56 protein-coding genes and 2 pseudogenes (2 of these 58 only partly in view) are annotated in these 55614 nt (G+C 68.2%); 24 read left to right on the forward strand and 34 right to left on the reverse strand.

The window, feature by feature from the left end:
• From AC3A4E_RS00290 to AC3A4E_RS00300, 3 genes and pseudogenes are all read left to right on the forward strand, one after another.
• Positions 1-178, forward strand: the final stretch of a protein-coding gene (locus AC3A4E_RS00290) for a response regulator (RefSeq protein ID WP_487629589.1). Its footprint begins 464 nt before the window's first position; only the last 178 of its 642 coding nucleotides appear in the window; its start codon lies off the left edge, out of view; the stop codon is at positions 176-178.
• Between the two features lie 129 nt (positions 179-307).
• Positions 308-502 (forward strand): annotated as a pseudogene (locus tag AC3A4E_RS00295) (LacI family DNA-binding transcriptional regulator); the annotation flags it as partial.
• Between the two features lie 15 nt (positions 503-517).
• A complete protein-coding gene (locus tag AC3A4E_RS00300; RefSeq protein ID WP_487631978.1) occupies positions 518-1381 on the forward strand; it encodes a substrate-binding domain-containing protein in 864 nt (287 codons plus the stop codon).
• Positions 1382-1744: 363 nt separating this feature from the next.
• Here the strand turns inward: AC3A4E_RS00300 and AC3A4E_RS00305 are convergent, their stop codons facing one another.
• From AC3A4E_RS00305 to AC3A4E_RS00315, 3 genes are read right to left on the reverse strand one after another with little or no spacing between them, the layout of a single operon-like run.
• A complete protein-coding gene (locus AC3A4E_RS00305) occupies positions 1745-3403 on the reverse strand; it encodes a hypothetical protein (RefSeq protein ID WP_487629590.1) in 1659 nt (552 codons plus the stop codon).
• 5 nt (positions 3404-3408) lie between these two features.
• Complete coding sequence (locus AC3A4E_RS00310; protein WP_487629591.1) at positions 3409-4695, reverse strand: alginate lyase family protein; 1287 nt, start codon at positions 4693-4695, stop codon at positions 3409-3411.
• 8 nt (positions 4696-4703) lie between these two features.
• Positions 4704-7550, reverse strand: a complete 2847-nt coding sequence (locus AC3A4E_RS00315) for a TonB-dependent receptor (protein WP_487629592.1) — start codon at positions 7548-7550, stop codon at positions 4704-4706.
• Positions 7551-8247: 697 nt separating this feature from the next.
• On the opposite strand from AC3A4E_RS00315, the gene AC3A4E_RS00320 reads away from it, so the two are divergent.
• Positions 8248-9189: a hypothetical protein gene (locus tag AC3A4E_RS00320; RefSeq protein WP_487629593.1), complete on the forward strand. Its 942-nt coding sequence runs from the start codon at positions 8248-8250 to the stop codon at positions 9187-9189.
• A 40-nt stretch (positions 9190-9229) separates the two neighbouring features.
• On the forward strand, positions 9230-11944 hold the full coding sequence (gene plsB / locus AC3A4E_RS00325) for a glycerol-3-phosphate 1-O-acyltransferase PlsB (protein ID WP_487629594.1): 2715 nt from the start codon (positions 9230-9232) through the stop codon (positions 11942-11944).
• Between the two features lie 141 nt (positions 11945-12085).
• On the opposite strand, the gene AC3A4E_RS00330 is transcribed toward plsB, so the two are convergent.
• A complete protein-coding gene (locus AC3A4E_RS00330) occupies positions 12086-12442 on the reverse strand; it encodes a hypothetical protein (RefSeq protein WP_487629595.1) in 357 nt (118 codons plus the stop codon).
• 249 nt (positions 12443-12691) lie between these two features.
• Positions 12692-15217 (reverse strand): ATP-dependent helicase HrpB, encoded by a 2526-nt coding sequence (gene hrpB, locus AC3A4E_RS00335; RefSeq protein ID WP_487629596.1) that lies wholly within the window; start codon positions 15215-15217, stop codon positions 12692-12694.
• Positions 15218-15359: 142 nt separating this feature from the next.
• On the opposite strand from hrpB, the gene AC3A4E_RS00340 reads away from it, so the two are divergent.
• The gene (locus AC3A4E_RS00340) at positions 15360-16148 is read left to right on the forward strand and encodes a TatD family hydrolase (RefSeq protein ID WP_487629597.1); all 789 of its coding nucleotides are present in this window, start codon (positions 15360-15362) and stop codon (positions 16146-16148) included.
• Between the two features lie 3 nt (positions 16149-16151).
• On the opposite strand, the gene AC3A4E_RS00345 is transcribed toward AC3A4E_RS00340, so the two are convergent.
• From AC3A4E_RS00345 to AC3A4E_RS00360, 4 genes are all read right to left on the reverse strand, one after another.
• The gene (locus AC3A4E_RS00345) at positions 16152-16946 is read right to left on the reverse strand and encodes an undecaprenyl-diphosphate phosphatase (protein WP_487629598.1); all 795 of its coding nucleotides are present in this window, start codon (positions 16944-16946) and stop codon (positions 16152-16154) included.
• A gap of 72 nt (positions 16947-17018) precedes the next feature.
• Positions 17019-17672, reverse strand: a complete 654-nt coding sequence (locus AC3A4E_RS00350) for a hypothetical protein (RefSeq protein ID WP_487629599.1) — start codon at positions 17670-17672, stop codon at positions 17019-17021.
• A gap of 34 nt (positions 17673-17706) precedes the next feature.
• Positions 17707-18366: an orotate phosphoribosyltransferase gene (gene pyrE, locus AC3A4E_RS00355; protein WP_487629600.1), complete on the reverse strand. Its 660-nt coding sequence runs from the start codon at positions 18364-18366 to the stop codon at positions 17707-17709.
• Positions 18363-18875, reverse strand: a complete 513-nt coding sequence (locus AC3A4E_RS00360; protein ID WP_487629601.1) for a GNAT family N-acetyltransferase — start codon at positions 18873-18875, stop codon at positions 18363-18365. Before AC3A4E_RS00360 ends, pyrE begins: the two co-directional genes overlap by 4 nt.
• Positions 18876-18958: 83 nt before the next feature.
• Between AC3A4E_RS00360 and AC3A4E_RS00365 the strand changes: the two genes are divergently transcribed.
• Genes AC3A4E_RS00365 through AC3A4E_RS00375 form a run of 3 tightly spaced genes read left to right on the forward strand, consistent with a single transcriptional unit; the run spans position 18959 to position 21359 of the window.
• Entirely contained in the window at positions 18959-19777 is an 819-nt protein-coding gene (locus tag AC3A4E_RS00365; RefSeq protein WP_487629602.1) for an exodeoxyribonuclease III, read from the forward strand.
• Positions 19774-21096 carry an AmpG family muropeptide MFS transporter gene (locus tag AC3A4E_RS00370; RefSeq protein WP_487629603.1) on the forward strand — a complete coding sequence of 441 codons (1323 nt, stop codon included), beginning with the start codon at positions 19774-19776 and terminating at the stop codon, positions 21094-21096. Before AC3A4E_RS00365 ends, AC3A4E_RS00370 begins: the two co-directional genes overlap by 4 nt.
• Positions 21093-21359, forward strand: coding sequence for a hypothetical protein (locus AC3A4E_RS00375; protein ID WP_487629604.1), 267 nt, complete (start codon positions 21093-21095; stop codon positions 21357-21359). Before AC3A4E_RS00370 ends, AC3A4E_RS00375 begins: the two co-directional genes overlap by 4 nt.
• Positions 21360-21446: 87 nt before the next feature.
• Here AC3A4E_RS00375 and AC3A4E_RS00380 read toward each other — a convergent pair whose 3' ends face one another.
• Together AC3A4E_RS00380 and AC3A4E_RS00385 are read right to left on the reverse strand one after the other, a co-directional pair.
• A complete protein-coding gene (locus AC3A4E_RS00380; protein WP_487629605.1) occupies positions 21447-22580 on the reverse strand; it encodes an anhydro-N-acetylmuramic acid kinase in 1134 nt (377 codons plus the stop codon).
• 69 nt (positions 22581-22649) lie between these two features.
• Positions 22650-24116, reverse strand: coding sequence for a peptidoglycan DD-metalloendopeptidase family protein (locus tag AC3A4E_RS00385; RefSeq protein WP_487629606.1), 1467 nt, complete (start codon positions 24114-24116; stop codon positions 22650-22652).
• A 174-nt stretch (positions 24117-24290) separates the two neighbouring features.
• Between AC3A4E_RS00385 and tyrS the strand changes: the two genes are divergently transcribed.
• On the forward strand, positions 24291-25508 hold the full coding sequence (gene tyrS, locus AC3A4E_RS00390; RefSeq protein WP_487629607.1) for a tyrosine--tRNA ligase: 1218 nt from the start codon (positions 24291-24293) through the stop codon (positions 25506-25508).
• Between the two features lie 329 nt (positions 25509-25837).
• Positions 25838-26416: an outer membrane beta-barrel protein gene (locus tag AC3A4E_RS00395; protein ID WP_487629608.1), complete on the forward strand. Its 579-nt coding sequence runs from the start codon at positions 25838-25840 to the stop codon at positions 26414-26416.
• Positions 26417-26693: 277 nt separating this feature from the next.
• Here AC3A4E_RS00395 and AC3A4E_RS00400 read toward each other — a convergent pair whose 3' ends face one another.
• The 4 genes from AC3A4E_RS00400 to AC3A4E_RS00415 all read right to left on the reverse strand — a co-directional run bounded on the left by AC3A4E_RS00400 (position 26694) and on the right by AC3A4E_RS00415 (position 29272).
• Positions 26694-27704, reverse strand: coding sequence for an NAD(P)H-dependent glycerol-3-phosphate dehydrogenase (locus tag AC3A4E_RS00400; RefSeq protein ID WP_487629609.1), 1011 nt, complete (start codon positions 27702-27704; stop codon positions 26694-26696).
• Between the two features lie 2 nt (positions 27705-27706).
• Complete coding sequence (gene secB, locus AC3A4E_RS00405; RefSeq protein ID WP_487629610.1) at positions 27707-28237, reverse strand: protein-export chaperone SecB; 531 nt, start codon at positions 28235-28237, stop codon at positions 27707-27709.
• 77 nt (positions 28238-28314) lie between these two features.
• Positions 28315-28752, reverse strand: a complete 438-nt coding sequence (locus AC3A4E_RS00410; RefSeq protein ID WP_487629611.1) for a rhodanese-like domain-containing protein — start codon at positions 28750-28752, stop codon at positions 28315-28317.
• 88 nt (positions 28753-28840) lie between these two features.
• Complete coding sequence (locus tag AC3A4E_RS00415; RefSeq protein WP_487629612.1) at positions 28841-29272, reverse strand: hypothetical protein; 432 nt, start codon at positions 29270-29272, stop codon at positions 28841-28843.
• A gap of 79 nt (positions 29273-29351) precedes the next feature.
• On the opposite strand from AC3A4E_RS00415, the gene oleC reads away from it, so the two are divergent.
• The 6 genes and pseudogenes from oleC to ubiB all read left to right on the forward strand — a co-directional run bounded on the left by oleC (position 29352) and on the right by ubiB (position 34964).
• Positions 29352-31025, forward strand: coding sequence for an olefin beta-lactone synthetase (oleC, locus tag AC3A4E_RS00420; RefSeq protein WP_487631979.1), 1674 nt, complete (start codon positions 29352-29354; stop codon positions 31023-31025).
• Positions 31022-32017, forward strand: a complete 996-nt coding sequence (gene oleD, locus AC3A4E_RS00425; protein WP_487629613.1) for a 2-alkyl-3-oxoalkanoate reductase — start codon at positions 31022-31024, stop codon at positions 32015-32017. The genes oleC and oleD overlap by 4 nt, the downstream gene beginning before the upstream one ends.
• Before the next feature lie 71 nt (positions 32018-32088).
• Positions 32089-32247, forward strand: a complete 159-nt coding sequence (locus AC3A4E_RS00430) for a DUF1328 domain-containing protein (RefSeq protein WP_487629614.1) — start codon at positions 32089-32091, stop codon at positions 32245-32247.
• A 124-nt stretch (positions 32248-32371) separates the two neighbouring features.
• Positions 32372-32512 (forward strand): annotated as a pseudogene (locus tag AC3A4E_RS00435) (DUF1328 family protein); the annotation flags it as partial.
• Positions 32513-32625: 113 nt separating this feature from the next.
• A complete protein-coding gene (locus AC3A4E_RS00440; protein ID WP_487629615.1) occupies positions 32626-33270 on the forward strand; it encodes a ubiquinone biosynthesis accessory factor UbiJ in 645 nt (214 codons plus the stop codon).
• On the forward strand, positions 33267-34964 hold the full coding sequence (gene ubiB, locus AC3A4E_RS00445) for a ubiquinone biosynthesis regulatory protein kinase UbiB (RefSeq protein WP_487629616.1): 1698 nt from the start codon (positions 33267-33269) through the stop codon (positions 34962-34964). The genes AC3A4E_RS00440 and ubiB overlap by 4 nt, the downstream gene beginning before the upstream one ends.
• A gap of 27 nt (positions 34965-34991) precedes the next feature.
• On the opposite strand, the gene AC3A4E_RS00450 is transcribed toward ubiB, so the two are convergent.
• The 3 genes from AC3A4E_RS00450 to AC3A4E_RS00460 all read right to left on the reverse strand — a co-directional run bounded on the left by AC3A4E_RS00450 (position 34992) and on the right by AC3A4E_RS00460 (position 37232).
• Positions 34992-36272, reverse strand: coding sequence for an RNA polymerase sigma factor (locus AC3A4E_RS00450; protein ID WP_487629617.1), 1281 nt, complete (start codon positions 36270-36272; stop codon positions 34992-34994).
• Positions 36273-36376: 104 nt separating this feature from the next.
• Positions 36377-36784, reverse strand: coding sequence for a VOC family protein (locus tag AC3A4E_RS00455; protein ID WP_487629618.1), 408 nt, complete (start codon positions 36782-36784; stop codon positions 36377-36379).
• Between the two features lie 34 nt (positions 36785-36818).
• Entirely contained in the window at positions 36819-37232 is a 414-nt protein-coding gene (locus AC3A4E_RS00460) for a VOC family protein (protein ID WP_487629619.1), read from the reverse strand.
• A 163-nt stretch (positions 37233-37395) separates the two neighbouring features.
• On the opposite strand from AC3A4E_RS00460, the gene AC3A4E_RS00465 reads away from it, so the two are divergent.
• Positions 37396-38220, forward strand: coding sequence for a DUF4377 domain-containing protein (locus AC3A4E_RS00465; RefSeq protein WP_487629620.1), 825 nt, complete (start codon positions 37396-37398; stop codon positions 38218-38220).
• A 169-nt stretch (positions 38221-38389) separates the two neighbouring features.
• On the opposite strand, the gene AC3A4E_RS00470 is transcribed toward AC3A4E_RS00465, so the two are convergent.
• The 13 genes from AC3A4E_RS00470 to AC3A4E_RS00530 all read right to left on the reverse strand — a co-directional run bounded on the left by AC3A4E_RS00470 (position 38390) and on the right by AC3A4E_RS00530 (position 48494).
• The gene (locus AC3A4E_RS00470; RefSeq protein WP_487629621.1) at positions 38390-39007 is read right to left on the reverse strand and encodes a YbhB/YbcL family Raf kinase inhibitor-like protein; all 618 of its coding nucleotides are present in this window, start codon (positions 39005-39007) and stop codon (positions 38390-38392) included.
• Positions 39008-39028: 21 nt separating this feature from the next.
• Entirely contained in the window at positions 39029-41098 is a 2070-nt protein-coding gene (locus AC3A4E_RS00475) for a tetratricopeptide repeat protein (protein ID WP_487629622.1), read from the reverse strand.
• A gap of 81 nt (positions 41099-41179) precedes the next feature.
• Positions 41180-42238 carry a YheT family hydrolase gene (locus tag AC3A4E_RS00480; protein ID WP_487631980.1) on the reverse strand — a complete coding sequence of 353 codons (1059 nt, stop codon included), beginning with the start codon at positions 42236-42238 and terminating at the stop codon, positions 41180-41182.
• 56 nt (positions 42239-42294) lie between these two features.
• Complete coding sequence (locus tag AC3A4E_RS00485; protein ID WP_487629623.1) at positions 42295-43098, reverse strand: lysophospholipid acyltransferase family protein; 804 nt, start codon at positions 43096-43098, stop codon at positions 42295-42297.
• Between the two features lie 46 nt (positions 43099-43144).
• On the reverse strand, positions 43145-43561 hold the full coding sequence (locus tag AC3A4E_RS00490; protein WP_487629624.1) for a hotdog fold thioesterase: 417 nt from the start codon (positions 43559-43561) through the stop codon (positions 43145-43147).
• 132 nt (positions 43562-43693) lie between these two features.
• Positions 43694-43867 (reverse strand): hypothetical protein, encoded by a 174-nt coding sequence (locus tag AC3A4E_RS00495; protein ID WP_487629625.1) that lies wholly within the window; start codon positions 43865-43867, stop codon positions 43694-43696.
• Between the two features lie 68 nt (positions 43868-43935).
• Positions 43936-44100 (reverse strand): hypothetical protein, encoded by a 165-nt coding sequence (locus AC3A4E_RS00500; protein WP_487629626.1) that lies wholly within the window; start codon positions 44098-44100, stop codon positions 43936-43938.
• Positions 44101-44130: 30 nt separating this feature from the next.
• Complete coding sequence (locus tag AC3A4E_RS00505; RefSeq protein ID WP_487629627.1) at positions 44131-44295, reverse strand: hypothetical protein; 165 nt, start codon at positions 44293-44295, stop codon at positions 44131-44133.
• 30 nt (positions 44296-44325) lie between these two features.
• Entirely contained in the window at positions 44326-44472 is a 147-nt protein-coding gene (locus tag AC3A4E_RS00510) for a hypothetical protein (protein WP_487629628.1), read from the reverse strand.
• 266 nt (positions 44473-44738) lie between these two features.
• Complete coding sequence (locus tag AC3A4E_RS00515) at positions 44739-46685, reverse strand: phospholipase D family protein (protein ID WP_487629629.1); 1947 nt, start codon at positions 46683-46685, stop codon at positions 44739-44741.
• Positions 46685-47287 carry a YceI family protein gene (locus tag AC3A4E_RS00520; protein WP_487629630.1) on the reverse strand — a complete coding sequence of 201 codons (603 nt, stop codon included), beginning with the start codon at positions 47285-47287 and terminating at the stop codon, positions 46685-46687. The genes AC3A4E_RS00515 and AC3A4E_RS00520 overlap by 1 nt, the downstream gene beginning before the upstream one ends.
• A gap of 35 nt (positions 47288-47322) precedes the next feature.
• Positions 47323-47799 (reverse strand): SixA phosphatase family protein, encoded by a 477-nt coding sequence (locus AC3A4E_RS00525; RefSeq protein WP_487629631.1) that lies wholly within the window; start codon positions 47797-47799, stop codon positions 47323-47325.
• A 62-nt stretch (positions 47800-47861) separates the two neighbouring features.
• On the reverse strand, positions 47862-48494 hold the full coding sequence (locus AC3A4E_RS00530; RefSeq protein ID WP_487629632.1) for a nucleotide-binding protein: 633 nt from the start codon (positions 48492-48494) through the stop codon (positions 47862-47864).
• 221 nt (positions 48495-48715) lie between these two features.
• Here AC3A4E_RS00530 and AC3A4E_RS00535 point away from each other — a divergent pair, with 221 nt between their 5' ends.
• Together AC3A4E_RS00535 and AC3A4E_RS00540 are read left to right on the forward strand one after the other, a co-directional pair.
• Positions 48716-48904, forward strand: a complete 189-nt coding sequence (locus AC3A4E_RS00535) for a hypothetical protein (protein WP_487629633.1) — start codon at positions 48716-48718, stop codon at positions 48902-48904.
• Between the two features lie 6 nt (positions 48905-48910).
• The gene (locus tag AC3A4E_RS00540) at positions 48911-49261 is read left to right on the forward strand and encodes a hypothetical protein (protein ID WP_487629634.1); all 351 of its coding nucleotides are present in this window, start codon (positions 48911-48913) and stop codon (positions 49259-49261) included.
• Between the two features lie 74 nt (positions 49262-49335).
• Here AC3A4E_RS00540 and AC3A4E_RS00545 read toward each other — a convergent pair whose 3' ends face one another.
• The 3 genes from AC3A4E_RS00545 to ggt form a co-directional block, all read right to left on the reverse strand.
• Positions 49336-50373 carry a hypothetical protein gene (locus AC3A4E_RS00545; protein WP_487629635.1) on the reverse strand — a complete coding sequence of 346 codons (1038 nt, stop codon included), beginning with the start codon at positions 50371-50373 and terminating at the stop codon, positions 49336-49338.
• A gap of 70 nt (positions 50374-50443) precedes the next feature.
• The gene (locus AC3A4E_RS00550; RefSeq protein ID WP_487629636.1) at positions 50444-50695 is read right to left on the reverse strand and encodes a hypothetical protein; all 252 of its coding nucleotides are present in this window, start codon (positions 50693-50695) and stop codon (positions 50444-50446) included.
• Between the two features lie 55 nt (positions 50696-50750).
• A complete protein-coding gene (gene ggt / locus AC3A4E_RS00555) occupies positions 50751-52466 on the reverse strand; it encodes a gamma-glutamyltransferase (RefSeq protein ID WP_487629637.1) in 1716 nt (571 codons plus the stop codon).
• Between the two features lie 451 nt (positions 52467-52917).
• Between ggt and AC3A4E_RS00560 the strand changes: the two genes are divergently transcribed.
• From AC3A4E_RS00560 to AC3A4E_RS00575, 4 genes are all read left to right on the forward strand, one after another.
• A complete protein-coding gene (locus tag AC3A4E_RS00560; RefSeq protein WP_487629638.1) occupies positions 52918-53412 on the forward strand; it encodes a hypothetical protein in 495 nt (164 codons plus the stop codon).
• Between the two features lie 63 nt (positions 53413-53475).
• On the forward strand, positions 53476-54114 hold the full coding sequence (locus AC3A4E_RS00565; protein WP_487629639.1) for a hypothetical protein: 639 nt from the start codon (positions 53476-53478) through the stop codon (positions 54112-54114).
• Between the two features lie 39 nt (positions 54115-54153).
• Positions 54154-54705, forward strand: coding sequence for a hypothetical protein (locus AC3A4E_RS00570; protein WP_487629640.1), 552 nt, complete (start codon positions 54154-54156; stop codon positions 54703-54705).
• Between the two features lie 82 nt (positions 54706-54787).
• Positions 54788-55614, forward strand: the 5' portion of a protein-coding gene (locus AC3A4E_RS00575; RefSeq protein WP_487629641.1) for a peptidoglycan-binding protein. It continues 238 nt past the right edge of the window; only the first 827 of its 1065 coding nucleotides appear in the window; its start codon is at positions 54788-54790; its stop codon lies beyond the right edge, outside the window.

The raw sequence follows: 55614 nt of genomic DNA on the forward strand, positions 1-55614 counted from the left end.
AGTCCTCACGCATGTCGCCGCCGGACATGCCAACAAGTCCATCGCCGATCTCATGGGCATCTCCGACCAGACGGTGAAGGGCCACATGAAGAGCATCTTCGAGAAGCTCAAGACACGTGACCGGACACACGCGGTGACCGTCGCCCTGCGTCGCGGCATCATTTCACTGGAGCCCTGACCCCCCATCCGGGGTGTCTCCCGTGACCCGGATTGGGCTTGGCCGCATGCCATGCGGCACTCAGCATCGTGATGCAAGAGCGCGCGACGGAATCCTGCGCCTCGTCACCATGTCAGTGAGCACGAGCCCATGGCCCTTCAACACGCATCGTTCGAGCGGACCTCAGCGCTACCACCGGCCCCAAGGGAATTCGGCATCACAACCGATGACCTCGCGCGTATTGCGGGTGTTTCTCGAAAGACGATCTACCGTGTCCTCAACGATTCTCAATCGGTCAGACCGTCCACGCGCAGCAGGGTCGACCGGCTGATCAAGACACTCGGTTATTCGCCCGACCCGATGGCACGCGGGCTGGCGTCACAGCGATCGTCGCTGGTCGGCATCCTGCTGGACGCAAGCACGGCACATGTCACCCTGGCACTCGAGGAAGGTGCGATCGGCCATCTGCGTTCGCGGGGCCTGGAACTCGTCGCGCACCCGTTCGATCCGCGCGAGCCCGACTACATCGAGCAGGTGACCGCGTTCGTCGCGCGTCAGAAGATCCGGGGATTGATCCTGCCACCGATCGCATCGGAAGACACCGCGTTGCTGGCGACGCTCGAGCGGATCTCATGTCGGCACGCGCGTATTGCCGTGACTGCGGATGACGGTATCGGCGTCGGCTCGACCGTGCAGACGCAGGATCGACGGGGCGGTGCCGCAGCTGCCCGTTTTCTCTTCGCACACGGTCATCGCGACATCGGCGTCATTACCGGTCCGATGCATTCGGCATCGGCCCGCGAGCGCACGAGTGGGTTTCTCGAGGTGTACCGCCTGCGGCGCCACGATGTACGCCCCGATCGCATCATCGAAGGCGACAGCAGTTTCGAGTCCGGCCTGCGTTCTACTCTGCGCCTGCTCGACTCGGCGGGTGGTATGCCGACTGCATTGTTCTGCCAGAACGACGAGATGGCAGCGGGGGCATATGCGGCCGCGTCGCAGGTTGGGATCCGGATTCCCCAGCAGCTGTCGATCATCGGTTACGACGATGCGCCCCTGGCCGGGCATCTGCATCCGGAACTGACGTCGGTCCGTTGGGATCCCCGCGAGATGGGTCGACTGGCGGCCGCCATGCTGACCGGCACACCGTCCACCGGCGGCATCGAAGTCAGTCTGATCCCATCCGTCGTAGTCCGGGAATCCTGCGCGTCTTACGCAGCCTGAGCACGTCCATGCGCACCTGGCGGAACACACGTCGAGCCGGTCAAGACGCGCTGCATCCCATAGCCGGTCCGCCCAGCAGTCGATTGCATGCAGCAGCTACGCGCTGGACAGCATCCAGGTGTCGTCAGACACGACACCGTGCGGCCGAGCTCCGCTCTGGTCGGTGATATCGCGCGCAGCGTCCGCCCTCCAGGCGTCAGTGCACGTGCCCTCGCACAGATTGGAGCATCGACGACGATCGCCTGATGGGCGACCGTCGGTGCGCGTGCTGCATCCTTCTTCAATCCCGGGCGCGGATCGCGCGATGCATTGCACCGGCTAACTGGCTGAGACGAACGGGTCGTCTTCCGGAGCGATCTCCGCTCAGCGCTGACGACGCGCCAGCTGCCATTCGTAGAGCGACGGGGCGGCGTGGACCGTCTCGTTGAGCATCTCCACGTAAGGTACGGGCCGGTAATCGATGTTGAAGTGGCGATTGCCCGACACGCCGACCACGCGCGCGTCCGGTCCTTCCTCAAGACCCTGCAGCAGCACCGGTTCGTCCACCGATGCACCCGACTCGACTACGACGCGCAGGTTCCAGTGCGTGTTGAAACGACCATGCCCCGGCTGCCAGTACGAAGCGCCGCTGCCATCCCAAAGCGGGTAGAACGCCACACCATCCTTGCGCCTGGCGTGGACATGGAACGTGATGTCGTCGAACAGATTCTGGTGATTGGCGCCGGCGTGCTGATCGATCACCGGATCTTTCCAGACAGTGGCGCGGTGGAATACGGCCCGCGTCGCGCGGGTGTTCACACTCAGGGCGTGACGCACCGAGTTGTGTACCTGCAGCCCGGAGACAAGTGCGTTGTGCACGCTTCCCAGATGCACCGAGTAATGCGCCTTGCGGGCACCGTCTGTCACCACGTCGCGGATCGTCAGGTTGCCGCTGTTGTAGGTCAGCACCCCGCTGTCGGCGTTGGAGATGCGTACCGCACTGATCCAGCCGTCGAACACGTCGGTCATGTAGACACCATTCCAGCCTTCTTCGAGGTGGTGACCGAACTCGTGTCCTTCCGGAAAGGCGATTGCCAGATCGCGGATCCCGACCTCGGTCAGACCGCGCCACGGGACGATGTCGGCCGGGACCCGGCTGTCGATGGAATGCAGCAGCGGATCCGCGATTCCGAGGCGCGAACCGTCTACGGATACGATCCGCGTCGTCTGCACCACGATTGCCCGCTCAGGGCTCTCCCACATGCGCGAACCGGCCTCATGGGCGTGGTCGCCGAACAGAGACGTCAGCAGGCCACTGTCGCGCCCCTGCCCCGATGCCCAGCGGATGCTGACCACGTCGCCGACTTCGAAGTTGCCGGCCGATTGCATCGCAAGCTCCATTTCTCCGCGGATGCCTGCCGCCACGGCGGCACCATCGGTCCGGGTCGCTTTCGTCGCGTATTCCTCGCCGGCATCGATTGCCGGAGACTTGATCCAGATGAAGCCGCCGCTCCAGCTGTAATCGGAGAACGGCGCGTCGATGTTGGCGCGACGTTCCACCTGCCGCTTGTCGTTGTCCACCAGGTAGCGTCGCAGCACGTCGAGCCGGTCCGACCTGTCCACCATGCGCAAGGGACGCGGGAAGTACAGCTCGGTACCGCCCTCCCCCTTGCCGGCGCCCTCGATCACGATGTCGCTGCGACTGATCGGCAGCACCTCGCTGAGCACGAATCGCCCTGCCGGAAACCTCACCCGCACCGGGCCGCGAACCTTGTGCGCCGCATCCAGTGCAGCGAGTACCGCCAGGCTGTCATCGATTCCGTCGTCGGGGACGGCGCCGTGCGCGGTCACATCGATCACCTGCCCGACCGGTGCAGGCAGCGGCCGTATGCCGAATCCGTAGCCTGCGTAGGAGAAGTCGGGGAGATAGGGCGTCTCGTCTCCCTGCGCAGGCGACAGGATTCCGGGCAACTCCCGTGCGCCTGCAGCGAAGGAGAGCAGGAGCAGCGGTGTGACGAAACAAGCGTTCTTCAGACTGGGCATAAGTGTCAGCGTTCGTTGGCGGCGGGCGGATCGGCTGGTGCATCACCCACAGGCAGAGGCGGCAGCACGAAGTTCAGCCGACGTGCCGCGTACCGTGGTGCATAGCCGGCGGCCATGGCCGAGTAGTCGGACGACGCCCACGCGTCACCAGCGCGCGCGAACAGTGCGTATAGGCCGATGGCTTCGCTCCTGTTGAGTTCCGGCCATGGCCAGGTCTGCTCACGGCCGGCGTACGGGGCGACGAAATCCACCGCGGCGCGAAGCCGGCTCCGTTCTGCGGACGGGTGGTTCCAGAGGTCTACGTCCACGCATCGCGCCAGATCCGCCAGGTCCATCGCGGCAGTGATGGTCCAGCTCGTGTAGTGCATCGACCGGGTCCGGGCCAGTTCTTCAGGCAGGGCGCCCTTGCGGTTGATCTGCGCATCCAGGCGCTTGCGCCGTGCCGATTCGACGACGTCGCGGGTCGTTTCCGCATCACCTGCAAACAAGGAGAACTGGCTCAGCAGCACGTCGTAGTAGATGCCGTGGTTGTTGTTCTTCGCACGTTCCTGTCGACCGATCGTGCTGGTCTGCATCCAGTGCGCAAGTTCGCCGAACCACGCTTTCAGCGCGGTGGTTTCGTCCACTGAAAGCGCACCGCTCGGCGCCATGAGGCCGACCGATTCGACCACGCGGACCAGGCGGTGCACATCGATGACGCCTTCGGCACGGCCGGACACGCGCCCTGGAATCGACTGGGCATGGTTGAGATTCGGATTCATGCGCGTCCCGGGGTCGAGGAACCAGACCCGGATCAGCGCGGCGGACTTCTCCGCGTAACGGTTGTCGTCCGTCAGGAAGTACGCGAGCGACAGCGCTTCGACATCCTGGCTCATCGCTTCAAGGTCGGTGAGGTCGAACCGGTCGCCGTCGCGCTCGGGATTGAACTCGCCGTCGCGGCGTTTGTAAGGACGCCCGTCGCTGCGATCGGGATCGGGCCACCAGTACGGTGCCAGGCTGGTGTAGTCGTGCGCGTCTCCGCTTGCCGGCAGCCGGGTCTTGTCGACGACGGTGTAAGGCCCCGACTGGAGTGCACGCTCCGCGTCACGCAGGAGCGCGTCACGCGCAACGGATTCCCCTGCCAGAAGTGCGCTGCGCGCGGCGATCAGATGCTGCGGCTTCCAGAGGTAGGTGGCGCGACCTTCAAAGGCGCTGGCGAAACCGTCGGAGCCATGGCAGACCGGGGCATCCCCGTCTGCGGCGTGAACCGAGAAGGCGGTGGCCAGCAACAACAGGCCAAGCATGTTGGGCATCGAGGTCCTCACCGGAACCGCACCCGCACGCCGAGCAGGTAGCTGGTGCCGAAGTAGCTGGACTCGGCGATGCTGCCATCGACGGGGCGCCACATCCGCTGATGCTCGTTGTTGAGGTTCAGCGCCTGCAGTCGCAGCTGGACATGCTTGTTGACGTTGTAGGACGCCGACATGTCCAGGTAACCGGACGCGTCCACGATACGGTTCGAGCTCAAGCCGCTGGGTTTGAAGTAGCCGGATCTGTACTTGTAGACGAAGCGCAGGGCGAAACCTCCGCGCTCGTAGTAGGCGGTCGCGGAGCCGGTGTGTTTCGACAGGCCGGGAATGCCGGCCGGTGGCACGAAGCCTGCAAGCGGGTTGGCTGGATCCACGGCCGACGGATCGTTGTATTCGAAATCGGTATCGGCGTAGCTGTAGTTCAACTGCAGGCCGAGCCCGTCGAATGGCGCAGGCAACCAGCTGAACGCCATGTTCGTTGAGAGCTCGAAACCGCGCACGTAATTGCTCGACCCGCTGTTGACCTGCTGCGCGACCGGCACCGTGTAGCTGATGCCGTCGATGACATACGTCTCCAGCAATGCACCCGGCTGGGCCGGTACGGCCGCGCCCTTCAATGACTTGTAGAACAGCGCCAGCGCGTAGCTGGTGTCCGCATTGGGGTAGTACTCGAACGACAGGTCGCCGTTCCATGCCTCGAGGGGTTCCAGGCGCGGATTGCCACCCGAAGCACCACTCAGCGCTTCTTCCGGCGTCGACGCCTCGCCATCACTGATCAGCACCCGGCCCGAGCCGAGGTCCTCGATGTTGGAGCGCGCGATGGCCTTGTACACCGCACCACGGACCAGCAGGTTCTCCCTGACCTCGGCGGTCACGTTGAAGCTGGGAAGCACACTCTGGTAGTCATGCTTGGACACGATCGGCTCGAACGACCCGGCGACCGGGTCCAGTCGGTACGACGGCAGGCCGGAGACCGGATCGGTACTGGTGACCAGCGTGAAGCCGCCGCGGTATCCCATCGAACGCACGCGTGTATCGACCAGACGGACGCCCGCGTTGCCCGACAACGGGATGTTGCCCCAGTCGGTACTGAAGGTACCCATCACGTAACCGGAATGCGTGCGCTCGGTGATGTCGAGATCGCTGATGCTGCGGCTGTCGGCCAGCGAACCCATGTCGTCCACGCCGGTGAACGCGCGATACAGGCACCGCGTGTCGAACTGCGCCCAGCTGCCGATGTTGGTCCCACTGTCCTTGCCCCAGTTCGAAACCGCGTTGTCGACGCGGCAGGCTTCGTTGCCCGCCAGCGTGTTCGCAGTGGGGATCGACTCCAGATTGTTGTCGTTGTCGAGGTCGGTGATCCGATCGTGACCGGACAGCCGGACTCCGGCCTTGAACTGGCTCCAGACACCGTAACGGTCATATGTCAGGTCGATCTTCGCCGCGTGGATCTCGTCCTCACGATCTTCTTCACCGCGACGTGCGAACGCGTTGCCGGTGTATGCACTGTGGTCGTCGAGATCGATCGGGTTGAGAAAGTCAATGATCGGGATATCGCTGCTGGCCTGGTCGGCGGTGTACGCAACGCGCCCGCCCGGCCCGAAGCGGGTATTGCTGCGCAGACGCGTGGAGAATTCCACCTGGTTGCGATGCGTCCGCGAGTAGGACAGATCGCCGGACAGGGTGACGGCCTCGGTCGCCTTGAAGGAACCCGACAGGCCTCCACCCATGTACGACTCGTCGCGCTGACGTTCGGCGGAGTGGCTCTGGAGGTAGCTGTTGCCGGCCCAGCGCAGCAGCGCGCCCTCGTCGGTGAGCTCGGTCGGGGCAATGCCGCGTCGCCCTTCGGCGAGTACCAGGTCGCGGCGATCTTCGAACGAACGTCGTTTGGACAGTTGCAGGTCCATGCCCAGATCCAGGCGATCGTTGGGTTGCCATTGCACGCCACCCACTACGCCGCGACGGGTGTCCTCGGTGCGCAGCTGGCGGAAGTTGATCTGGTTGGGCACCAGGTAGGTCGGGTTCGTGGATGTCGGCAAGAAGCTGCAGTTGCCGGCGGTGACTGCCGCCGGGTTCGGATTGATCGAGTTGCACGGTCGAAAGCTGGAGGACGCGGTATAGAAGTCCTCCGGCGCGGATGAATCCGTCGTCGCCGCACCCAGCATCACGCCGACACGTCCCATGCGGGTCTCGAACTGGTCGAGATACGAGGCGGAAAAGCGACTGCCGAGCCCGTCGTCCGCACGATCGGCATACGGCAGGTAGTTGGCCCGCCCTTCGACCTGCATGCGCCGGCCTTTGACGTCCAAGGGCCGCGCGGTGCGCAGGTCGATCACGCCGGAGATTCCGCCTTCCACCAGATCGGCCTGCTGGGACTTGTAGACCACGACGCCGTTGGTCAGCTCGGACGGAAACTGCTGGAACGACACGGCGCGGTCGCCGCCGCCACTCGAAACCTCGCGTCCGTTCATTGTCGAGAAGCCGAGGTAGGGCCCCATGCCGCGCACGGAGATCTCCGATGCGGACCCCTTGAAACGGTCCGCGGTAACGCCCGGAATACGTTCGAGGGTCTCGGCGACCGAGTTGTCCGGCAGCGCGCCGATTTCCTCGTTGACGATCGCATCGACGATCGCGGCCGAGTCGCGCTTGAGTGAAATCGAATTGCGCTGTGTCTGGCGCATTCCGGAAACGACGACTGCATCGAGCGTCTGCGCATCGCTGGTGCTCGCGACCCCGTCCTGAGCAGGCGGTGTCGCATCCGTGGACTGGGCCGACACGCCGGGCGCGTAGATCGCGACTGCCAATGCCAGTGCGAGCGTGGAAACCGGTGTCATCTTTCTATCGATCAGCAGCTTCATTTCCCCTCCCAGAGAACATGAAAACAGGTCACCCCGGCCACAACGCACTGCGTCGAAATGGCTCGTGCTTCCGGACCGGGCATCGCATGACTTCAAGGATCCCGCCTGCGCGGTTCGAAGGTCTACCCGAATGGATTCAGCTCGTGACCGCTCTTCGAGCAGCGGCTCAAACTGTCGTGGGGGACCGTAGCAATGCGTCTTCGTGTCACTCATCTTGCAATGCAGCACCCGCGTGTTTAGCCGACCACAAGCCGTTGAATCAATTGAATAATTTGAATGACACCGCGAGTCAACGCGCGCTGGCACAGGGTTGGACTGGAGCAGCACCCTGCCTTCGCATAGCGAAAATTGCGCTCGGCGAGCGCACGGTGCCATTCGATGGAGCGTCTCCGTTATCAGCCTGGCTGCCTGGAACATCATGATGACGGTGATGCAACCACCCGTCGGACGCCGAATCCGAACGCCTGTCCTCGTTGTTCGTCGATGCGCGGAACCGATGGGTGTCACCTGCACCTGTGCCATCAAGCAGACACGCCGGCGCGATCGCTGCGACATGGGTGCAGGTCGCAGCCTCCGATGCCGGTGCCGGTGCCGTCGACACTCCGCACGACTGGGTGTTGCGCGACCTGTGAGCGCGGCGCTTGTCCGGTCATCGACCGGCTTGCAAGATGGGGTGTCCGCTTGCCGAAGTCTCCCCATGCCCAGCCCTGTCCGCGCGCCCGGTCACATCCGCCTGCGACGCCGCGCCCGCGCCGCGGCCCTGCTGCTTCCGCTGGCGATGTGGATGTCCGGCTGCCAGCGTGAAACGGCGGCGCAGGAGACCGAGGCCCTGCGGGGCGGTGCGACGCCTGTCGAAGCCGTCACCGGGCTCACCGCGCACCTGCGCAGCGGTGACCTGGCCGCCTTCGCGCACGATGCGGTGACACCGGATCTGGCGCCGGCCCTCGACGAGGCCTGGCGTCAGGGCCGCACCCGATGGCCCCTCGACGAGCTGCCGTTGTCCGCGCAGTTGCCTGCCGTGCTGACGGCGCTGGGCGCGCCACAGGCCGAACGGATCCTGCTGCAGACCTTCAACCGCCAGTTCGCCGGTGCCGAGCGGGAACTGCGCTCGGCGGCCGTCGCGCTGGGCGCCTTCGCGATCCAGTACCTGGAACAGGGCGGCGACTTCAGCGACGACGAACGCGCGCATTACACCCAGCTGGTCGCCGCCGCGAGCGCCTGGGCGGAGACGGCGCCGCTGGCGGATCGCGATCGCGCACGCGGCACGATCACCGCACTGGTGGCGGCGGCCCGCGAAGGCGGGATCGACAGCGATGCCACGCTCGGGGCCGCCGGCATGCAGGATGGTCTGACCCGGCTTTCGCCACTGTTCAACGCAGGCAAGCGGCAGCTCGCAACCGCCTATGGACTGGACCTGGACCGGGCCTTCGACAGCGTCGAGGTGGTGCTCGATACCCAGACCGGCGACACGGCACGGGTGCGGATGCGCTACGTGCTTGCCGACCGGGCGGTGGATGCGGTGATCGCCGTCGCGCGACATGACGGCCGCTGGTATGTCAGCGATTTCCTGCGCCACGCCCGGGACGCGGCGGCGCCGGCATCGCCTCAAGCGCCTCCGGCGCCGGCCGCAGTCAACTGATCGGCCCGCACATGCAGTCCGCCGGGGCTGCTTGGGCATAATGCCGTCGATGCCTGACCAACCGCCCCTCCAGTTCCCCAACGCCGACGACGCGCGCGACCCTGCCGCGCGCCCGCAGGCCGTTCCGGCGGATTCGACCGATCCCGTGGAAGACGGCCTGACCGGCGCCGCGGACGCACCGACCGGTTCGCCCACCCCGGCCATGCCCGCCGCATTGCCCGTGCCGATGGCGCACGTGCGCCGCCCCGTCCGCCGTCCGTGGTGGATGGGCCTGCTCGGGCGCGTGATGCAGCCCTGGATCGGGCTGAAGGTCGAGCCGCAGGCGCCCGAGGCGCTCGTCGACGGGCGCCCGGTCTGCTACGTGCTCGAGGACTACGGTCTGTCGAACGCGCTGATCCTAGAACGTGCCTGTCGTGAAGCGGGCCTGCCCTCGCCGCTGCAGCCGTTGCCGGGCGATCCGCTGGGACGCAAGCGCGCCTATGTGGCGCTGTCGCGTCGCAATGCCGGCGGTGCGCTGGCCATGGCCACCGGCCAGCCACAGTCCAAGAGCACCCATTCCGAATCGCTGGCACGTCTGCTCGAAGCGCATCGCCGCGATCCCGCGCTCGACGTGCAGGTGATGCCGGTCTCGATCTTCGTCGGCCGCTCGCCCGACAAGAATAATGGCTGGTTCGCGGTGCTGTTCTCCGAGAACTGGACCATCGTGGGCCGCTTCCGCCGGTTGCTGGCGATCCTGCTCAACGGCCGTGACACGCTGGTGCGGTTCGCCGAGCCGGTCGACGTGCGGCCGCTGCTGGCCGAGGATCTCGGTGCCGAACGCACGGTGCGCAAGCTCTCGCGCGTGCTGCGCATCCATTTCAACCGCGTCCGCGAAGCGATCATCGGCCCCGACCTGTCGACCCGCCGCCTGCTCGTCGACAAGGTCCTGTCCTCGCCTGCGGTCAAGGACGCGATCGCCGACCAGGCGCGACGCGACAACAGCAAGCCCGAGGATGCGTGGAAGAAGGCGCATGCCTACGCGTACGAGATCGCCGCCGACTATTCGCATCCGCTGGTGCGCTCAGCGAGCTATCTGCTGACGACGGTCTGGAACCGCATCTTCCGCGGCGTGCTGGTCCATCACCTCGACCGCTTCAAGGAAGCCGCGCCGGGGCACGAGATCATCTACACGCCCAGCCACCGCAGCCACATGGACTACCTGCTGCTCTCGTACCTGCTGTACGGGCGCGGCATCGTGCCGCCGCACATCTTCGCCGGCGTCAACCTCAACCTGCCGGTCATCGGCACGCTGCTGCGCAAGGGCGGCGCGTTCTTCGCGCGTCGCAGCTTCCGGGGCAATGCGCTGTATTCGGCGGTGTTCTCCGAGTACATGGCGCAGCTGGTGGGTGGCGGCTACTCGATGGAGTACTTCATCGAAGGCGGACGTTCGCGCACCGGACGGCTGTTGCCGCCCAAGGGCGGCGCACTGGCGATGACGCTGCGCGCCTATCTGCGCGAGCCGCGCAAGCCGGTGCTGTTCCAGCCGGTGTACATCGGCTACGAAAAGCTGATGGAGGGCAGCAGCTATCTGGACGAGCTGTCCGGCAAGCAGAAGAAGAAGGAATCGATCTGGCAGCTGCTGTGGGGCATCCCGAAGGTGCTGCGCAGCAACTACGGCCAGGTGGTGGTGAACTTCGGCGAGCCGATCCGTCTGAGCGAGGTCCTCTCCGAACTCGCGCCCGACTGGGACGGACGCCCCGTGCCCGAGGACGAGAAGCCGGCCTGGTTCGCGCAGACGGTCGAAGTGCTCGCGCAGCGCATCCACGTGAACATCAACCGCGCTGCGGACGTCAATCCGATCAATCTGCTGGCGCTGGCGCTGCTGTCCACGCCCAAGCACGCGATGGGCGAGACCGACCTGCTCGCGCAGATCGCCCTGTCCAAGCAGCTGCTGGTGGATGTGCCCTATTCCGACCGCGTGACCGTGACGCCGCATGCCCCCGGTGAGATCGTCGCCCACGGCGAAGAGATCGGCGTGCTCGAACGTGTCGCCCATCCGCTCGGCGACGTGCTGCGCGTGGACGACGAGCAGGCGGTGCTGCTGACCTACTACCGCAACAACGTGCTGCACCTCTACACCGCCTCGGCGTGGATCGCGTGCTGCTTCCTGCACAACCGCCGCATGAGCCGGCACACGCTGCTGCGGCTGGGCCGCACGATGTATCCGTTCCTGCAGGCCGAGCTGTTCCTGCCGTGGGACGAGGACACGTTCGCCGAGCGGATCGCAATGACGCTCGGCACGTTCGAACGCGAAGCGCTGCTGGAACGTGTCAGCGACGAAGACGATGGCATCTACGCCCGCAACGCCGGCCAGACCGACGAGGTGTTCCGTCTGCGCGCGCTGAGCCACCCCTTGCAGCAGGCATTCGAGCGCTATTACATCGCGATCTCTGTGCTGGCCAAGAACGGCCCGGGCACGCTCGGTGCGGGCGAACTCGAAAGCCTGTGCCAGCTGGCCGCGCAGCGCCTGTCGCTGCTGTACGCCCCGGCGGCGCCCGAGTTCTTCGACAAATCGCTGTTCCGCGGCTTCATCCAGAAGCTGCGCGAGCTGGGCCTGGTCAAGCTGGACGGCAACAGCAAGCTGGTCTTCGACGACCGTCTGGCGAATCTCGCCAAGGACGCAAAGGTGATCCTGGGTCGCGAGCTGCGGCACTCGATCGAGAAGGTCAGTCCCGAGGCCGCAAAGCCGGCCGCGCCGCCGCCTGTCGACGGCTGAGCCACACCGGCGAAGACGCCGGAGGGGCGGCCCGACGGGAGCGCCGGGCTGCCGGAACAGCTCGACTGGAAATGCCCAAAAAAAACGCGGGCCGAAGCCCGCGTCAGGAAAGCCTGTGCCCGGCCGCGTGGCCGGCGCGGCTCAGTCCTGGGTATCACCGCCGTTGCGCGTGGTGCGGCGCGCCGGACGCTTGCGGGCCGGGGCACGCGTGGGTTCGATGCGACGCGAGCTGCCTTCGACCGCGCCACTCTCCTGGCGCTTCCGGTACTGGCGCGCGGCGACCCAGACCAGGCCCGCACCGATGACGGAGGCGGCCACGATGGCGGGATTGCGACGCAGGAAGCTGCCGGCCAGCTTGGTGCCGGTACGGGCAGCGCCGAGGGCGACGCCGGTCTGCAGCCACTTCTCGGCAGAATCGGGAATTGCATGACGCAGGCTGTCGCCTGCCTGGCCGACCAGCGACAGTGCCTTGTCGGACAACGCTTCGAACTTGCTCATGGAATGACCTCGGATGTCCGATGTGGGATGGACGAGTCTTCGTTACCGGCTGTCGATCTGGCGTGAGCGCTGTGCGTCGCGGCTGCAGCCGTTGTGCTGACGTTCGGCAAACGGGCCGGCGCTTCTCAGGTACCGCGCGGCGTTGCGCGATGCGTCGCAGGTGCGTTCCACGGATCCTCTGGCCCCGCCACGCAGCACCCACTTCTGCGGTGATGTCGCACTGTCGCCAAGGGTCCGGATCGACGGGACTCAGGTGCCACGCGGTTTCGCGCGATGTGTTGCGGGCGCATTCCACGGATCCTCCGGCCACGGATGCTTCGGATACCGCCCCTTCATTTCCTTGCGCACTTCCGGATACGTCCGCTCCCAGAAGCCGGCGAGATCGCGCGTGACCTGCAGCGGGCGGCCGGCGGGCGACAGCAGATGGATCGTCAGTGGCACGCGGCCGTCGGCGACGGTCGGCGTCTTCGCCAGACCGAACAGTTCCTGCAGCTTGACCGCGAGTACTGGTGGCGCAGGCGTGCCGTCGGCCTCGATCGCGTAGTCGATCGCGCGCGCCATGCCGGACGGCACGGTGATCCGCACCGGCGCCATGCGATCGAGCTGCTGGCGCAGTGACCAGTCCAGTTGGTGCTGCAGCGCATCGGCCAGCGCGTCCGCGCCGAGCGCATCGAGCCGGGTGATGCCGGCGAACGCAGGCCGCAGCCACGCGTCGCGCGTCGACAGCAGGGCCGTGTCCGAGAGATCCGGCAATGCGAGTTCGGGCATCCACGCGCGCACTGCCTGCACACGCGCCTGCCACTGCCGCAGACCATCGCGCCACGGCAGCACATCGAGACCGAGCGCACCGACCGCATCGCTCAGCGCTTGTGCGGCTTGCGCCGGATCCACACGGCCATTGGCCCGTGCGTCGAGCACGATGCCGTCGAAGCGGCGTACGCGCTCGCCGACCAGCGCGCGACGCTCGGTATCCCAGCGCGTCTCGTCGGCATCGGTGAAGCGCTCGGGCCACTGTCGGCGCAGCCGCGCCTCATCGACCGGCGCGCCGCGCAGCAATAGCGCGTCCTTGGTCTCGTGGCGCAATTCGCTGGCGACGATCCACTGTTCGCCGCGCAGCGTGCTGTCGTCGAACAGGCGCGCCATGCGGCCGTTGCTGAGCGTGTAGCGCACATCGTCGCGTGCGTGGCGATAGCCGATGCGATCGGGAAACGCGTGGCCGAGCAGATCGCCGAGCACGTGTGCCGGTGCGGACGACGGCGGCGCGGCGTCGAGTTTCAGGCGGCGGCGCCATTGCTTGGCGGCCGCATCGATCGCGGCGAGCGCGCCGCGTTGCGCATCGGCGGGCGTGCGTCCGCTGCGGAACGCCGCAAGCGCCTGCCAGCGCGCAGCCACGCCATCCGAACGTGGTGCGCCCGGCAAGGGCCGCAGCGGATCACGCGCTTCCAGCAATGTGCACAGGTCACACGCGAGTGCGCGTTCGCCGGCATCCGCGCCAGCCAGCAGCATCGCCGCGAGACGTGGATGCGTGCCGAGCGCGAGCATGCGCCGCCCGGTCTGCGTGATCGCACCGCGCGTATCCAGCGCATCGAGGCGTTGCAGCAGATCGTGTGCGGCGCCCATCGCGCCGGCGGGCGGCGGATCCGGAAACGCCAGCAAGGGATCGCCCCACGCGGCGAGTTCGAGCACAAGTGCGGCGAGATCGACATGCGCGATTTCCGGTCGCCGCTGCGGTTCCAGTCGCTGCGATTCCGGCCACAGACGCATCGCCACACCCGACGCGACGCGCCCCGCGCGGCCGGCACGCTGGTCGGCCGACGCCTGCGAGATGGACACGATCTCCAGCCGCGAGAACCCGCTGTTGGGATCGAAACGCGGCTCGCGCGCCTGGCCGCTGTCGACGACGATGCGCACGCCCGGCAGGGTCACGCTGCTCTCGGCGACGTTGGTCGCCAGCACCACGCGACGACGGCCATCGGTCGACGGCTGCAGCACATGCGTCTGCGCGTCTACCGGCAATTCGCCATGCAGCACCAGCAGTTCGACATCGCCGGGCAACGCGGCTTCGAGCTGGGCGCGACAGCGTGCGATTTCGCGCTGGCCGGGCAGGAACACCAGCGCGTCACCGGGCTGCGTCGCCAGTGCATCGACGAGCACCCGGCGCACCTGGTGTTCGAGCGCCTCGTCGCGCTTCGGCGGCGCATGCGACACGTCGACCGGAAAGCTGCGGCCCGCGCTCGACAGCCGCGGCGCGTCGAGCCACTGCGCGATGCGCGCGCCATCGAGCGTCGCCGACATCACCACCAGGCGCAGGTCGTCGCGCAAGCCGGTCTGCACGTCACGCGCGAGTGCGAGGCCGAGATCGCCGGCGAGATGGCGCTCGTGGAATTCGTCGAACAGCAGCGCGCCGACGTCGCCGAGTTCCGGATCGTCCTGCAGCATCCGCGTCAGGATGCCTTCGGTGACGACCTCGATCCGCGTGCGCGCGCTGATGCGCTGCTCGAAGCGGATGCGATAGCCGACGAGACCGCCGACGTCTTCGCCGAGCTGGCGCGCCATGAACGTGGCCGCCGAGCGCGCGGCGACGCGTCGCGGTTCCAGCATCACGATCTTCCGGTCACCCAGCCACGCCGCATCGCGCAGCGCCAGCGGCACCTGCGTGGTCTTGCCCGCCCCCGGCGGCGCTTCAAGCACCAGGCGCGGATGCGCGGCGAGACTGGAGACGATCTCCGGCAACAGCGGCGAGATGGGAAATGCGCGGGCGGTGTCGGTCGTCACGGCGCACAGGCTAACCACGTCCTGTGGTGACGTCGACGCAGATGCGCAATGCGTGCGTCACGTCTCTCCCTCGTCTGCGGCCCGGCCGGCGGTCTCGATGCGCCGCTTACAATGCGTGGTTCCCCATCGTGTGCGGCCTCCCATGCAGTTGATCGACATCGGCGCGAACCTCACCCACGACAGCTTCGACCACGACCGCGAGGCGGTATTGCAGCGCGCGCGGGAGGCGGGGGTGACGCGCTTGGTGATCACCGGCGCCAGCCGCGAGCACTCGCCCAAGGCGCTCGAGCTCGCGCAGGCGTATCCCGATTTCCTGTACGCGACCGCGGGCGTGCATCCGCATCACGCGGTCGAATACACCGCCGAATGCGATGCGGAAATGCGCGCGTTGCTGGCGCATCCGGAGGTCGTCGCGGTCGGCGAGTGCGGGCTGGATTACTTCCGCGATTTCTCGCCGCGCCCCGCCCAGCGTAAGGCGTTCGAGCGGCAGCTGCAGATCGCCGTGGACACCGGCAAGCCGCTGTTCCTGCACCAGCGCGATGCGCACGACGACTTCGTCGCGATCATGCGCGAGTTCGAAGGCCAGATCGGCCCGGCGGTCGTGCACTGCTTCACCGCCGGCAAGCGCGAGCTGTTCGAGTGCCTCGACCGCGACTGGCACATCGGCATCACCGGCTGGCTGTGCGACGAACGCCGCGGGCAGCATCTGCGCGAACTGGTGCCCAACATCCCGGCCAACCGGCTGATGATCGAGACCGATGCGCCGTATCTGCTGCCGCGCACGCTCAAGCCGCTGCCGAAGGACCGCCGCAACGAGCCGGCGTTCCTGCCGCACATCGTCGAGGAACTCGCGCGCGATCGCGGCGAGGATGTCGTGGTCACTGCAGACGCGACGACCGCAACGGCGGCGGCGTTCTTCCGGCTGCCGTAAGGCTCAGAAGCCGGACGGCATCAACAGCAGCAGACCCGCGCCCAGCGCGATGCGATAGATCGCAAAGCCGGTGAAGCGGTGGCGCTTGATGTAGCCGAGCAGCCACTTCACGACGATGAAACCGGTGACCATCGCCGCGACGAACGCGATCGCGACATCGCCCCACGCCTCTTCGCCCAGGCCCTGGTCCAACCACAGTTCCAGGAACGCGTAGGCGCTGGCGGCGAACATCGTCGGAATGCCGACGAGGAACGCGAATTCGGCCGCGGCCGAGCGCCGGCTCAGGCCGAGCAGCATCGCGAGGAAGATCGTCGTCGCCGAACGGGAGGTGCCGGGAAACACGCCGGCCACGACCTGCGCCAGACCGACCGCGACGGCCACCGTCCACGTCACATGCGTGTTGTCCCCGCGCTTCTCGGCGAAGTACTCGGCCACCAGCATCCAGATGCCGCCGATGATCAGCGCCCAGGCGACCGGCGTGACGGTCTCCGGCAGTTCCCAGCCGGCCATGCGCACCGGCAGGCCGACCAGCGCGGTGACCGCGAAGGCGACGAACAGCTTCGCCGAATAGTCGCGGTGCTCGCGCTCGCGCAGGCCCGTCGTCAGCTGCCAGATGCGCTGGCGGAACACCAGCAGCGTCGCGAGGATCGCGCCGGCCTGGATCACGATGTTGAAGAAGTCCGAGCGCGCGCCCAGCCAGTGCTGGGCGATCAGCAGATGGCCGGTGCTGGAGACGGGCAGGAATTCGGTGAGCCCCTCGATGATGCCGAGGAGGAGTGCGGAAATCGGATCGGACACGGCGGCTACGCGAAGCGGGGGCAAGCGGTCGAGGATACCGGCCGTCGGCCGTTCGAAACAGCCGACTGCGTATCAGTCGCGCGGATCGCCCGGCGTCTGCTTGAGTTCGCGGTAGCGCGTCAGCGCCGCCTGCAGGTCCCCATCGAGCGCCGCATGTTCGCCCCGCTGCTGCTGCTGGATCGCCAGCTGCCGCTGCAGGTCCGCCCGCTGGCTGTGGATAGTCCCGACCAGCGGCGCAGGTACCGGCTGTCCCGCCAGTTCGCGCTCACCCGCCTGCCGCAACAGCGACAGCAGGCTGGCGCGCAGGTTGTCGACGCCCATGCTCGAGGTCTTGAGCGCTTCGTCGATCAGCACGATGCGCTCCCCGTAGGCCCGCCGCAGGTCGTCTTCGGTGGCGTAGGACTCCACCATCGCCAGCTCCTTGCGGTGCCTGGCGGCCAGCGCTTCCGCATCGAGCCGTGCCTGGTGCGCCGCTGCGTCGACCGCGCCGCGCTCTTCCTGGGTCAACGCACGGCTGATGTGCGCGGTGGTCATGCCGCTGCGCGCGCTGATCTCGGTGCGCTCGGCATCCACCGCCGAGGCCGGCAGCGCGTCGCCGCAGACGCGACGCCCACCCTCGTTCCAGCAGTAGACCTTGCGGTCGCTGGCGACCGGCTTCTGCGCGAGTGCGCTGCCGGCGATGCAGGCCAGCAACAGGCCCGCGGCGAATCGGATCGTAGATTTCATGTCGTCCGTCCCCCTGAACGGCCGATAGGCGCTGTCAGCTTGCAGGTCCGCTGCCATGTCGTGCCCGGTAGGCGAGCAGGCGGTCGCGTTCTGCAGCAAGTGTCGCGCTCTGGCCGACAAATGCAAGCAGGTCGGACAGCCCGGCGATGGCCACGACCGGCACGTCCTGCTCACGCGCGACACGCTGCGCGGCGGATTCCTGGCTGTCCTCGGCCACCCGCTCCTGGCGGTCGAGCGCGATGACGATGCCGGCCACGGTGCCGCCGCCGTCGGCGATCTGGCCCAGCGCCTCGCGGATCGCGGTGCCGGCGGTGATCACGTCGTCGACGATCAGCACCCGACGCCCGGCCAGCGGTGCACCGATGAGCAGGCCGCCTTCGCCATGCGCCTTGGCTTCCTTGCGATTGAACGCGACCGGCAGGTCGCGGCCGCGGCGCGCGTACTCGCAGGCCAGCGCGGTCGCCAGCGGAATGCCTTTGTAGGCCGGGCCGAACAGCAGGTCGAACTCGACCCCGGCCGCGTCCAGCGCATCGGCGTAGCAGCTGGCCAGCGTGGCAATGGCGACACCGGAATCGAAACGACCGGCGTTGAAGAAATACGGACTGACGCGGCCGGACTTCAGCGTGAACTCGCCGAAGCGCAGCGCGTCGGCCTCGAGGGCGAGCTGCAGGAAACGGGTGCGATGGTCGGTCATGGCGCCCATTGTCCCACGCCGAGTGCGCGCAGCATCAGGTGTTGCGGCCCGCCGCGGCCGCCGCGCACGATCTGACCGCTGTCGACGAAGCCGGCGCGCTTGTACAGGTGCACGGCGATGACGTTGGCCGCATGCACGTTCAACGCCAGCGTCACCCGTTCGGGATGCCGAAGCGCCAGATCCGCGCAGCACGCGGCGAGCACCGGCAGCCCGAAGCCGCGCCCTTGCCAGGCTGCGCCGAGCGCGAACGCGCGCAGCGTGACCAGACGCCGGTCGACGGCCTGCTTCGCAAAGGCCGCAGTCGGGTAGTCGAGGCGATAGAAACCGATGACGACATTACCCAGCAGCACCGCCATCGCGTCGCTGTCCGTCGCAGCCATGGCGTTGTCGACATTGAAGGCGATGTCGCCCGCGTAAACGGTCTGCGTCGCGCTGAGCAGGAGGCATCGCGCGGCCTCGGCCTGTGCGGTCGAGGCGATGACGACATACGGCAGCGGGCCCGACGACATCGGCGGAGGATACGCGTCGCGGAAGCCGGCCGGTCAGCACGAATCCGTTAGGCTTGGCGCCGGTACACGTGGATCCGGTCTGCATGAAAATCGTCAGCTTCAACGCCAATGGCGTGCGCTCCGCCGCGAAAAAGGGCTTCTTCGACTGGTTCGTCGCCCAGGACGCCGACGTGCTGTGCATGCAGGAAACCAAGGCGCAGGAACACCAGCTGGCCGGCGAGTCCGGCCTGCATGCGGACTTCCTGCCCGAGGGCTACAAGGCCTGGTTCCGCGACGCGTCGACCAAGAAGGGCTACAGCGGCGTGGCGATCTACGCGCGGCGCGAACCCGACGAGATCCGCACCTCGCTCGGCTGGGCACCTTTCGACGAGGAAGGCCGCTACATCGAAGCGCGCTTCGGCAACCTGAGTGTCGTGTCGTTCTACATTCCGTCCGGTTCGTCGGGCGATCTGCGCCAGGGCTTCAAGTTCGAAGTCATGGACTGGCTGAAACCCATCCTCGACGAATGGCTGGCCAGCGGCCGCGACTACGTGCTGTGCGGCGACTGGAACATCGTGCGCGCGCGTCACGACATCAAGAACTGGACCAGCAACCAGAAGAATTCCGGCTGCACGCCGCCCGAGCGCGCGTGGCTCAACGCGATGATCGGCGACACCAGCGGCGATGGTCTTGTCGAACCGCCCGCGACCGGCTGGCTCGATGCGCTGCGCGTGCTGCGCCCCGATGCGCCCGAGTACACCTGGTGGAGCAACCGCGGCGCGGCGCGCGCCAACAATGTGGGGTGGCGGATCGACTACCAGTTCATCACCCCGTCGCTGCGTGACCGCGTGCGCTCGGTCGCCGTGCATCCCGAGCCGCGCTTCTCCGATCACGCCCCGCTGGTCGTGGACTACCGCGCGTGAGCACCGCTGCTCCGGCAACGCCCGCCGGCAAGCCATCGATCTGGCGCGCCTTCACCCAGCCCGCGGCGTGGACGATGTTCTTCTTCGGCTTCGCGTCGGGCCTGCCGTTCCTGCTGGTCGCCGGCACGCTGGCCTACTGGCTGCGCGAGGGCGGGCTGGAGCTGCGCGACATCACGATGATCGCCAGCGCCGGCATGGCGTATTCGTTCAAGTTCCTGTGGGCGCCGCTGGTCGACCGCTGGCGGCTGCCGCTGCTCGGGCGCCTGGGCCAGCGTCGTGGCTGGCTGCTGCTGGCGATGGCCGCGGTGATGGTCGGCCTGCTGGCGATGGCGAGCATCGGCACCGGCCCGCTGCCGCTGTTCGTCGCGATCACGCTGCTGGTCGCCTTCGCCGGCGCCACGCTCGACATCGCGGTGGATGCCTATCGCGTCGAGATCGCACCGAAGAACGCGCAGGGCGCGCTGGTCGCGACGTATTCGCTGGGTTACCGGATCGCATTGATCGTCACCGGCGCGCTGGCGCTGGTGCTGGCCGACCACGTCGCCTGGCCGGCGGTCTACCGGGTCATGGCCGCGTGCATGCTGGTGCCGATCATCACCATCTTCTTCGCCGCCGAGCCCGACATCGTGCGCGTGCGCGCGCAGAACTTCGCCCAGGGTCTGCGCGAGGGCGTGGTCGAACCGTTCGCCGACTTCTTCCGCCGCTTCGGCGGCAAGGTCGCGATCGGCATCCTGCTCTTCATCCTCGCGATGAAGATCTCCGACCAGGCGCTGATCGGCGGGATCATCGGCCCGTTCTATCTGGATCAGGGTTTCACCAAGACCGAAATCGCCGCGGTGACCAAGGTCTACGGCATCTGGATCGGCATCGCTGGCGCGTTCCTGGGCGGCATCGCGGTCGCGCGCTGGGGCATCCAGTGGCCGCTGTTCGTGGCGATCGTGATGGGCGCCTGCAGCAACCTGCTGTATCTGGCGCTGATCGGCGCCGACGGCGATGTGACCCGCCTGACCATCGTGATCTCCGGCGAAAACCTCGCGCAGGGGTTCCTCGGCACCGTGGCCGTGGCGTACATGTCGGCGCTGGTCAACCAGCGCTATACCGCGACCCAGTACGCCCTGTTCTCGTCCTTGATCATGCTGCCGGGCAAGGTGCTCGGGTTCTTCTCGGGCCGGATCGTCGAAGCCACCGAAGGCTATGCGACCTACTTCATCATCACGGCAGTGGTCGCGGTGCCGGCGCTTGTGCTCTTCTTCTGGCTCAAGCCCCGGGTGCGCCTGGGTGAGGATGCGGCACCGGCTACGGGAGATGTTCCGGAATGACCGAAATCGTATTGCGGGATCTCGACCCCGCGTTGCTCGAGCGGATCGCCGACTACGCGCAGACGCAGGGCTGGGGCCAGGCACGCACCCTGCGCTTCCTGATCGAACAGGGGCTGCGTAGCAGCGTCGGCGACGAGCGCTCGACGTTCGATGCGGCGGAGACCGGTGTGCTGGAAGCCGCGATCGATGCGCTCGAGCAGGTGCCCGACGACACGTTCGCGCTGATCGGACGCGAGACCGCGCAGGCCGCCGCGGCCAGCTGAGGCGCCGCCCCGCCGGCGCATGCCGGACACACCACCTCGCCAGGCCGCGTTGCGATACACGGCATCGCCGCCAGACGCGGTCGCCCGCTAGACCGGGTGCACCACGCCGAGCACGCGCGGACCCATCGCGCCGGTGACCGACGGCAGGTTGCCCGGCCGGCCGAGCAGGGTCTGCCGCGCCAGCCACGCGAAGCCCATCGCCTCGACCTGATCGGGATCGAGCCCGTGGACGGCGCTCGACTCCACGGTCGTGCCCGGCAGGGCATCGGCCAGCGCGCGCATCAGTGCGTCGTTGTGCACGCCGCCGCCGCAGCCGATGACGCGGACGGTGGCCGGCTGGGTCGCGCGCAGGGCATCTGCAATCGTCGTCGCACTCAGGGCGAGCAGCGTCGCCTGCACGTCGGCGACCGGTTCGCCGCCCTGCAGGGCCGCATCGACCCAGTCGAGATGGAACTGGTCGCGCCCGGTGGATTTCGGTGGCGGCTGCGCGAACCACGCCTCGCCGCGCAGGCGCTGCAGCAGGCGCGCATCGACCCTGCCCGACCGCGCCAGCGCGCCGTCACGATCGAAGGCCTCGCCGGTATGGCGCAGGCACCACGCATCCATCAGTCCGTTGGCCGGGCCGGTGTCGAAGCCGCGCACCGGGCCGCCATCGCCGGGCAGCAGCGTGAGGTTGGCGATGCCGCCAAGGTTGAGCACCGCACGGTCTTCGCCGGGGCGCGACAGCAGCGCCGCATGCAACGCAGGCAGCAACGGTGCGCCATGTCCGCCGGCGGCGACATCGCGCCGGCGGAAGTCGGCGACCGTCGCCACGCCGGTGCGTTCGGCGATGCGCGCGCCGTCGCCGAGCTGCAGGGTGAACGGCGCACGGCCGTCGCCGTCGCGTCCATAGGGACGATGGCGGAGCGTCTGGCCATGCGAACCGAGCGCGGCGATGTCGGCGGCACTGAGTCCGGCATCGGCGATCGCGGCCAGCGCGGCATCGGCGAAGGCATCGGCGATCAATACGTCGAGTTCGCCGACATCGTCGAGCGTCAGCGACGCGGCCTGCTGACCGAGCGCGACCAGACGTGCGCGCAGCGCGCCGTCCCAGGGATAGGTCGCGCCGAAGCGCAGCTCGGCGTGCAGCGTGCCGTCGGCGCGGTCGTCGAAGCGGACGATCGCCGCGTCGATGCCGTCGGCACTGGTGCCCGAAATCAGGCCGAGGAACAGATCGGACATGGCGTCAGCGCCGGAGATGAGGAGGGTGCAAACGAAACGCCCGGCGCAGAGCCGGGCGTTCGAGGCGGATCAGCCGCGGCCGTTGCCGGGCCGGGCGGCGTTCGCGACCTGCCGGTCCGGATCCGGCGTGGCCGGCACCTGCGCGTAGATCACGTTCTCGACTTCGCGGATGCGGGCGAGCGCAGGGCCGGTCTGCTGGCGGAACTTCGCCAGCGCGGCGCCGCTCAGCGGATCGGGCTCGGGCATCGTGTGCTGCAGCGGATTGCGGTGCGCACCGTTGACGCGGAATTCGTAATGCAGATGCGGACCGGTCGACAGACCGGTGGTGCCGACGTAACCGATCACCGTGCCCTGCGCGACGCGCTGGCCCTGGCGGATGTTGCCGAAGCGCGACATGTGCGCGTACAGCGTGGTGTGGCCGCGACCGTGGTCGAGCACCACGGTGTTGCCGTAGCCGCCCTGCACACCGCGGAACTGCACGCGTGCATCGCCGGCGGCCATGATCGGCGTGCCGGTCGGCGCGGCGTAGTCGACGCCCTTGTGCATGCGCATCGTGCCCAGCACCGGATGGCGGCGGCTGCCGAAACGCGAGCTCAGGCGCGCGTACTGGATCGGCATGCGGATGAAGCTCTTCTTCAGCGGGCGGCCTTCGGCGTTGTAGTACTCGGCCTTGCCGTCCTGCTCGTAACGGAACGCGCTGAAGGGCTTGCCCTTCGCCGTGAACACCGCCGCCTGCACCGGGCCGCTGCGGATCAGTTCGCCTTCGCGCCAGACCTGCTCGACGACGACGCTGAAGCGGTCGGTCTGGGTGACGTCGGTGTTGAAGTCGATGTCGTACTTGAAGACTTCGTCGGTCAGCGTGTTGATGTTCGCGCCCGACAGGCCCAGCTTGCGCGCCGAGTGGAACAGCGAGCGGCCGACTTCACCGCTGATGACGACGTTGCGGATCTCGACCGGGCGCTCGATGACCTGCTCGGCGACCGCTTCGCCGGTCACAGTGAGCTCGACGCGCTCGGTGTCGCTGCGGTCGTAGCGCAGCTTGTTGAGCGTGCCGTCCATCGCCAGATCGAAACCAAGCTCGGTGCCCGGACGCATGCGCGTCAACTTCGCTTTCGCATCCGGCAGCTCGAGGATGCGGTGCATCGTGGACGCGGGCAGATCGAGGTCGGAGAAGATCGAACCGAGGGTCTGACCGCGCTCGACGGTCACCAGCTGCCAGTTGTCGTGAGCCTGCTGCGCGGTGCGCTGGGCGGCGCTCAGCGGCGGCAGCGCCAGCGACATCGTGACCAGATCATGCTGCGGCCCGGCGTCGCCGCGCATCGCCTGCGAGACACCCGGTACCAGCGCGACGACCAGCACACCGAGCGTGGCGAACAGGCTTGCGTGGGCCCAGTCGCGGCGGGTCCAGCGACCGGGGTACAGACGCGAACGGGACGCCTGCTCCTGCGCCTTGTTCCGGGCCGCGGCCTGCAGGTTGTCGTGGAGCACCTGCTGGTGGTGCGCGTCGGCCTGGGGCGGCGGGACGGAAGTCGTCATCGTAGGCGGGTCCGGATGGCGTGAACGGCGTGTCAGCGGGGTAACATAGAGACGTGAGGAGCATGCGTCAAATGCCTGACCGGGCTCGAATTTTTGCCCCGTTCACCGGATAACGAAGCCTTAACCTGGCGTGCCCGCATTCACTTTCCACCCTTCCACGAGATTCCCGCACCGATGTCCCTGCAGCCCGCCACCGCCCCCCTCGATCTGATCGCCCGCGGCACGGACGAGATCCTCAAGCGTGACGATCTCGAAGCGCGCCTGAAGCTCGGCCGCCCGCTGCGGATCAAGGCCGGTTTCGACCCGACGGCGCCGGACCTGCATCTGGGTCACACGGTGCTGCTCAACAAGCTGCGCCAGTTCCAGGACCTCGGCCACCAGGTGATCTTCCTGATCGGCGACTTCACCGGGATGATCGGCGACCCGTCCGGCAAGAGCACGACCCGCAAGTCGCTGTCGCGCGAGGACGTGCTGGCCAACGCCGAGACCTACAAGGCGCAGGTGTTCAAGGTGCTGGACGAGGCGAAGACCGAAGTCCGCTTCAATTCCGAGTGGTTCGGCACGATGGGCGCCGCGGACATGATCCGCCTCGCGTCCTCGCACACCGTGGCGCGGATGCTCGAGCGCGACGATTTCGCCAAGCGCTACGCCGGCCAGCAGCCGATCGCGATCCACGAATTCCTCTACCCTCTGGTGCAGGGCTACGACTCCGTTGCGCTGCAGGCCGACGTCGAATGCGGCGGCACCGACCAGAAGTTCAACCTGCTGATGGGCCGCGGCCTGCAGGAGAGCCACGGCCAGGCGCCGCAGATCGTGCTGACGATGCCGCTGCTGGTCGGGCTCGATGGCGTCAACAAGATGGGCAAGTCGCTCGGCAACTACATCGGTGTGACCGAACCGGCGATCGACATGGTCAACAAGACCATGAAGATCGGCGACGCGCTGATGTGGGACTGGATCGAGCTGCTGAGCTTCGAGATCGGCATCAACGAGGCCAAGGCGCTGAAGGCCGAGGTCGAGGCCGGCACGCTGAACCCGCGCGACGTGAAGCTGCGCCTGGCGCGCGAACTCGCCACGCGCTTCCACGACGCCGAGGCGGCCGAGCTTGCCGTCCGCGGCTGGCAGGTCGCGATCTCCGGCGAAGGCGATGTCTCGCTGCTGCCGCTGCAGGACGTGGTGATTCCCGCCGACGGCATCCGGATTGCGGCGCTGCTGACCGCAGCCGGCATCACTCCGAGCAATTCGGAAGCCAACCGCAAGCTCAAGGAGCGTGCGGTCAAGGTCGACGGCGCGGTCGTGGATGATGCCGGCACCGAGTTCAAGCCCGGTTTCGAAGGCGTGCTGCAGGTCGGCAAGCGCAACTTCGCCCGGCTGAGGCTGGTCGCGGCCTGACTCCGAAGCGCTCCGCACTGCGGGGTCCACTGGCGTGCTCGTGACATGTGTCGCTTCCGCGGCTGCCGCGCGGGCAGGCATGCGCATCGCAGTGACTGCGCGCGCATCTCGATCGCACGCGACCTGAACGCTGCGGAAAAGTTCCTGTACTTCGCGGTTCAATATTCAGCGCGGGTTGCCGGCGCGGGTCGAGAATCACTGCACCGGCCCGGATGACTGTGCGCTCCCCTCCCCTCGACGCGCATCCCCTCCCCGTCATCCGGGCCGGCATTTTCGACAGCCCATAAGAGCCGGACTCCACGTAGAGCCTGGCCGGAGAGAGACCCCCGATGAAGCGCATTCTTCCGATCGCAGCCCTTGCCGCTGCGCTCCCCTTCGCCGCGAACGCCGCCGAAGGCCTGTCCTACAACTATGTCGAAGGCGGCTACTCGGCCAGCAAGTCCGACATCGCCCCGGTCAACCGTGACGTCGACTCCGACGGCTGGTCGATCCGCGGCTCTGCCGCGTTCCATCCGAATTTCCACGCTTTCGGCGATTACACCCGCGAGAGCGTCGACAACAGCCCGCTCGACCGTGACCAGTGGCGCCTGGGCGTCGGCTACAACCACGAAGTGTCGCCGCGCACCGATCTGCTGACCCGGGTGGCCTACCAGAAGGTCGACTTCGGCCGCGGCATCAATGCCGATGGCTATTCGGTCGAGGTCGGCGCGCGCACCGCGCTGCTGCCGGCGCTGGAAGGCTACGCACTGGCCGGCTACGAGGATCTCGACAGCGGCTTCGACAGCGACTTCTACGGTCGCCTCGGCGCGCAGTGGAAGTTCAATCCGAACTTCGGCATTGCCGGCGACATCAAGCTGATCAAGGGTGGCGACACCCAGTGGTTCGTGGGTCCGCGTCTGACCTGGTAAGCACCACACCGCTCCCCCGCGGTTTCCGGTCCCCAGCGCTTCCCCGGCGCCTCTCTCTCCCGGAAACCGTCAGAACCCGGCCAGCAATGGCCGGGTTCTTTTTTTGTGCGGTGCCAGGACAGCCGGCGGGTGCGTATGCGCAGCGCGCGCCTGCAGGACACAGGCCGTGGCGATGCGGCGTGCGTGCAGTGATTGATACGTCCAGTCGTGCGCGGACGGCCGCATGCGGCACGTCACAGGCATCGGGGTGCAGCGATGGGACCCGCGCTGCAGCCCCTTACTCGAACTCGGGCTTCTGCTCGCGCGCCATCAACCGGGCCAGACCTTCGGCCGGTGTCATTTCGCCATGCAGCACGGCGCGGACGTTGCTGGAGATCGGCAGTTCGATGCCGTGACGCTCGGCCAGACGCATGACTTCGTCGGCGGTCTGCACCGATTCGACCACCTGGCCGATCGCGCGGACCGCGTCTTCGAGCTTCTCGCCACGCCCGAGCGCCAGGCCCAGCCGGCGGTTGCGCGACAGGTCGCCGGAACAGGTCAGCACCAGATCGCCGAGACCGGCGAGGCCCATCAGGGTTTCCGCGCGGCCACCGATCGCCTGGTTGAGGCGCAGCATTTCGTTGAGACCACGGGTGATCAGGCCGGTGCGGGCGTTGAGGCCCAGCTCCATGCCGTCGGCCGCGCCGGTGGCCACGGCCAGCACGTTCTTCATCGCGCCGCCGAGTTCGGCGCCGCGCATGTCGGTGCCGGTGTAGGCCCGGAACGTCGGGCCATGCAGCACGTCGGCGACGGTCTGCGCGAAACCGGCATCGTCGGACTGCACGGTGATCGCGGTCGGCAGGCCGGACGCGACTTCCTTGGCGAACGAAGGGCCGGTGACGACGGCCAGCGGCACGTCCTCGCCGACCAGGGCGCCCGCGACTTCATGCAGGAACCGGCCCGAGCCGGGCTCGAAGCCCTTGGTCGCCCACGACACACCAACGCCGGCCGGACGCAGCGGCGCCAGCAGTTCCAGGGTTTCGGCGAAGGCGTGCGACGGCACGACGACCAGGATCAGGCCGACGCCATCGAGGGCATGGGCCAGATCGGTGGTCGCGCGCAGGTTCTGCGGCAACGGGATGCCCGGCAGGTAGCGCGGGTTCTCGTGGCGCTGGTCGATCGCCTCGATCTGCGCCGCGTTACGGCCCCACAGCGTGGTGGGGTGTCCGTTGCGAGCGATCAGCGAGGCGAGCGCGGTCCCCCAGGAGCCCGCGCCCAGTACCGCGACCGCGGTCTTGCGGTCGGTCACGCTCAGGCGTTGCCGATCTGATCGGTGGTCGGCTGCTCGTTGCCCTGTTCGCTGCGCTGACGCAGGCCTTCGGCATAGAGCGCGTCGAAGTTGATCGGCTGCAGCAGGAACGGCGGGAAGCCACCGGCCTGGATCAGGTCGCCGATGAGCTGGCGGGCATACGGGTACAGCACGTTCGGGCACTGGGTGCCGAGCAGCGCGTCGAGCGTGTTGCCGTCGAAACCGGACAGACCGAACACGCCCGCCTGCTTCACTTCGGCCACGTACACCGTGTTGGCGTTGTCCTCACCCGTGGTGCAGGTCAGCGTGATCGCCAGCACGACTTCGAACGCGTTGTCGCCGACGCGCTGGACGCTCTGGTTGAGATTCATGTTGAGCTGCGGCTGGGCCTGCTCGTTGAAGATCGCCGGCGACTTGGGCGACTCGAACGAGACGTCCTTGACGTAGATCTTCTCGACGCTGAACTGCGCGCCCGCCGGCTGTGCCGGGGCTGCGCCGTTGGCGCCGTTGGTGTTGGCCTGTTCTTCGGACATGTAAATCGACTCCGGCAAAAATGTTGGGTGAGACGGATTGCCGATTATGGCATCCCGTCAAGACGGTACCGCTGCGCTCAGCCGCGGCCCTTGGCCAGCGGCAGGTCGGCCTGCAGCCAGCCGCCGATGCCGCCGTCGAGCACGTAGACGTTGGTGAAGCCGGCCTTCTTCAGGCGCTTGGCGGCATCGCTTGCGGTGCTGCCGGTCTTGCAGACCAGCACCACGGGCAGGGCCTTGGCCGGGGCGAGCTGCTTGCTCTCCGGATCGAACTGGCTCATCTGCACGTTCTTCGAGCCCGGGATATGGCCCTTGCCGAAGTCGGCGGCGGGGCGCAGGTCGACGACCAGCGCGTTGTCGCGGTTGACCAGCACGGTCAACTCGGCCGGTCGCAGGACCTTGAAGCCGCGGAACAGCCGCGAGATCTCGTTGTAGATGATCGCCACCGTCAAGGCGGCGAGGATCAGCGACAACATCTGGTTTCGGCCCAGGAAGGCCAGCAGTTCTTCGAAATTCACGGATGGATCGCGGTGCGTCGGCGGGCGGCGATTGTCGCACAACGCCATGACCGCACGGCGGCGGCCCCCGGGGACGCCGCCGCGGTGCTCATTCGCCCGCCCACAGGTCCGGCAGGCCGTCGGTGATCCACCAGGTGCCGGCCGCCGCGTCCCAGCGCCAGTGCTCGGTGTAACGGACGGTGCGCTCGGCCATGGTGTGGCGGTTGACCACGCCGATCTCGATGTCGCGCAGGGTCACGTCCGGCCCGGCCTGCCGACCGGTCTCCCGGTAGCTGGTGACCTGCACCTGTTCGTAGCGGGCGAAGTCGAGGTCGCTGGCCGGGTGCGCGTCGCGGTACGCGGGCTCGACCAGCTGCCAGGCTGACCTGAAGTCGTTCCAGCGCACGGCCCCCGACCAGGCGTACTGCACGGCATCGAGCGTGGTCTGCTGCTTGCCGGTGCTGGCGCAACCCGGCAGCAGGACGGCGAGCGCGAGCAGCAGCATGGCGAACAGCCTGCGGAACGGAAGCGGCGTGTGCATGGGGCCAGACCCGGAACAGGAAGCCGCCATCGTAGCCGCCGCAGCCGGTGCGTGTGCGGCTGCCGGTATCCTCTGGGCGATGGATGTCCACACCTCTTCCGGTGCCGCGCCGGTCAACATCGCCGCCGCACTGCCGCGGCTGGCACAGGCCGCGCCCACGCGCATCGCGATGCGCTGCCCCGGCCCCGATGGCCGCTACGCCGACGCGCATGCGTTGACCTACGGCGCGCTCGATACACGCAGCGATGCGATCGCCGCCGGACTCGCCGCGCGCGGCATCGTCCGTGGTACGCGCACGGTGCTGATGGTGCGGCCGACGCCCGAGTTCTTCCTGCTGATGTTCGCCCTGTTCAAAGCCGGCGCGGTGCCGGTGCTGGTCGATCCGGGCATCGACAAGCGCGCGCTGAAACAGTGCCTGGACGAAGCCGGCGCCGACGCCTTCATCGGCATTCCGCTGGCGCAGTTCGCACGGGTGCTACTGGGCTGGGCGAAATCGGCGCGCGTGCGCATCACCACCGGGCGCTGGGCGGTGCTCAGCGATGCGACGCTGGCCGACGTCGAGCGCGCAGGCGCCGGCGCAGGCCCGCAACTCGCTGCGACGGCCGGCGACGATGTCGCGGCGATCCTCTTCACCAGCGGCTCGACGGGCGTGCCCAAAGGCGTGGTCTATCGGCATCGTCATTTCGCCGCGCAGATCGACATGCTGCGCGACGCGTTCGGCATTGGCGCCGGTGGCATCGACCTGCCGACATTCCCGCCGTTCGCGCTGTTCGATCCGGCGCTCGGGCTGACCTCGATCATCCCGGACATGGATCCCACCCGGCCGGCCAAGGCCGATCCGCGCAAGCTGCATGCGGCGATAACACGCTTCGGCGTCGACCAGCTGTTCGGATCTCCCGCATTGATGGGTGTGCTCGCGAAGCACGGCAAACCGCTGCCGACATTGCGCCGCGTGACCTCGGCCGGCGCGCCGGTGCCGCCGGACACGGTCGCAAAGATCCTCGAACTGCTGCCGGACGACGCGCGCTTCTGGACACCTTACGGCGCAACCGAATGCCTGCCCGTCGCCGTCGTCGAAGGCCGCGAACTGCTGGCACTGCGTACGCGCACCGAACAAGGCGCCGGCACCTGTGTGGGCCGCCCAGTGCCGCCGAACGAGGTGCGCATCATCCGTGTCGATGACGACGCGATTCCCACGTGGTCCGACGCGCTGTGCGTGCCCGGCGCCCAGGTCGGCGAGATCACCGTCGCCGGACCGAGTGCCACCGACACCTATTTCAACCGCGACGCGCAGACGCGCCTGGCGAAGATCACCGAGACATTGCCTGACGGCAGCACGCGCATCGTCCATCGCATGGGCGACCTCGGTTATTTCGATGCCGAGGGCCGGCTGTGGTTCTGCGGCCGCAAGGGCCACCGCGTGGTCACTGCCATCGGCACGCTGTGCACCGAACAGGTCGAACCGGTGTTCAACGTGCACGCGGAGGTGAAGCGGACGGCGCTGGTCGGTGTCGGCCCGAAGGGCGCGCAGACGCCGGTGCTGTGCGTGGAGCTGGAAGCCGGTGTCGCCAAGACGGAACAGGCGCGCATCGTCGACGAACTGCGTCACATCGGCGAAGGCTTCGTCCACACCGGGCGCATCGAGCGCGTGCTGTTCCATCCCGGCTTCCCGGTCGACATCCGCCACAACGCCAAGATCGGCCGCGAGACGCTGGCCGTGTGGGCCGCCAGGCACGCACAGGACCTCGCATGAAACTTCTCGTCACCGGTGGCGGCGGCTTCCTCGGTCAGGCCCTGTGCCGCGGCCTCGTCGAACGCGGCCACGATGTCACCAGCTTCAATCGCGGCCATTACCCCGAGCTCGATGCGATCGGCGTGCGCCAGGTCCGCGGCGATCTGGCTGATGCCGACGCGGTACGCGCCGCCGCGCAGGGCATGGACGCGATCTTCCACAACGCGGCCAAGGCCGGCGCCTGGGGCAGCTACGAGAGTTATCACCAGGCCAACGTCGTCGGCACGCAGAACGTGCTCGATGCCTGCCGCGCTCACGGCATCGGCCGGTTGGTCTACACGTCGACGCCGAGCGTGACCCATCGAGCGACGCATCCGGTCGAAGGCGGCACAGCAGAGACCGTGCCCTATGGCGAAGACTTCAAGGCACCGTACGCGACGACCAAGAAGATTGCCGAGCAGGCCGTGCTCGCGGCGAACGGACCGGACCTCGCGACCGTCGCGCTCCGGCCGCGGCTGATCTGGGGGCCGGGCGACCAGCAGTTGCTGCCGCGACTGGTCGAACGTGCGCGGGCAGGCCGGCTTCGTTTCGTCGGCGACGGCGGGAACCGGATCGACACCACATATATCGACAACGCGGCGCAAGCGCATTTCGATGCATTCGACCATCTGGCGCCGGGTGCGGCCTGCGCGGGTCGCGCGTACTTCATCAGCAATGGTGAGCCGACGACGGTGCGCGAGATCGTCAATGCGCTGTTGGCTGCAGCCGGTGCGCCGCAGGTCGAGCGGACGATCCCCTTCGGCGTGGCCTATGCCGCGGGTGCCGTGTGCGAAGCACTGTGGCCGGTGCTGCGCCTGACCGGCGAGCCGCCGATGACCCGTTTTCTCGCCGAGCAGCTCAGTACCACCCACTGGTACGACATGACGCCGGCGACACGCGATTTCGGCTACGTCCCGCGGGTTCCGCTTCACGAAGGACTCACCCTGCTGAAAGATTCGTGGACAGGTACCTGACCGTCACCTGATCGCGACTCAGCCGGGCATAGGGTGGCCCCGAACCGCTCACGGGAATCAGGAGACCACCCATGCTTCGTTACGCAATCATCTTTCTTGTCGTCGCCATCATTGCCGGTGTTCTCGGCTTCAGTGGCGTCGCCGGCACTGCCACCAACATTGCCTGGATCCTCTTCGTGGTGTTCCTGATCCTGGCAGTGATCTCGATGCTGCGCGGTCGCGGACCGTAACGACACTTCGCTGCATGCGATGCGAAACGCCCGCCTTTCGGCGGGCGTTTTCGTGTCTATGCTCGCGTCATCTTCAAGGACATGGGAAGCTTGGACGCGCCCGCCGTCAGACAAGGAGTCACGCATGCGCACCACCATCATTCTCTTGCTCGTCGCCGGCATCGTCTGTGTTCCGTTGGCGCTCTTCATGGGCGTGATCGGTTTCAGCGGTGTTGCCGGCGCGGCAACGAACATCGCCTGGATTCTGTTCGTCGTACTGCTGCTTGGCGGCGGGGGGCTGATGCTGCTCGCGCTGGTTCTGCATCTGTTGTCCCTGCGACAGCGAACCGCGTCCTCCTGATCTGACGGCGTGGTTCTTCGAGCGCCTACAATGCGGCCATGGCCGGATTTCTTCCTTCCCCTTTCGCGGCGCTCAAGCCGATCGCCGGACGCGCGCTGGAAACCGCGCTCAACCAGGCGCTTGCGCTGGATGCCGACACGCGCGCTGCGCTCGCTGGACTCGACGGGCAGCGCATCACGCTGACCCTGGCATCACCGCCGCTGGCACTGGAGCTGCGGGTCGATGGTGAGCGGCTGCGGGTCGGCCCTGTCGACGAAGCTGTCGAGCCCGACCTCGCGGTGCGCACCACGCTGGCCGGCATGCTGTCGCAGTTGCCGTTCCTGCGCCGGGACGACGCGCCGCCGATCGGCAAGGTGCGTGTCTCGGGCGACGCGGAACTCGCGCGCCGCCTGCAGAAACTCGCCGGTCATTTCGACCCGGATTGGCAGAAGCCCTTCGTCGCGGTATTCGGCGATGTCATCGGCGTGCAGGTCGCCAAAGCGTTCGCGTCCGCCCTGCACCAGGCGCAGGACCTCGGCCGCACCCTCACCGAAAGCGCCGTCGAGTACGTGACCGAGGAGTCGCGCGACGTGGTCGGCCGCGACGAGCTGGATGCCTTCAACGACGATGTCGACGGGCTGCGCGACGATGTCGATCGGCTCACGGCACGCGTCTCGCGTCTGCAACGCCGGCCGGTCGCATGAGGGGCGTGTTGCGTGCCTCGCGCATCGGCCGCGTGCTGCTGCGCTATCGCCTCGACGACCTGTTCGACGGCACCCCGGCCGAGCGCTGGCTCAAGCTCGCACGCCCGTTCGTGCCGCGCGCCTCGGCCGACATCGCCGCGCAGTCACGCGGCGCGCGGTTGCGGCTGGCGCTTCAGGAACTCGGGCCGATCTTCGTCAAGTTCGGGCAGATCCTGTCGACCCGCCGCGATCTGGTACCGCCGGACATCGTCGACGATCTCGCCCTGCTGCAGGACCGCGTGCTGCCCTTCGACGGCGCGCAGGCGCAGGCGATCATCGAGCGCGAACTCGGCATGCCGATCGCGCAGGCCTACGAGGCCTTCGACACCGTGCCGCTGGCATCGGCGTCGATCGCCCAGGTGCACGCGGCGACGCTGCCCGCCGATGACCGCAACCCGCGTCGCGAGGTCGTGGTCAAGGTGCTGCGGCCGACGATCGAAAAGCAGATTGCCGCCGATATCGCGCTGCTGAAGAACCTCGCCGCGCTGGTCGACCGCACGCATCCCAATGCCGACAAGATCCGCCCGCGCGAAGTCGTGGCCGAGATCGAGAACACGCTGGCCGCCGAGCTCGACCTGCAGCGCGAAGGCGCGAACGCGTCGGTGCTGCGCCGGTTCTGGGCAGACTCGCCCGATCTGTATGTGCCGGCGCCGGTGTGGGAGCGCACGACGCAGCGTGTGCTCACCCTCGAACGCGTCTACGGCATACCCAGCGACGACATCGCCGCGTTGGATGCCGCCGGCATCGACCGCAAGGCGCTGGCGGCCAAAGGCGTGCGCGTGTTCTACACGCAGGTGTTCCGCGACAACTTCTTCCACGCCGACGCGCACGCCGGCAACATCTGGGTCGATCCGGACCGCAAGACCAATCCGCGTTTCATCGCGCTGGATTTTGGGATCATGGGGCAGCTGTCGCGCGAGGATCAGTACTACCTCGCCGAGAATTTCATGGCGATCTTCCGCCAGGATTACCGGCGCATCGCCGAGCTGCACATCCAGGCCGGCTGGATGCCGGGACACATCCGCATCGACGAACTCGAAGCCGCGGTGCGCTCCGTCTGCGAGCCGTATTTCACCCGGCCGCTGTCGGAAATCTCGCTCGGCGAAGTGCTCGGAAAACTGTTCCGCACCGCGCAGCGTTACCAGCTCACCCTGCAGCCGCAATTGATCCTGCTGCAGAAGACGCTGCTGAGCATCGAAGGCATCGGTCGTCTGCTCGACCCGAAGCTCGACATCTGGGCGGTCGCGCGCCCGGTGCTCGAACGCATCCTCGTCGAGCGCTACAGCCCGCAGCGTCTGGGCCGCGAATTCCGCGACCGCCTGCCGGAACTGATCACCCAGGCACCCGACATGCCGCGCCTGCTGCATGGCTGGCTCAAGCAGCAGGTCGAAGGCCGCCACGAGCTGCGCATGCGTTCCGACGATCTCGCGGCGTTGACCCAGACGATGCAGGGCATGCAGAAACGCATGGTCGCCGCGATCCTCGGCGTCGGTCTGCTGATCGTCGCCGCGGTGCTGTACGCGCTGGAAGCGGGCGGCCCGAGTTTCGTGGGCCTGCCGGTCGCGACCTGGGTCGCCGGTGTGGGCGGACTGTGGGCACTGCTGGCCGCATGGCCGCGGCGGTCACCGGCGTATCTGCGGGATCGCGAGCACTGAAGTTTTCCCCCGGCCTACGGGGAGGGCTCAAACCACGCGTTGCGCCCGACACGTTTCCGCACGCCCACGCAACCAGTCCCGCTCCCGGGGGTTGCGTGCCAGCGAGGCCGCACGTTCGAACGCGTCGGCTGCATCCGCATGCCGCCCGAGCTTCGCCAGCAGATCGCCACGAACACCCTGGACCAGGTGATAACCGGCCAGCGCGTCGTCGTCGGCGAGACCATCGACCAGTGGCAAGGCAACGGCAGGTCCCGCGGCCATGCCGATCGCCACCGCACGATTGAGCGCGACCACCGGTGACCCGGTCAACGCGAGCAGTTGACCGTACAGCGCGGCGATGCGCGCCCAGTCGGTGTCCTCCGCGGCGGGCGCGAGCGCGTGACAGGCGGCAATCGCGGCCTGCAGTTCGTAGCCGCCGGGCAACGCGTCGCCGCGCGCGGCCTGCGTCTGCGCCAACGATGCGAGGCCCGCATCGATCAACCTGCGATCCCAACGCGTGCGGTCCTGGTCGGGCAACAGCACCGGATGTCCGTCGGCATCGGTGCGCGCATCGAGCCGCGAGGCCTGCAGCGCCATCAGTGCGACGAGTGCATGCACCTCGGCCTCGCGCGGCATCAGCGCCGCCAGCACGCGTGCCAGCCGCAGCGCCTCGGCGCACAGGTCGGGGCGTGCCCAGTCGTCGCCGCTGCTGGCGGCGTGGCCCTCGTTGAACACCAGATACAGCACGTGCAGCACCGCCGACAGTCGCGGCGGCAGGTCCGCGCGCTGCGGCAGTTCGAACGGCGTGCCGGCGTTCGCGATGGTTTTCTTGGCACGCACGATGCGCTGGGCGATCGTCGCTTCGGGCACCAGAAACGCGCGCGCGATCTCGTCGGTGGTCAGGCCGCCGATCAGGCGCAGCGTCAGCGCGACCTGCGATTCGACGGTCAGCGCCGGATGGCAGGCGACGAACATCAGTCGCAGCACGTCGTCACCGATCACGTCGTCGAGCGCGTCCTGCGCGCGCGCATCGGACTCTCGCTGCGCTTGCTCGATCTCGCGCGCGAGTTCGGCGTGGTGCGCGTCGAGGCGCTGGCCGCGACGCAGGCGGTCGATGCCGCGGTTACGCGCGGTGGTCATCAGCCACGCGCCCGGATTGTCGGGCAGGCCATCCTGCGGCCAGCGTTCGAGCGCGGCGACCAGCGCGTCCTGCGCCAGTTCCTCGGCGAGATCGAGATCGCGCACCACGCGCATCAGGCCACCGATGATCTTCGGCACCTCCTCGCGCCAGAGGGTTTCGATCGTGCGGTGCAGGGTGGCCGTGTCCATGGGCGGCGATGACATCACCCCGCGCGCGGCCGGGCAAGCCGCACTGCGGCGCATGGTACGCCGGGCGTGGAGGACGGTCGGCTGCGGCGCGCACGTCAGCGTGCTCATTCCGTCGGGAACGCGGCCATGTCCATGTGCATCACCTCCCACAGATGGCCATCGGGATCGGCGAAGCCGTGCTGGTACATGAAGCCGTAATCGACCGGTTCGGCCGTCACCGTGCCGCCTGCGGCGAGCGCCTTGGCGACGATCGCGTCGACCGCGGCGCGGTCGGGCTGCGACAGCGCGATGATCGCGCCGACGTGGCCCGGCGGTGGCAGCGGCAACTTGGTGAAGCTCTGGAAGAACGGCTTGACCAGCAGCATGACGAAACTGTCGTCGCCGATGATCATCGCGGTCGCGTTCTCGTCGGTGAACTGCGGATTGAAGCGGAAGCCGAGCGCGGTGAAGAAGCGCACGCTGCGATCGAGGTCTTCGACCGGGAGATTCACGTAGATCTGGGGACGGGTCATGGCGGTGTTCCTGTGATGTGGACGAGGTGGAGATTCAGCAGCCCTGTTTGGAGCGCATCACCATCCAGCCGGTGCCGAACCGGTCGACGACCATGCCGAAGCGGTGTGCGAAGAAAGTCTCGGCCATCGGCGCACGGACCTCGCCGCCGTCCGACAGCGCCGCGAAGATGCGCTCGGCATCGGCGTCGCTGTCCACGCCCAGATTGACGAACGTGTGCGGCGCGGCCGGCAGTGGCGTGCCCGGCGGCACGTCGGAGGCCATCAGGAACTGGTCGCCGATCGCGAGGCCTGCGTGCATGATCCGCTCGGGCGCGGTGGCGTCGCTGTCGGGACAGGGCGGAGCATCGCCATAGGGCATCAGCGTCGCCTCGCCGCCGAGCAGTGCGGCATAGGCCTTGAAGGCTTCGGCGCAGGTGCCGTCGAAATACAGATAGGGATCGATACGCATCGGGGTGTCCTCGAGAGGCCGCCGGCTGGCGGTGTCGTTGGAACGACGCACCGGCGTACCGGAAATCGACATCGCTGCACGCGCGCGACGCACGCCGCGCACACGGGGCGTTGCGGACCCGCCCGTTAAGCTGCCCGACCCGTTCCGCACCGAGGAGACGCCGATGCGCCGCCCCCTGATGTTGTTGTTGCCGCTCGCCCTGGCCGCCTGTGGCGGGTCCGCACCGCCGGAAGGCGCCGCCACGGCGCCCACCCAGGCCGCCGCCGACGCGATTCCCGATGCCGCGCCCGCTGATCACGCGAAGACGCTGGAGGCCTATCACTGGCGGTTGATCGACGCGACCAGCAGCGGCGGCGCACGCATCGACGCCCTGCTCGATGGCGGCGGCGAATCCCTGCAGCTGGATTTCGTCGACAGTGGTCTGAGCGTGTCGAACGCCTGCAACCGCATGGGCGCGAACGTCGCGCTCGACGACGACCGCCTGACGGTAGACCAGGTGATCTCCACGATGATGGCCTGCGCCGATGCGCACCTGACCGCGCGCGAGCGCGAGATCGGTCAGCGCCTGCCCGGCACGCATCGCATCGCGCTGTCCGGCGGCGAGCCGCCGCGGCTCACGCTGCAGCTCGAGAATGGCGACGTGCTCGCGTTCGAGGGCGTGCCCACGCCGGCCACCCGCTACGGCGGCGAAGGCGAGACGGTGTTCCTGGAGATCGCGCCCGAGCGCATCGCTTGCAGCCACCCGCTGATTCCCGAACAGCGCTGCCTGCAGACGCGCGAAGTGCAGTACGACGACGAGGGCTTGCGCTCGCCCGGCGATGCCGAGTGGGCGCCGCTGTATCAGGACATCGAAGGGTTCACGTTCGAGGACGGCGTGCGCAACGTCGTGCGCGTGCAGCGCTTCGACGTGGCCGATCCGCCGGCCGATGCGCCGTCGCAGGCGTACGTGCTGGACATGGTGGTGGAGTCGGAGAGCGTGGGTCGCTGAGTCCGTCTGGACGCCTGCCGGTGCTGCGGACCGGCAGGCGCACCGCGGAGCCGCGTCCGCGCGGTCAGTACCTGCCGGACATTCCGGCGACCGTCATCTCCGCCTGCGCGGAGATGACGACTTCAAGCGGCATTGCCGTCGCTGAAACGCATGCAGCGCGCGTTTGCGATCAGACCGCCGCAGCCTTCGGATGCAGCGCATAGCTGCCCCAGGTCGTCGTTTCGGCCAGCACATGGCCCTGCACCGCGCGCAGCACATCGTTGGCGGTGAAGCGCTCGGGCACGTCGAGGGTGGCGACGTCGAGTGCGAACAGGCGGAAGAAATACCGGTGCGTGCGCAGGTCGTTCGGTGGCGGATACGGGCCGTCGTAGCCGAACCAGTCACCCGCCAGATCCGGATCGCCGGCGAACCAGCCGGTGTAGTCGTTGAGGCCCTGACGCGCGCCGTCGGGACCCGGCGGATTGCGCTTGCCGCCCTTGGTCACGCCGTCGCTGGCGCTGCCCTCGGCGATCGTGCGCAGATCGGCCGGCAGATCGACGACTGCCCAGTGCACGAAGCTGCCGCGCGGGTGCTCGACCGGAATCTCGACGCCCTCTTTGCCGGCCAGTGACGGATCGGTCGGCGCGTCTGGATCGAGGCACAGCAGCGCGAACGAACGCGTGCCCGCGGGCACGTCGTCCCAGGCGAGATGCGGGTTGCGGTTGGCGCCGAAGCCGTCGGGCGCGCCGACGGCGAACGTCGCCGCGATCGGCTGGCCGGGCTCGAAACTGTCGCTGTTGAGTCGCATGGTGTCTCCGCTTGGAAAGGATCAGTCCTGACGGTAGCCCAGGCGCACTGCAACCGGCGTCAGGATGGCGAACGGTCCGGCCAGCACCTCCCGGTAGGCCAGCCAGCGGCCTGCCGGTGTCCGGTCGATGCCGAGCAGTTCGCGCGGCGGCGTGGGGAAGTCCGGCACGCCGAGTGCCTCGGCAAAACGCGCCGCCAGACGCTCGGGATCTTCACCCGGCGCGTCGGTGCGCACGATGGTGTGCGGGAACAGATCCTGCTCGACGATGTCGGCGATGTGCGAAAGATGACTGGCCAGCCAGGTTGCGGCGCTGTCGGCATCCGTGATGCGCATCGCCATGGGCAGATCGAACGCAAGCCAGTCGAGCAACATGTCGCGGGGGTCGCGCACGGTGAGCAGCAGGCGCGCGTGCGGCAGTTGCGGGCGCAGTGCCAGCAACCAGGCGTTGTCCCAGAACGGCAACCAGTCGACGATGGCACGCTGGTCGGCCTTGCGGGCAGACAACTGGGCTGCCCAGCTCCCGGTGATCTGCTCGGCAGTGAACGCGCCATCCGCCAATCGTGCCGGGACGGTGCTGTCCTGGAACGCGTCCTGGACAGGGCCGACGAACCGGTCGCCGCGGAATTCCGGCAGCGCGCGCTGCAGCAACTCGGCGATCCGGTCGACCTGGGACCCGGGCGGACCGTAGAGGAACACCACAGGCGCCCGGGCACCTTCCGTCTCGCCCATCGGCGGCCACTGCGAAGGTGCGGAGGTCGGCGTCGGCGGCAAGCCGGCCTCGGCGGTGAGTTCGACGTTCAATGCGAGCCACGTCGCCAGTGCGTCAGCCTGCCGACCGGCCGCGTCCTGGGCCATGCCGAGCCAGCGGCGGAGCAGCGGCTGCGCCTGTGGGCTGGCGGGCGGCATCAGGCCTTCGACGAAGGTCACGGCCTGCGCGGGATCGCGCGCCAGCAGTTGCTTGAACAGCAGATCGTTGGCAGCGCCGTGACCCGGCTGCAGGCGGGTGATCGCCCGCGCAGTGGTCTCGGCGGCATCCAGTGCACCGGTGCCCGCTTCCAGCGACAGCTGTGCCTGCAGGGCCGGCAGATGGTCGGGGCGTGTCGCAACCCAGCGCTCGACGATTGCACGTGCGGCCGCGTCGCCGAAAGGCTCGAGCGCCAGACGCGCCAGCCACAGGTGATCGTGGTCGGCATGGGTCTGGAGCGCGGCATCGAGCGTGTCGCGGCCTTCGTCGACCGCCTGGGTCGCTTCCCAGAGCTGCAGCAGCGCATTGGTGGCGCGGCGCGAATCGGGATGCGCCTCGAACGCAGCCAGCAGCTGCGGGCGGGCGCGCTCGGGGCGACCGGCCTGCAGTTCCAGCTCACCGGCCAGCACCCGGAGACCGGGCGTGACCTGGGCCGGGTCGGCCAGCAGGGTGGCCATCTCGTCGGCGGCATCGCCGGGCCGGCCTTGCTGCAGCACGATCCGCGCGAGCAACCCGCGCAGGGCTGCCTGACCGGTGTGCTCGATCACACGGCGGAAGGTCTGCTCGGCGAACGCAAGATGGTCGGCGGCCAGATAGGCAAACGCGAGCGCATTGAGGACCTGCAGATCCTCGGGCGCCTGCTTCGAGGCGGCAGACAGCAGACCCAGCGCGCGCTGGTGATCGCCGCGGCGCGACGCTACCGAGCCTTCGAGCATCGTCGTCCACGGATGATCGTCGGACACGCGTGCGGCCAGCCGGGTCAGACGTTCGGCTTCGTCGAGATCGTTGCGGCCGATCGCCAGCTGCGCCTGCATCACGTAGGCCCCGTACTGGTTGGGATCGAGCGCGAGACTCTGCGACAGCGCCGACTGCGCGGCGTCCACGTCGCGCGTGTCGAGCAGCATGCCGGCCCGCAGGAAATGCAGGTCGGCTTCGTCAGGCGCCTGCGCGATGGCCGCGTCGATCGCCGACAGCGCGGCATCTCGGTCGCCATGGGCACGCAGGGCAAGCGCGGCGGCGCGCTGTACCGCGATGTCGCCCGGTGCATCGGCCAGCGCCTTGCGCGCAAGGGTGGCGGCTTCTTCGTTCGCGCCACGGCGCAGGGCATCGAGGATCTGTTGCGACATCAGGACATTCCCGGCGCGGGGCCGATCACAGGCAAGGCCGGCCATTGTAGCGGCGGCGCCAGGGCGTACCCGGCGCGCCGCTCAGGCGTCAGGCGTGTGCGTGTCGACGTGGATCGCGGCGGCCAAGCGTGTGCGTTCGAACGTGGCGCGCGCCGTGTCGGCATGGTCGGCCAGACGTGCGGCCACCCAGCGCTCGGCGAAGCTGTCGAGCTGGCGGTCGAGCAGGAACCCGCAATGCCCGCCCCAGCGGCTGATCTCCAGCCGCGCGTGTGGCGGCAGCGCCAGCGCGTGGAAAGCGTCGAGCGGAATCACCGGATCGTCCGCCGACATCAGGATGTCGACCGGCACCTGCAACGACGAGAGCCGGTCGCCGGCAACCGAATAGCCGTCGAAGTAGTCATCGATCGTGCCGAACTCGGTGTGCGTGCGCACCAGCCAGTCGGTCAGCTCCCGCATGCCCAGCTGCAGCGTGGCGTCGTCGAAGCCGTGGTGATCGGGAAACAGGTCGCGCTTGCGGCGCAGCGACGCGCGCCAGTTGCGCTCGAAATGGCGCAGGTACAAGCGGTGACCGCGCTCCATCTGCAGCATCGTGCGCGCCGGGTCGATGACCGGACACACCGCTGCCACGCCTGCCAGCTGCAGGCCGGCGGCGGGTGCGCGCAACGCCAGGCGCAACGCGAAATTGCCGCCCAGCGAATAGCCGGCCGCAATCATCGGGCTGGGCGTGAAACGCGCGGCGATGTCGACTGCGGCATGCACCACTTCATCGATGCGGTTGGAATGGAAGATCGCTTCGTTGAGGTGATGACTGTCGCCGTGGTCGCGGAAGTTCAGCCGGAATACCTCGTAGCCGCGCTCCAGCATCTGCGCCGCCGTCTGGCGCATGTAGCTCGATTCGGTGCTGCCCTCCCAGCCATGCAGCAACAGGGCGAGTCCACGGGATTGCGTACCCGGCACCGCACTGTGCAGGCCGTGCAGGCGGACGCCGTCCCCGCCGTCGACGAGATGCTCGGTGGTGACCGCACCGGTGGCGGCCAGCGCCCGCGCGCCGCGCAGACGCCGCCAGGGGCTGCTGGCCAGGACGGTCTGCACGTGCGGACTGCGCAGCCACAGAGGCGGCGTGTAGTCGCTGCCGCGCACGCGGATGCTGGCGGGAACGGGGGCGGCCGTATCCATCGATGACGGACGCCCGACGATCACGCGCGTGCGTCCAGCGCGGCGACGATGCGCTCGCGCGACACCTCGGCCAGGCGCCGGCGCCCGTCGGCATTGCCGGGCAGGATCGGCTCGAGAAACACCACCTCCGCCTCGCCCCCTGCCTCGCCCAGCAGGCGCAGGAAGTTGGCGAAGAAGGATTCGCGCTCGCGAAACGCGACGATCGTCTGCGCCGAACCGTTGTGGCCGTAACGCAGGGCGACCGGTTGCACGGCGACATTGGCCTCCACCGCGGCCAGGAAGATCCGCGCATGGAACGGGCCGACGTGGTCGCCACTGCGGGTGCGGCCTTCGGGGAACACCGCCACCGGGCGGTCGTCGCGCAGGCGCGCGAGCATTTCCTCCAGCACGCCGCCCAGCGACTCGGTGCTGCCGCGCTGGTGGAAGATGGTCTCGCCGCGTGCGGCCAACCAGCCGACCACCGGCCAGCCGGCGATCTCGCGCTTGGCGACGAAACCGACCATGCGCTGGCTGTGCAGGGCGACGATGTCCACCCAGCTCACGTGGTTGGCGACGAACAGCACCGCGCCCGGCAAGGGCGTGCCGCGGCGGTGCATGCGATAGCCGAACACGCGCATCAGGCCGCCCTGCCACCAGCGGATCATCCGGTGATCGACGCGCTCACCGCTGTCCAGGCGACGGCGGCCGATCGGCGGCAACATCGTGAACAGCAGGACCGGCAGGTGGACGAAGAGGTGCCACAGCAGCACGGGCACGCGCACGCAGTAACGCAGCACGCGCGCCGGCGTACCGCCGGCGTCGGCGCGAACGGTAGAAGAACTCATCGGTGCACGATACCCAAACACGGCACGACGCGCTGCGGAAGCAGGGTCACGGTTTCGGCACGACCGCGAGCGTCAGCCGCGAGATGCAGACCAGTTTTCCTGCCGCGTCTTCGATGCGGATTTCCCAGACCTGGGTACTGCGACCGACGTGCAGCGGACGTGCGGTGCCGGTCACGAGGCCGGCGCGCACCCCGCGCAGATGATTGGCGTTGATCTCGATGCCGACGACGCCATGGCCATCGGGTGCGGACAGGCCGCCGGCGCTGCTGCCGAGCGTTTCGGCCAGCAGTGCGGACGCGCCGCCGTGCAGCAGACCGAACGGCTGATGGGTGCGGCCGTCGACGGGCATCGTCGCGCGCAGGAAGTCGGGACCGATTTCGGTGAAGACGATGCCCAGCGTGGCGATCGCCGTGTTGGCGGACATCGCGTTGAGCTGGTCGAGCGAAGTGTCGCTTCGGAACATGCGCGGAAGGCTCCGGGGGAAACCCGGCAGCTTAGGCCGTTGTGCGCCGCGGCGCAGCGCGACCGGCGGAATGGCGCGTCACGATGGCGCGCGTACCGGTCGCGGATGTCGGCTCGTGCCGGGCAACGCGGCTCAGGCGACGTGGAAGCGCGTCGGCATGGCGCTGTCGCGGACTTCGAATCGGAACGGGCTCTCGGCGTGGCTGCGCGCGGCGCGGGCCTGTGCATGGAAGCGTGCAGGCTGGGCGATGCAGGCCGGGACCGGGACGGGCGGGGCGGTGGCGCGGATGGCGGGGATGCGGAACATGGCGGAACTCCTGAGGATCGGGGGAACGCTTCAGGCGCCGGAGCGGATCGGATCGGAAGATCGATGGATCAGGCGATGCGGAAGCGCGCGGGACTGGCGTGGGTGACGTAACTGCGCGGGGCGCCGTAGCTGCTGCTGGCGCCGTAACCGGTGCCGGTCTGACGGGCGGGGCGTGCAGCGACGGACGGCGCGAGATGGGAGGCGGCATTGACGATGGCGTGCATGCGGGACATGGCGGAGCTCCTGGACAAAGTCGGGTGGGTTCAGGCGACGCGGAAACGGGCGGGAATCGACGCGGCGGCGTAGCTGCGGGGGCTGCCGTAGCCGCTGCTGCGGCCGTAACCGAGGCCGAAGAGACGGGCCTGACGGATGGCGACGGGCGGGGCGAGGTGTGCGGCGGCGTGGACGATGGCGTGCATGCGGGACATGGCGGAATTCCTGGGCAGGGTCGGGTGGGTTCAGGCGACGCGGAAGCGGGCGGGCGTCGTGGCGGTGCTGTAGCTGCGCGGGGCGCCGTAGCTGCTGCTGCGGCCGTAGCCGAGACCGAACGGACGGACGAGGGCGGCGTTGGCGGTGCGGGCGGCGGGCGTGGTCTGGGTCTGCATGGCGGGGTCCTTGGGGTCGTTGTGCTTCGGTGTGTTGGTAGACTACAACACCACTGTTCGATAACACCACATGCCAAAGGTCATGCAGGCCCGATTCGCTGATAATGTTCAGCGAATGTTCATTTAGTGAATGATCGAGACATCGCGCGATGGGTTTCGCGTGTCGGACGTCCAACAGGACCGGTGTGCAGCGACGGTGCGAGCACGACCGCGGCCGGGGGACGGTGCGGAGCGGTCCAGAGCCACCGGCCGGGCGGCGGACGGCTTCAGAGAATGGGGACGAGTCCCGCGCCGAATGCGGTGAAGATCCGCGTCAGCAGGCTGCGCCAGCCGAGGCTGACCTCGGGGAAATCACCGACCGGGACATAGCAGTCGCGGAATCCCGGGGCATCGGGCGCCAGCGGCGCCGGGCAGTCCGGGCCGGGCTGGAACTCGAAGCTGGTGGCGTAACGCGTCGGCCACAGGTCGAACACCGGCAACCGCTCGGACACCTTGGCCATCGTGTAGTCCACCCCGGAGAACACCGGCGGTGGGTCACGACGGGCGATCGTCCACGAGTTCTCGGGGGCCATGTCGCGGCGGATGCTCGCCGCGAGGCGCTGGGCGAAGCGGGTGTCATTGATGACCACCGCGCTTTCGGTATTGAGGTTGTCGCCGCGCGGGTCGAAGTTGTGCGTACCCACCACGCCGATCTGACCATCGACGACCAGCGACTTGGCATGCAACCCCATGCGCAGCCCGGTCCGCTCCAGCGGGACGCGCCGGTTCACGCCGATGCCGGCATAGCGCAGCGCCGAATACTCGCGCGTCAGCGGGGGCGCGCTGGCCGGACGGCTCGCGATCACCGCTTCGCGCGTGGTCGCCACGCCTTCGGTACCACTTTCGTCGATGTTGACGCTGCCGTCCGCGTTCCACGAGATGCCCACCGCGCCGGTGACCTCCAGGTCGATGGGCGCATCGCCCGGGAACGGCTTGTACTCGTAGATCTGGAAGCCGAAGTCGCGCAGGTGCCGGCGCTTGTACTTGTAGGACAGGGCGTAGGTGATGAACGAGTCCGTCGCCGCCAGACTGTTGGTCGACACCACGACCTGCGGCGCATCGGGCTGCGCATGCAGGTCGGCGAACATCTGCTCCGCCGGCTTCGACAGCACCAGGTACGGCGTCTGCAGCAGCACCTCGTCCTGTGCCGATTCGATCAGCTCGCGCAGGCGCGGCGTCGCGGCGATGGCCGCCTGGGCCGCCTCGCGGTCCCGCCGGTGCTTGGCCGGGAGATCGCCGATGAACTCGATCGGCCCCACGGCCAGGGCCAGATCGGCCAGACGCTGGCGCACCAGGGTCGTGTCCTCGGCGTCGGCGGACATCGCGGCCACGCGTTCGGGCCGCTGGTAGTCCTGGAACGACACCTCGGGCACCCCCGCGCGCAGCAGGTGACGACCGACATCGGCGAGCTGTTCGACCGGCGTGCTCAGCGGGGCGTGCCAGAACGCGACGAAGTTCGCGTCCATGGCTTCGACCACCGGGCCGGCGATCAGCACGTCACGGTCGCGGAAATTGAAGGTGTCGCTCCAGTCGAAATAGTCGTCCTGGTAGTTCCGGCCGCCGGTGATACCGACCACGCCATCGATCAGCAGCGCCTTGCTGTGCATCCGCTGGTTGAGCCGTCGCCAGCAGCAGGCCGCGGCCAGCGCGTACTGCGGGTAGCTGATGCGCGCACGCCCGAGGACCGGGTTGTAGATGCGCATCTCGAAGTTGGTGTGCGCGCCGGCAAGCGCGGCCAGCGTTTCCACCGTGCGCAGCGCCGAGAGCTGGTCGACCAGCAGGCGGACCTGGACGCCCCGGCGTGAAGCCGCCAGCAGTTCCTCGAGCACGAGGTGCCCGGCGTCGTCCTCGTCGAAGATGTAGGTCTGCAGATCGATCGTGCGCTGCGCGCCACGGATCAGGTCCAGCCGCGCCAGCAAGGCGTCCTGGCCGTACTCGAGCAGCAGCGCGTAGTGCTGGGGCCGGTCGGGCGTGCTGCGGCCGGCCGCGCGCTCGGCCAGATCGAGCAGCGGCGAGGGCGTCGCACAGGCATCGGGACGGTCGCAGACCACTTCGACCGATCGCGCCGCGACGGCGATATGCGCGGCAGCGTCACGCCTGGCCGGCGACAGCGACGTGCAGGCGGTCGTCGCCAGCACCGCGGCCAGCAGCAGCAGACGCGTCCATGTCCGCATCAGCGTGGTTCCAGTGTGCGGATCCGCATCGTGAAGCGGACCTGGTCGGCCAGCGCGTAGCCCCAGCGGTCCATCGCGTAGGCGCTGCGGCGCACGTCGCCCCGGCCGATCACCTCGCAATCGAGTCCGGGGCGCGCGCAGGCCGCCGGCTCGATGCGGAACGTCTCGCGTCGCTGTACGCCCCGCATGCTGAGCACGCCGGTCATCTCGCCGCCATCGCGAGCCAGCGTCTCGGGGAACGGGTCGGACACGAAACGCACTTCGGGATAGCGCTCGACATCGAACACGCCCGGGCCCCGGGTGATGCGGGTATAGGCACGGCTGCCGACGATTTCGACAGCCTCGGCGTCAAGCACCAGCCGGACCTGGTGACGGCCGTCGGGCAGCACCGCGATGTCGCCCTGCCAGGTGTCGAAACGCCCCTCAAGCTGCTGGCCCCACCGGGTCTTGAGATGGAAGCCGATCTCGGAGCGCTTCAGGTCGATCGCGATGGCCGCCGTGGACCCGGATGCCGACGCGGCGACGGGCCCTGCGACCAGCGCCCATGCCGCCAGCCCCGAAGCCGCCAGGGTGCGCAACAGGAGGCCCGAAGACCGGGACACAGGCGTGATGCTCGGAGCGTGCGGCGCGCTTGCCGCTACGGCCACCAGAACGCCGACAGCTCGGCGCTGGCCGGTTCGACCGCCGCGCCGTCGGGCAGTGCGAGCACCGCGATGCCGCCCGGCGGCATGCCACGGTACTCGCCGGTCTGGCCGCTGTGCAGCAGGGCCGCCACGCGCTCCAGACCCGGGTTGTGGCCCACCAGCAGCAGGCGACCGGTCTCGCGGTGTTCGTCGAGCAGGCTCGCCAGGGTGCCGGGCGTGGCCTCGTAGACAGACGGCTCCAGCCGCTGGTCGACGTAGCCGATCACGCCCAGGACCGCCTCGAGCGTTTCGCGGGTGCGACGCGCAGGCGAGCACAGCACGCAGTCGGGGACCAGGTGCTGGTCGCGCAGCCAGCGTCCGGCTGCCTCCGCTTCGGCCAGACCCTCGGCCGAAAGCGGCCGGTCGATATCGGCCTGGCCCGGGAGAGCAGGATCGGCGTGGGCGTGGCGGAGCAGGATCAGTTCGCGCATGTGCGGTCGGCGGCCTCGTGTGGGGACATCAGAACGGGCGGAGCGTGGAGATGCGGTGCACGCTACTTGCGCAACCACTTCAGCAGGGACGTCCAATCGTCCTGATGGTCGCGCACCTGCGCCGAATGGTAGTCGAACAGGCTCTTGCCCAGCCCGACCAGCATCACGTAGGCCTGGCTGTCGCGCAGCTGCGCGACCACCGGATAGGGCCACTGCGCCAGCAGGGCGAGTGCCTGCTGAGATGCGTTGGTGTGCGGACGCAGCCGGTTGGCGACCAGTCCCACCCGGGTCTGGCCGCGGCGGATGCGCGGATGCCTGGCCAGGGTGTTGAGGAAGCCGACGGTCGCATCGATGTCGAGCGCCGACGGCAGCACCGGCACCACGATGGCATCGGCAGTCTCCAGATACGCGTCGAGATCATCGGCCATCGCGCCCGCGGGCGCGTCGACCACCAGCCGGGTCGCCCCGTCGGGAATCGAGGCCAGCACCTTCTTGTGGCGCGCACTGCCGTCGACCGGCAGCACCGCGGCTTCGAGTCCGGCGCGGCGCTCCGCCCAGCGCGTGGACGACTGCTGCGGATCGGCATCGACCAGCACCGTCGAGTCGCCAGCCAGCGCGGCATGCGCGGCAAGATGGGTGGCGATCGTGGTCTTGCCCACGCCACCCTTGGAGCTGGCCACCAGTACCGTCTTCATCGAAGTCTCCGGATCGGTTCGCGCATCGAGCGTACACCGCCCGTGGGACGCCTGCGACCGTCTGATCACCGGACGCCCGCGATCGGCGCATGCGCAGTCGGCGTGCTGTGCGTCGTGCGCGCTGTCGGCCATGATGCGCGGGCAGGTCGGCTCGCGCCTGCACGTCGGCGGATCGAATCGCCGCTGGCACACATGGATCCGGTCCATCGACAGGAGGTCGAATGAAAACCCGCTGCATCTACACACGGTCCGGCGTCGCAGCATTGCTTGCTCTGCTGCTCTGCGCCTGCAGCCACCGCACCGCCCGGGTCGAGCGCGCCCTGGTCATGCCGCCGACGGCACAGGTGCACACGATCCAGTCCCACCAGCGCTTCCTGATGGCGAGCCCGATCCATGATCCGGATCCGTAGTTCCCGATGGACGCGCGCCTCGAAGGCGAGCTGCGCCTGTGCGTGACGTTCGTGGTGGACGTCGAGGGCAGTGTCCAGCAGGTCATCGCCGATCGTGAGGACGCCGGCTGTGCGGATCCCGTTGACAGCGCGGTGATCCCGTTTGTCGAGGCCGTGACCGGCACGCTGTCCACATGGCGCTACTTCGGCGCCGCGGTCTGCACGTTTCCCGCCGACGTCGATCCGGATGCGGACCCTCGCTGCACGCGTGGGGGCGTGGTGGTCGACGCGGTCCCGATCCGCCTGCGCTACGTGTTCACGTTCTCGTCGGCGCGCGGCGGCCGCGTGATCCGCAACCGGAGTGCGGTGGACGGATGATCTGCGTCACGGACAAGTGCCGAGCCGGGTTGGCCGGTCGCTGACGCGCCGGCCCCCGCGCAGACGGAGGCGCGTCAGCCGGGGGGCGTCCATCCCGGAGGCGGCTGCGCCGCGATTCCCGCTTCCGCCAGCGCACGCGCGACCAGATCGGCCTCGGACCGGATGGACGGATCGGCAAGAAAGCGGACGAACTGCGAAGCGCCGTCGCGCGGCAGATCAGCGGTTGCGCGGCCCCACTCGAGCATCTGCCAGTCCAGGTGCCGCCGGCGTTGCTGCGCGTCAGCACGCTCTGCAGGCGTGGACGCCAGCCGGTCCAGAAGAACGAGTCCGAGCATGCTGCCGAGCTGGGTGTCGGAACGGTTCGCCATGAGATCGGCCACGTGGCGACAGTCGCGCGCCCGCGCAGCATCGGTGCGCAGCGCGGGCGCGGCGCATCCCTGCATCAACGGCGCGAACTCCGGCATGGCGATCGCCGACCAAAGAGCCATGGCCGTGATTGCCGCGTGCTCGGCGGGTACGAACTCACCGGCGTCCGCCAGTGCGTTGCGTTCCTGCGCCGTCGGTGGCGTGCGCAGCAGGGCGGCCTGCATCCAGCGCACCTGGTCGAGCATGCGCAGGTCGAGATGCGTGGCGCCGCGTGCATCGGAGAGCAGGCTGCCGACATCACCACCGCGCGCCAGCAGCGGCGCGAGATTCTGCGGGTCCTCGCCGAGCCAGCGCTGTGCCGCGCGGCGCCGTGTGACGTCATCCGCTCCGTGGGCGATCAGCACATGGGTCAGGACATCGGTGCCCGCGCGGGCGGCCGCGTCACGACGCCATGCATCGGCCTGGTGATCGACGGCGGACGCTTGAAGCGGGGCTTCGGCATCGAGCCGATCCGGATCCGTATCGGCGACACCCCGCAGCACGGCTGCGAACGCCAGATCGCGTGGCTGCCCGGTCGCCGCAAGTGCGGCGGCACTCCGTTGTGACCAGCTCCGCCAAGCGGCCTGCGAGGCATCGTCGGGAGCCGTCGCGACAGGCACATCGTCGAAACGCGCGTACGGTGCCTGCGCATTCGCGACAGGCACGACGGTGCAGGCGCACGCGGCGGCGAGCAGGAATCGGATCATGCGGAAGTCCGTGTGGAGTGCGGATCCAGCATAGCGGCGTGCAGACGCGGTCGCGCCCAACGGCTCCGGATCAGCGGTTCGGCAACACCGGTGCCGTGGCGTCCGCATCCGGCATTCCCGCCACATCGCCACCCGCCGTGATGTCCGGCCGGGACGCGACCGCGCTGACGCCTGCCTGCGCGTCACGTGCGCGGGCCTGCGTCGCGCGCGACAACGCATCCGGCGCCGGAAGCGCGTCCTCGTCGACCAGCCCGTTGGACTGCAGCCCAGCGCCTGCGGAGATCGCCAGTACGACCAGTCCCGCCACGATCCATCCCCGCATGCCCGCTGTCCCCTGATGTGTGCGGCGGCGAGGATAGCCGGGCGCGCAGGTTCCGTCAGTAGCCGGCGGCCTGTCCGTCCTTGCGCGACTCGCTGGCGCCGGTCCAGCCGCCGTAGGGGTTCTTCATGATCGCCTGGTAGCCGCCGTAGGGGCCGTGCGAGAACCGCACCGAATGGCCCTTCTGCATCAGCGCGCGCACGGTCTCGTACGGGAAGCCGGTTTCCAGATCCACTTCGCCGCCGTCGGTCATCGCGGTGTTCTGGCCGGTGGGTTCGGTCGAACCGTCGTGCTGGATGCGCGGCGCGTCGCCGGCTTCCTGCAGGTTCATGCCGAAGTCGAGCATGTTGATCAGGATCTGCACGTGGCCCTGCGGCTGCATCGCGCCGCCCATCACGCCGAAGCTCAGCCACGGCTCACCGTCCTTCGTCGCGAACGCGGGAATGATGGTGTGGAACGGGCGCTTGCCCGGCGCGTAGCCGTTGGGATGGTCCTCGCGCAGCACGAACTGCTCGCCGCGATCCTGCAGGATGAAACCCAGCCCCGGCGGTGCCATGCCGCTGCCCATGCCGCGATAGTTGGACTGGATCAGCGACACCATCATGCCGTCGGCATCCGCGGTGGTGAGGTAGATCGTGTCGCCCTCGTCGAGCTGCTTCGGCGTGCCCGGCTGCACCTCGCGCAGAGCGGTGTCCATCGAGATCAGCGCGCCGCGCTCACGCGCGTAATCCTTGGAGATCAGTCGCTCGACCGGTGCCGGATGGAAGGCCGGATCGGCATACCAGCGTGCGCGATCTGCGAACGCGAGCTTCTTCGCCTCGACAAACAGATGCACGTGCTCGGGGCTGCCGAAGCCATAGGACTTGAGGTCGTAAGGCTCCAGCAGGTTGAGGATCTGCAGCGCAGCGATGCCCTGTCCGCTCGGCGGCAGTTCCCACAGTTCGACGCCGCGGTAGCTCGTCGACACCGGCTCCACCCAGTTGCCGGTGTGCGCGGCCAGATCCTCGTAGGCGAGGAAGCCGTCGTTGGCTGCGAAGTAATCACCGATCGTGCGCGCGATGTCGCCCTTGTAGAACGCATCGCGGCCGCCGTCGGCGATCGCCTGCAGCGTGTTCGCCAGATTCGGATTGCGCCAGGTCTCGCCATTGCGCGGCGCGCGGCCGTCTATCGTGAACTGCTCGGTGAAGCCCGGCCACTTGCCCAGACGCGGCACGGAGCGGTCCCAGTAGTAGGCGATGATCTCGTGCACCGGATGGCCGTCGCGCGCGTAGCGGATCGTCGGCGCGAGATTCTCGGCCATCGCACGCTTGCCGAAGCGGCCGTGCAGCGCGAACCAGCCGTCGACCGCGCCGGGTACGGTGACCGGCAACGGGCCGTGCGACGGAATGTCGGTGAGGCCGCGGCGCTGGAACTCGGCGAGCGTCAATGACTGCGGCGAACGGCCCGACCCGTCGTAGCCGTACAGGCGCTTCGTCTTCGGGTCCCAGACGATCGCGAACAGATCACCGCCGATGCCGTTGCCGGTCGGCTCCATCAATCCGAGCGCCGCGTTGGCGGCAATCGCCGCATCGACCGCACTGCCGCCGGCCTTCATCGTGTCGAGCGCGATCTGCGTCGCCAGCGGATGCGAGGTCGCGGCCATCGCGTGCGGCGCATGCACCTCGCTGCGGGTCGCGAACGGATGGCCGGTGATGCGGTCGGCGGCGGTCGCGGACGGCGGCAGCGACAGGCCGAGCAGCGCGACGGCGATCAGGGACGGAAGCAGACGGGGCATGGCGGCATATCCAGACTTGCGGGGCGCACACAGTAGCGCGGCGCCGGATGCCGGGTCATGCGCGACCCGGTTCCACGCGCGTGCGTGGTCTCGGGTCGCCGCTGCACCCGCGACTGTGCTGCGGCCGGGCTGCCGCCGGGGATTGTCGGACATGGCCGCGCGGCGATCGCCGACATGCGGCGGCGCCGGACTGCGGCGACATGCACTCGTCATGCCGGCGGGAATGGCCGATGCTTTCCATCGCCGAACACGTTCCTGGATCTCGCGATTGCAGGAGCGCCACAGGAGCACAGGGATGGATGACGCAACTCCGAGGCACGGACCGCCCGCATCAGCGACACGCGCGTGGGCCTGGCGCATGGCAGCGTCGGGTCGCGCCAGCGCGAGATCGATCTGTGGACCTCAGGGCGCGACACGAGTGGTCGGCGTCCGTCCACATCCCCTAAGCAGCATGGGCGTGCTCTACGGCCCCGCACACCTGCGTCCCGTTGTCTCCTTTGGTCTTGCGCTCGCACTCGCGGCCTGCTCGCCCACGCCGCCCCCTGCGGTCTCCGCGGCCGTTTCCCCGGCCGCACAGCCGGTTGCGGATCCGGCGTCGGCCTGTCCGGTCGATACCTTTGAAGCTTTCATCGAACGCTTCGGCCGCGAAGTCGCGTTCCAGGAACTGACAACCGCCGATCCACTGACCGTCGAGCATTACGACACTGCAGCCGAGCCCGAACCCCGACGCGTCGTGGAGAAAGTGACCCTTGCGGATGTCGTCTGGCCGGTGATGCCGCGTCTGGACCACATCGGCGGCAGCGGTCGCACTTACGACATCGCCCCGATTACCGACAGCCGTATGGAAGTGCAGGTCCGCACACCGGACACCAGCGACCAGCAGCGCTACGTCTTCGGGAAGTCGCCGTGCTGGCAACTGCAACGGGTGGTCGACGAATCGATCTGACATCCGCGCTGCAATCCAAAGCGTGCAAGCCCGCTCAAGGAGTCGTTGATGCATACGCTGTGGATGTCCGCGCTGCTCTCCTCTGCTCTTCTTGTCGGATGCGGCGCCCAGGAGCGCGCAGTCGCCACACAGGTCGCCGAAGAGAACGCAGCACACGCATCGCCGACACCCGCAGCCTCGGCCTCGGCCGCGTATGAACCGGCCGCCTTCGTGCCCGAAGGCGCGACCCTGGTCGATACCGTACGGGGTGATCTGACAGGGCGTGGGACCTCCGACGCGTTGATCGTGTTTTCGCCAGCCACGACTGAAGCGCAATCCCTCGGCGAGGGTCAGGCGCGCACAGTCGCGCTGCTGACCCGCGATGCAGCGGGTCGTCTCCGGCACGCGGCCGGGAACGCACGCCTCATTCCGTGCGAACGCTGTGGCGGCATCGCTGGCGATCCCTACGCCTATGCCCGGATCGAAGCAGGCACCGTGATGCTGGCGGTGGCGGGGGGATCGCGCGAACGCTGGTTCCACGACTACATCTTCCGTTATGCGCCCGGGCGCGCGACCTGGCAGCTCGCGCAGGTGATCCGCGGTGTGACAGACACGCAGACGGGACGACAGAAACAGGCTGCACTGACAGCTGCGGATTTCGGTGACATCGGATTCGCGGACTTCGATCCCGCAGCTCTGCCCCCGGCGCCAGTACTGGATTGACGCGTTGGGACAACTTCGACCAGTCAGAAAGGGACCTGCATGAAAACAGCACAACGACTGATCGCGGCCGTACTTCTGCCAATGGCGCTCGCGTGTTCGAAGCAAAGTCCCGTCGGCGAGCACCCGGCAGTGGCAACGCCTTCGACGGACGAAACGCCAGCGCGGCTGGCGGACCAACCTCCGCCGCGTCTCGAGTTGCAGTGCGAGGGCCGTCAGTTCTCCATTGTGGGAGATGGCGGTGCGGCAGCCATCGAACGCGATCTCGGAGCCCGGTCACAGACGCTGCCCAAACCGGATGGCATGGCTGATTACGTCCCCGTCGGGATGGGCTGTGCCCGGTCATCCAGCGGCGAGGAGTACCTGGTCGTCGAGTATGGCGAGCCCCTGATCGGTTGCAGCATCTGCGAATGGTTCTTCGTCTACGACGGCGATGGCCAGCTGCTGAATCAGAGCACGCCGGCGATGCTTGGCCAGACGGGATCTCTGTATCCCAACAATCAAGGCTACACAGAGGTCACGAAAAGACTCGGTCTGCAGCGACACGAGATCCAGTACGCCTCCCGTCCAAAGCCTTTGGATGTCGAGGACTGAAACGCTCAGAGGCCAGTGGAACGCGGGTGCTGCAGAACCGTAACGGTTGAGGAATTCCAGACTGCACAAAGGAGTGGCACGGATGCCGAACGTCTATCACGACATGATCCAACCCAGGGGCGCCGCCTACAGGGCTTCGCAACTCCATTCCAGGAGTCATTACCTGGAGCCCATCGATGACGCGGAAGGGCGCCTGGCCGGTCACTCCAGGATCTGGGGGGACGCCGATCCGGAGGTCCAATCGCAGGTCATCGACATCCTGGTCACGGCGTCGAAAGACGCTGGGCTCAGCGCGCGGGAGACCGCACATGTGCTGGCCATCGCGCGTGTGGAATCGGGCTTCAATCCCGATGCTGCAGCCGGCACGACATCGGCCTCCGGCGTTGGCCAGTTCATAGACAGCACCGGCAGGGCGTATGGCCTCGGGAGCACGAACCGCTTCGACGCAGATGCGCAGGCGCGTGCGCTCGTCTCCCACTTCATCGACAACCGTGAACTCGCAGCGCGGCGTGGGCAGGACGAGGTCTACATCTACAAGTATCACCACGATGGTCCGAGCCGGGACTACGGAGGTCTCGGTCTGTCGTCAGACAAGGTGATGCCGTTGCTCGACCGGTACACCCGGTTCGTCGAGGCGGAGTTCGGATTCGAGCGCACTGGCACAACACCGGCTGCGGAGACGCAGTTCGAACTCTTGCGTGCAGGTCAACAGGGTCAGGCGGTCCATGCGCTGCAAGCCGGCTTGACCGCCCTTGGATTCGGTGACGCACGTGGAACGCCGCTGGAAGCCGACGGCATGTTCGGACCTCGCACCGCGGAAGCGGTGCGTGCGTTTCAATCGGCACACGCGTTACCGGTCGATGGAATCGTCGGGCCCGTAACGCGTGACGCACTCGATCGCGCGGTGCA

The organism is Luteimonas sp. Soil_N_1 (assembly GCF_057656255.1).

Coding starts and splice junctions, on each gene's coding strand:
- AC3A4E_RS00300 (WP_487631978.1), top strand. CDS start 518: ATGGCACGCGGGCTGGCGTCACAGCGATCGTCGCTGGTCGGCATCCTG.
- AC3A4E_RS00305 (WP_487629590.1), bottom strand. CDS start 3,403: ATGCCCAGTCTGAAGAACGCTTGTTTCGTCACACCGCTGCTCCTGCTC.
- AC3A4E_RS00310 (WP_487629591.1), bottom strand. CDS start 4,695: ATGCCCAACATGCTTGGCCTGTTGTTGCTGGCCACCGCCTTCTCGGTT.
- AC3A4E_RS00315 (WP_487629592.1), bottom strand. CDS start 7,550: ATGAAGCTGCTGATCGATAGAAAGATGACACCGGTTTCCACGCTCGCA.
- AC3A4E_RS00320 (WP_487629593.1), top strand. CDS start 8,248: ATGCCCAGCCCTGTCCGCGCGCCCGGTCACATCCGCCTGCGACGCCGC.
- plsB (WP_487629594.1), top strand. CDS start 9,230: ATGCCGTCGATGCCTGACCAACCGCCCCTCCAGTTCCCCAACGCCGAC.
- AC3A4E_RS00330 (WP_487629595.1), bottom strand. CDS start 12,442: ATGAGCAAGTTCGAAGCGTTGTCCGACAAGGCACTGTCGCTGGTCGGC.
- AC3A4E_RS00340 (WP_487629597.1), top strand. CDS start 15,360: ATGCAGTTGATCGACATCGGCGCGAACCTCACCCACGACAGCTTCGAC.
- AC3A4E_RS00350 (WP_487629599.1), bottom strand. CDS start 17,672: ATGAAATCTACGATCCGATTCGCCGCGGGCCTGTTGCTGGCCTGCATC.
- pyrE (WP_487629600.1), bottom strand. CDS start 18,366: ATGACCGACCATCGCACCCGTTTCCTGCAGCTCGCCCTCGAGGCCGAC.
- AC3A4E_RS00360 (WP_487629601.1), bottom strand. CDS start 18,875: ATGTCGTCGGGCCCGCTGCCGTATGTCGTCATCGCCTCGACCGCACAG.
- AC3A4E_RS00365 (WP_487629602.1), top strand. CDS start 18,959: ATGAAAATCGTCAGCTTCAACGCCAATGGCGTGCGCTCCGCCGCGAAA.
- AC3A4E_RS00375 (WP_487629604.1), top strand. CDS start 21,093: ATGACCGAAATCGTATTGCGGGATCTCGACCCCGCGTTGCTCGAGCGG.
- AC3A4E_RS00380 (WP_487629605.1), bottom strand. CDS start 22,580: ATGTCCGATCTGTTCCTCGGCCTGATTTCGGGCACCAGTGCCGACGGC.
- AC3A4E_RS00385 (WP_487629606.1), bottom strand. CDS start 24,116: ATGACGACTTCCGTCCCGCCGCCCCAGGCCGACGCGCACCACCAGCAG.
- tyrS (WP_487629607.1), top strand. CDS start 24,291: ATGTCCCTGCAGCCCGCCACCGCCCCCCTCGATCTGATCGCCCGCGGC.
- AC3A4E_RS00395 (WP_487629608.1), top strand. CDS start 25,838: ATGAAGCGCATTCTTCCGATCGCAGCCCTTGCCGCTGCGCTCCCCTTC.
- secB (WP_487629610.1), bottom strand. CDS start 28,237: ATGTCCGAAGAACAGGCCAACACCAACGGCGCCAACGGCGCAGCCCCG.
- AC3A4E_RS00415 (WP_487629612.1), bottom strand. CDS start 29,272: ATGCACACGCCGCTTCCGTTCCGCAGGCTGTTCGCCATGCTGCTGCTC.
- oleC (WP_487631979.1), top strand. CDS start 29,352: ATGGATGTCCACACCTCTTCCGGTGCCGCGCCGGTCAACATCGCCGCC.
- oleD (WP_487629613.1), top strand. CDS start 31,022: ATGAAACTTCTCGTCACCGGTGGCGGCGGCTTCCTCGGTCAGGCCCTG.
- AC3A4E_RS00430 (WP_487629614.1), top strand. CDS start 32,089: ATGCTTCGTTACGCAATCATCTTTCTTGTCGTCGCCATCATTGCCGGT.
- AC3A4E_RS00440 (WP_487629615.1), top strand. CDS start 32,626: ATGGCCGGATTTCTTCCTTCCCCTTTCGCGGCGCTCAAGCCGATCGCC.
- ubiB (WP_487629616.1), top strand. CDS start 33,267: ATGAGGGGCGTGTTGCGTGCCTCGCGCATCGGCCGCGTGCTGCTGCGC.
- AC3A4E_RS00450 (WP_487629617.1), bottom strand. CDS start 36,272: ATGGACACGGCCACCCTGCACCGCACGATCGAAACCCTCTGGCGCGAG.
- AC3A4E_RS00455 (WP_487629618.1), bottom strand. CDS start 36,784: ATGACCCGTCCCCAGATCTACGTGAATCTCCCGGTCGAAGACCTCGAT.
- AC3A4E_RS00460 (WP_487629619.1), bottom strand. CDS start 37,232: ATGCGTATCGATCCCTATCTGTATTTCGACGGCACCTGCGCCGAAGCC.
- AC3A4E_RS00465 (WP_487629620.1), top strand. CDS start 37,396: ATGCGCCGCCCCCTGATGTTGTTGTTGCCGCTCGCCCTGGCCGCCTGT.
- AC3A4E_RS00470 (WP_487629621.1), bottom strand. CDS start 39,007: ATGCGACTCAACAGCGACAGTTTCGAGCCCGGCCAGCCGATCGCGGCG.
- AC3A4E_RS00475 (WP_487629622.1), bottom strand. CDS start 41,098: ATGTCGCAACAGATCCTCGATGCCCTGCGCCGTGGCGCGAACGAAGAA.
- AC3A4E_RS00485 (WP_487629623.1), bottom strand. CDS start 43,098: ATGAGTTCTTCTACCGTTCGCGCCGACGCCGGCGGTACGCCGGCGCGC.
- AC3A4E_RS00490 (WP_487629624.1), bottom strand. CDS start 43,561: ATGTTCCGAAGCGACACTTCGCTCGACCAGCTCAACGCGATGTCCGCC.
- AC3A4E_RS00495 (WP_487629625.1), bottom strand. CDS start 43,867: ATGTTCCGCATCCCCGCCATCCGCGCCACCGCCCCGCCCGTCCCGGTC.
- AC3A4E_RS00500 (WP_487629626.1), bottom strand. CDS start 44,100: ATGTCCCGCATGCACGCCATCGTCAATGCCGCCTCCCATCTCGCGCCG.
- AC3A4E_RS00505 (WP_487629627.1), bottom strand. CDS start 44,295: ATGTCCCGCATGCACGCCATCGTCCACGCCGCCGCACACCTCGCCCCG.
- AC3A4E_RS00510 (WP_487629628.1), bottom strand. CDS start 44,472: ATGCAGACCCAGACCACGCCCGCCGCCCGCACCGCCAACGCCGCCCTC.
- AC3A4E_RS00515 (WP_487629629.1), bottom strand. CDS start 46,685: ATGCGGACATGGACGCGTCTGCTGCTGCTGGCCGCGGTGCTGGCGACG.
- AC3A4E_RS00525 (WP_487629631.1), bottom strand. CDS start 47,799: ATGCGCGAACTGATCCTGCTCCGCCACGCCCACGCCGATCCTGCTCTC.
- AC3A4E_RS00530 (WP_487629632.1), bottom strand. CDS start 48,494: ATGAAGACGGTACTGGTGGCCAGCTCCAAGGGTGGCGTGGGCAAGACC.
- AC3A4E_RS00535 (WP_487629633.1), top strand. CDS start 48,716: ATGAAAACCCGCTGCATCTACACACGGTCCGGCGTCGCAGCATTGCTT.
- AC3A4E_RS00540 (WP_487629634.1), top strand. CDS start 48,911: ATGGACGCGCGCCTCGAAGGCGAGCTGCGCCTGTGCGTGACGTTCGTG.
- AC3A4E_RS00545 (WP_487629635.1), bottom strand. CDS start 50,373: ATGATCCGATTCCTGCTCGCCGCCGCGTGCGCCTGCACCGTCGTGCCT.
- AC3A4E_RS00550 (WP_487629636.1), bottom strand. CDS start 50,695: ATGCGGGGATGGATCGTGGCGGGACTGGTCGTACTGGCGATCTCCGCA.
- ggt (WP_487629637.1), bottom strand. CDS start 52,466: ATGCCCCGTCTGCTTCCGTCCCTGATCGCCGTCGCGCTGCTCGGCCTG.
- AC3A4E_RS00560 (WP_487629638.1), top strand. CDS start 52,918: ATGGGCGTGCTCTACGGCCCCGCACACCTGCGTCCCGTTGTCTCCTTT.
- AC3A4E_RS00565 (WP_487629639.1), top strand. CDS start 53,476: ATGTCCGCGCTGCTCTCCTCTGCTCTTCTTGTCGGATGCGGCGCCCAG.
- AC3A4E_RS00570 (WP_487629640.1), top strand. CDS start 54,154: ATGAAAACAGCACAACGACTGATCGCGGCCGTACTTCTGCCAATGGCG.